General features: G+C 70.4%; 45 protein-coding genes (1 of these 45 only partly in view). 14 read left to right on the top strand and 31 right to left on the bottom strand.

All coding sequences use genetic code 11. The features are described from left to right. Positions 1–74: 74 nt before the first annotated feature. Positions 75–2,531 carry a DNA gyrase/topoisomerase IV subunit A gene (locus tag MKW14_RS26755; protein WP_240866233.1) on the top strand — a complete coding sequence of 819 codons (2,457 nt, stop codon included), beginning with the start codon at positions 75–77 and terminating at the stop codon, positions 2,529–2,531. Here the strand turns inward: MKW14_RS26755 and MKW14_RS26750 are convergent. Next, complete coding sequence (locus tag MKW14_RS26750; RefSeq protein WP_240866230.1) at positions 2,528–3,604, bottom strand: CobW family GTP-binding protein; 1,077 nt, start codon at positions 3,602–3,604, stop codon at positions 2,528–2,530. The genes MKW14_RS26755 and MKW14_RS26750 overlap by 4 nt on opposite strands. A 322-nt stretch (positions 3,605–3,926) precedes the next feature. On the opposite strand from MKW14_RS26750, the gene MKW14_RS26745 reads away from it, so the two are divergent. After that, on the top strand, positions 3,927–4,496 hold the full coding sequence (locus MKW14_RS26745) for a DUF6082 family protein (protein WP_240866227.1): 570 nt from the start codon (positions 3,927–3,929) through the stop codon (positions 4,494–4,496). A 120-nt stretch (positions 4,497–4,616) separates the two neighbouring features. Beyond that, entirely contained in the window at positions 4,617–4,853 is a 237-nt protein-coding gene (locus tag MKW14_RS26740; RefSeq protein ID WP_240866224.1) for a hypothetical protein, read from the top strand. A gap of 166 nt (positions 4,854–5,019) precedes the next feature. Here the strand turns inward: MKW14_RS26740 and MKW14_RS26735 are convergent, their stop codons facing one another. Next, positions 5,020–6,204: a citrate synthase/methylcitrate synthase gene (locus MKW14_RS26735; protein WP_240866221.1), complete on the bottom strand. Its 1,185-nt coding sequence runs from the start codon at positions 6,202–6,204 to the stop codon at positions 5,020–5,022. A 141-nt stretch (positions 6,205–6,345) separates the two neighbouring features. Between MKW14_RS26735 and MKW14_RS26730 the strand changes: the two genes are divergently transcribed. The 4 genes from MKW14_RS26730 to MKW14_RS26715 all read left to right on the top strand — a co-directional run bounded on the left by MKW14_RS26730 (position 6,346) and on the right by MKW14_RS26715 (position 11,068). Then, entirely contained in the window at positions 6,346–7,599 is a 1,254-nt protein-coding gene (locus MKW14_RS26730) for a citrate synthase (protein ID WP_240866218.1), read from the top strand. 75 nt (positions 7,600–7,674) lie between these two features. Continuing rightward, positions 7,675–8,619, top strand: a complete 945-nt coding sequence (locus MKW14_RS26725) for a ferredoxin family protein (protein WP_240866213.1) — start codon at positions 7,675–7,677, stop codon at positions 8,617–8,619. Positions 8,620–8,720: 101 nt separating this feature from the next. Then, entirely contained in the window at positions 8,721–10,391 is a 1,671-nt protein-coding gene (locus tag MKW14_RS26720) for a sensor histidine kinase (RefSeq protein ID WP_240866209.1), read from the top strand. Beyond that, complete coding sequence (locus MKW14_RS26715) at positions 10,388–11,068, top strand: response regulator (RefSeq protein WP_240866207.1); 681 nt, start codon at positions 10,388–10,390, stop codon at positions 11,066–11,068. The genes MKW14_RS26720 and MKW14_RS26715 overlap by 4 nt, the downstream gene beginning before the upstream one ends. Positions 11,069–11,123: 55 nt before the next feature. On the opposite strand, the gene MKW14_RS26710 is transcribed toward MKW14_RS26715, so the two are convergent. The 3 genes from MKW14_RS26710 to MKW14_RS26700 all read right to left on the bottom strand — a co-directional run bounded on the left by MKW14_RS26710 (position 11,124) and on the right by MKW14_RS26700 (position 13,919). Next, positions 11,124–12,185 carry an ABC transporter substrate-binding protein gene (locus tag MKW14_RS26710; protein WP_240866205.1) on the bottom strand — a complete coding sequence of 354 codons (1,062 nt, stop codon included), beginning with the start codon at positions 12,183–12,185 and terminating at the stop codon, positions 11,124–11,126. A 71-nt stretch (positions 12,186–12,256) separates the two neighbouring features. Next, on the bottom strand, positions 12,257–13,114 hold the full coding sequence (locus MKW14_RS26705; RefSeq protein WP_240866203.1) for an ABC transporter permease: 858 nt from the start codon (positions 13,112–13,114) through the stop codon (positions 12,257–12,259). Beyond that, complete coding sequence (locus MKW14_RS26700; protein WP_240866201.1) at positions 13,104–13,919, bottom strand: ABC transporter ATP-binding protein; 816 nt, start codon at positions 13,917–13,919, stop codon at positions 13,104–13,106. Before MKW14_RS26700 ends, MKW14_RS26705 begins: the two co-directional genes overlap by 11 nt. Before the next feature lie 161 nt (positions 13,920–14,080). Here MKW14_RS26700 and MKW14_RS26695 point away from each other — a divergent pair, with 161 nt between their 5' ends. Next, complete coding sequence (locus MKW14_RS26695) at positions 14,081–14,773, top strand: response regulator (RefSeq protein WP_240866199.1); 693 nt, start codon at positions 14,081–14,083, stop codon at positions 14,771–14,773. A 48-nt stretch (positions 14,774–14,821) separates the two neighbouring features. Here the strand turns inward: MKW14_RS26695 and MKW14_RS26690 are convergent, their stop codons facing one another. From MKW14_RS26690 to MKW14_RS26665, 6 genes are all read right to left on the bottom strand, one after another. After that, positions 14,822–16,414, bottom strand: coding sequence for a monocarboxylic acid transporter (locus tag MKW14_RS26690; RefSeq protein WP_240866195.1), 1,593 nt, complete (start codon positions 16,412–16,414; stop codon positions 14,822–14,824). Further along, positions 16,411–16,971, bottom strand: coding sequence for a DUF485 domain-containing protein (locus MKW14_RS26685; RefSeq protein WP_240866311.1), 561 nt, complete (start codon positions 16,969–16,971; stop codon positions 16,411–16,413). Before MKW14_RS26685 ends, MKW14_RS26690 begins: the two co-directional genes overlap by 4 nt. A gap of 69 nt (positions 16,972–17,040) precedes the next feature. Then, on the bottom strand, positions 17,041–17,724 hold the full coding sequence (locus tag MKW14_RS26680) for a response regulator transcription factor (RefSeq protein ID WP_240866193.1): 684 nt from the start codon (positions 17,722–17,724) through the stop codon (positions 17,041–17,043). After that, a complete protein-coding gene (locus MKW14_RS26675; RefSeq protein WP_240866191.1) occupies positions 17,721–18,872 on the bottom strand; it encodes a sensor histidine kinase in 1,152 nt (383 codons plus the stop codon). The genes MKW14_RS26680 and MKW14_RS26675 overlap by 4 nt, the downstream gene beginning before the upstream one ends. Then, a complete protein-coding gene (locus MKW14_RS26670) occupies positions 18,869–19,393 on the bottom strand; it encodes a DUF1453 domain-containing protein (protein WP_240866308.1) in 525 nt (174 codons plus the stop codon). Before MKW14_RS26670 ends, MKW14_RS26675 begins: the two co-directional genes overlap by 4 nt. A 256-nt stretch (positions 19,394–19,649) precedes the next feature. Then, the gene (locus MKW14_RS26665) at positions 19,650–21,773 is read right to left on the bottom strand and encodes a DNA gyrase/topoisomerase IV subunit B (RefSeq protein ID WP_240866189.1); all 2,124 of its coding nucleotides are present in this window, start codon (positions 21,771–21,773) and stop codon (positions 19,650–19,652) included. 442 nt (positions 21,774–22,215) lie between these two features. Here MKW14_RS26665 and MKW14_RS26660 point away from each other — a divergent pair, with 442 nt between their 5' ends. Then, positions 22,216–22,446, top strand: coding sequence for a DUF7455 domain-containing protein (locus MKW14_RS26660; protein WP_030945102.1), 231 nt, complete (start codon positions 22,216–22,218; stop codon positions 22,444–22,446). A gap of 113 nt (positions 22,447–22,559) precedes the next feature. Here MKW14_RS26660 and MKW14_RS26655 read toward each other — a convergent pair whose 3' ends face one another. From MKW14_RS26655 to MKW14_RS26625, 7 genes are all read right to left on the bottom strand, one after another. Next, the gene (locus MKW14_RS26655) at positions 22,560–23,423 is read right to left on the bottom strand and encodes a S1 family peptidase (RefSeq protein WP_240866188.1); all 864 of its coding nucleotides are present in this window, start codon (positions 23,421–23,423) and stop codon (positions 22,560–22,562) included. Positions 23,424–23,556: 133 nt separating this feature from the next. Continuing rightward, positions 23,557–25,095 (bottom strand): RNA polymerase sigma factor, encoded by a 1,539-nt coding sequence (locus MKW14_RS26650; protein WP_308314636.1) that lies wholly within the window; start codon positions 25,093–25,095, stop codon positions 23,557–23,559. Positions 25,096–25,515: 420 nt separating this feature from the next. Next, a complete protein-coding gene (locus MKW14_RS26645; protein ID WP_240866187.1) occupies positions 25,516–26,403 on the bottom strand; it encodes a FadR/GntR family transcriptional regulator in 888 nt (295 codons plus the stop codon). Between the two features lie 161 nt (positions 26,404–26,564). Beyond that, positions 26,565–28,748 (bottom strand): ABC transporter ATP-binding protein, encoded by a 2,184-nt coding sequence (locus MKW14_RS26640; RefSeq protein ID WP_240866186.1) that lies wholly within the window; start codon positions 28,746–28,748, stop codon positions 26,565–26,567. Positions 28,749–28,884: 136 nt separating this feature from the next. Continuing rightward, entirely contained in the window at positions 28,885–29,643 is a 759-nt protein-coding gene (locus MKW14_RS26635; protein ID WP_240866185.1) for an NUDIX hydrolase, read from the bottom strand. Positions 29,644–29,774: 131 nt separating this feature from the next. Then, positions 29,775–31,694 carry a glycogen debranching N-terminal domain-containing protein gene (locus MKW14_RS26630; RefSeq protein WP_240866184.1) on the bottom strand — a complete coding sequence of 640 codons (1,920 nt, stop codon included), beginning with the start codon at positions 31,692–31,694 and terminating at the stop codon, positions 29,775–29,777. A 960-nt stretch (positions 31,695–32,654) separates the two neighbouring features. Continuing rightward, complete coding sequence (locus tag MKW14_RS26625) at positions 32,655–34,202, bottom strand: DUF4192 domain-containing protein (RefSeq protein ID WP_240866183.1); 1,548 nt, start codon at positions 34,200–34,202, stop codon at positions 32,655–32,657. Between the two features lie 145 nt (positions 34,203–34,347). On the opposite strand from MKW14_RS26625, the gene MKW14_RS26620 reads away from it, so the two are divergent. Beyond that, entirely contained in the window at positions 34,348–36,513 is a 2,166-nt protein-coding gene (locus MKW14_RS26620) for a RecQ family ATP-dependent DNA helicase (protein WP_240866182.1), read from the top strand. 333 nt (positions 36,514–36,846) lie between these two features. Then, complete coding sequence (locus MKW14_RS26615) at positions 36,847–37,482, top strand: hypothetical protein (RefSeq protein ID WP_240866181.1); 636 nt, start codon at positions 36,847–36,849, stop codon at positions 37,480–37,482. A gap of 428 nt (positions 37,483–37,910) precedes the next feature. Here MKW14_RS26615 and MKW14_RS26610 read toward each other — a convergent pair whose 3' ends face one another. The 3 genes from MKW14_RS26610 to MKW14_RS26600 form a co-directional block, all read right to left on the bottom strand. Continuing rightward, positions 37,911–38,552 (bottom strand): hypothetical protein, encoded by a 642-nt coding sequence (locus MKW14_RS26610; protein ID WP_240866179.1) that lies wholly within the window; start codon positions 38,550–38,552, stop codon positions 37,911–37,913. Positions 38,553–38,620: 68 nt separating this feature from the next. Then, on the bottom strand, positions 38,621–39,322 hold the full coding sequence (rnhB, locus tag MKW14_RS26605; RefSeq protein WP_208783773.1) for a ribonuclease HII: 702 nt from the start codon (positions 39,320–39,322) through the stop codon (positions 38,621–38,623). Between the two features lie 82 nt (positions 39,323–39,404). Further along, positions 39,405–40,028, bottom strand: coding sequence for a TetR/AcrR family transcriptional regulator (locus tag MKW14_RS26600; RefSeq protein WP_240866177.1), 624 nt, complete (start codon positions 40,026–40,028; stop codon positions 39,405–39,407). A gap of 186 nt (positions 40,029–40,214) precedes the next feature. Between MKW14_RS26600 and MKW14_RS26595 the strand changes: the two genes are divergently transcribed. Continuing rightward, entirely contained in the window at positions 40,215–41,762 is a 1,548-nt protein-coding gene (locus MKW14_RS26595; RefSeq protein ID WP_240866172.1) for an MFS transporter, read from the top strand. A 270-nt stretch (positions 41,763–42,032) separates the two neighbouring features. Here the strand turns inward: MKW14_RS26595 and MKW14_RS26590 are convergent, their stop codons facing one another. The 3 genes from MKW14_RS26590 to MKW14_RS26580 all read right to left on the bottom strand — a co-directional run bounded on the left by MKW14_RS26590 (position 42,033) and on the right by MKW14_RS26580 (position 44,368). Further along, positions 42,033–42,959: an ADP-ribosylglycohydrolase family protein gene (locus MKW14_RS26590; protein WP_240866171.1), complete on the bottom strand. Its 927-nt coding sequence runs from the start codon at positions 42,957–42,959 to the stop codon at positions 42,033–42,035. Positions 42,960–42,971: 12 nt separating this feature from the next. Next, complete coding sequence (locus tag MKW14_RS26585; protein ID WP_240866168.1) at positions 42,972–43,631, bottom strand: histidine phosphatase family protein; 660 nt, start codon at positions 43,629–43,631, stop codon at positions 42,972–42,974. A gap of 131 nt (positions 43,632–43,762) precedes the next feature. Then, on the bottom strand, positions 43,763–44,368 hold the full coding sequence (locus MKW14_RS26580) for a YdbC family protein (protein ID WP_240866165.1): 606 nt from the start codon (positions 44,366–44,368) through the stop codon (positions 43,763–43,765). A gap of 160 nt (positions 44,369–44,528) precedes the next feature. Here MKW14_RS26580 and MKW14_RS26575 point away from each other — a divergent pair, with 160 nt between their 5' ends. Continuing rightward, complete coding sequence (locus MKW14_RS26575; RefSeq protein WP_240866163.1) at positions 44,529–45,062, top strand: TerD family protein; 534 nt, start codon at positions 44,529–44,531, stop codon at positions 45,060–45,062. Positions 45,063–45,069: 7 nt separating this feature from the next. Here the strand turns inward: MKW14_RS26575 and MKW14_RS26570 are convergent, their stop codons facing one another. The 3 genes from MKW14_RS26570 to nrdR all read right to left on the bottom strand — a co-directional run bounded on the left by MKW14_RS26570 (position 45,070) and on the right by nrdR (position 49,615). Then, positions 45,070–45,801, bottom strand: a complete 732-nt coding sequence (locus MKW14_RS26570; protein ID WP_240866161.1) for a DUF6215 domain-containing protein — start codon at positions 45,799–45,801, stop codon at positions 45,070–45,072. 192 nt (positions 45,802–45,993) lie between these two features. Beyond that, positions 45,994–48,888, bottom strand: a complete 2,895-nt coding sequence (locus MKW14_RS26565; protein ID WP_240866159.1) for a vitamin B12-dependent ribonucleotide reductase — start codon at positions 48,886–48,888, stop codon at positions 45,994–45,996. 166 nt (positions 48,889–49,054) lie between these two features. Further along, complete coding sequence (gene nrdR, locus MKW14_RS26560) at positions 49,055–49,615, bottom strand: transcriptional regulator NrdR (protein WP_240866157.1); 561 nt, start codon at positions 49,613–49,615, stop codon at positions 49,055–49,057. 563 nt (positions 49,616–50,178) lie between these two features. Here nrdR and lexA point away from each other — a divergent pair. Next, positions 50,179–50,958 (top strand): transcriptional repressor LexA, encoded by a 780-nt coding sequence (gene lexA / locus MKW14_RS26555; RefSeq protein WP_240866155.1) that lies wholly within the window; start codon positions 50,179–50,181, stop codon positions 50,956–50,958. A gap of 158 nt (positions 50,959–51,116) precedes the next feature. Here the strand turns inward: lexA and MKW14_RS26550 are convergent, their stop codons facing one another. The 4 genes from MKW14_RS26550 to MKW14_RS26535 form a co-directional block, all read right to left on the bottom strand. Beyond that, positions 51,117–53,093: an ATP-dependent DNA helicase gene (locus MKW14_RS26550; protein WP_240866153.1), complete on the bottom strand. Its 1,977-nt coding sequence runs from the start codon at positions 53,091–53,093 to the stop codon at positions 51,117–51,119. A gap of 285 nt (positions 53,094–53,378) precedes the next feature. Next, positions 53,379–54,197 (bottom strand): GNAT family N-acetyltransferase, encoded by an 819-nt coding sequence (locus tag MKW14_RS26545; protein ID WP_374116600.1) that lies wholly within the window; start codon positions 54,195–54,197, stop codon positions 53,379–53,381. Between the two features lie 91 nt (positions 54,198–54,288). Beyond that, a complete protein-coding gene (locus MKW14_RS26540; protein WP_240866151.1) occupies positions 54,289–56,358 on the bottom strand; it encodes an IucA/IucC family protein in 2,070 nt (689 codons plus the stop codon). Between the two features lie 85 nt (positions 56,359–56,443). Next, positions 56,444–57,671: the 3' portion of a diaminobutyrate--2-oxoglutarate transaminase family protein gene (locus MKW14_RS26535; RefSeq protein WP_240866302.1), read on the bottom strand. It continues 320 nt past the right edge of the window; only the last 1,228 of its 1,548 coding nucleotides appear in the window; its start codon lies off the right edge, out of view — the gene reads right to left on this strand; it ends in the stop codon at positions 56,444–56,446.

Genomic DNA, 57,671 nt, shown 5'->3' with positions numbered 1-57,671 from the left:
GCTTCAGCAAGCGTGAGCCGAAGGGGCCGTGAGCGACCCGTAGGCGAGCGACCAGAAAAGAGGAGCCGGCAGCGATGGCCCGCCGCAGCACGAAGACCCCGCCGCCCGACGACTCGTTCGAGGAGCGGATCCTCGACATCGACGTCGTCGACGAGATGCAGGGCTCCTTCCTCGAGTACGCGTACTCGGTCATCTACTCCCGCGCCCTGCCCGACGCCCGCGACGGTCTCAAGCCGGTGCACCGGCGCATCGTCTACCAGATGAACGAGATGGGCCTGCGTCCCGACCGCGGCTATGTGAAGTGCGCGCGCGTGGTCGGCGAGGTCATGGGCAAGCTGCACCCGCACGGCGACGCGTCGATCTACGACGCCCTGGTGCGCATGGCACAGCCGTTCTCCATGCGCGTGCCGCTCGTCGACGGACACGGCAACTTCGGCTCGCTGGGCAACGACGACCCGCCCGCCGCCATGCGGTACACCGAGTGCCGCCAGGCGCAGGCGACGAGCCTGATGACGGAGTCGATCGACGAGGACACCGTCGACTTCGCCCCCAACTACGACGGCCAGGAACAGGAGCCGGTCGCCCTGCCCGCCGCCTTTCCGAACCTGCTGGTCAACGGCTCCTCGGGCATCGCGGTCGGTATGGCGACGAACATGCCGCCGCACAACCTCGGCGAGGTGATCGCGGCCGCCCGCCACCTGATCCGCTACCCCAACGCGGACCTGGACACCCTGATGAAGTACGTCCCGGGCCCCGACCTGCCCACCGGCGGCCGGGTCGTGGGGCTCGCCGGCATCCGGGACGCCTACGAGACGGGCCGCGGCACCTTCAAGATGCGCGCCACCGTCGAGGTCGAGACCGTCACCGCCCGCCGCAAGGGCCTGGTCGTCACGGAACTGCCCTTCACGGTCGGCCCGGAGAAGGTGATCGCCAAGATCAAGGACCTGGTCGGTTCGAAGAAGATCCAGGGCATCGCCGACGTCAAGGACCTCACCGACCGCGAGCACGGCCTGCGTCTGGTCATCGAGATCAAGAACGGCTTCGTGCCGGAGGCCGTCCTGGAACAGCTGTACAAGCTGACGCCGATGGAGGAGTCCTTCGGCATCAACAACGTCGCCCTCGTGGACGGCCAGCCGCTCACCCTCGGCCTCAAGGAGCTCCTGGAGGTCTACCTCGACCACCGCTTCGACGTCGTACGGCGCCGCAGCGAGTTCCGCCGCACCAAGCGCCGCGACCGGCTCCACCTGGTGGAGGGCCTGCTGACGGCCCTGGTCGACATCGACGAGGTCATCCGCCTGATCCGCTCCAGCGAGAACAGCGCGCAGGCCAAGGAACTCCTGATGGAGCGCTTCTCGCTCTCGGAGATCCAGACCCAGTACATCCTCGACACGCCGCTGCGCCGTCTCACCAAGTACGACCGCATCGAGCTGGAGTCGGAGAAGGAGAGGCTCAACGCGGAGATCGCGGAGCTGACCCGGATCCTGGACTCGGACGCGGAGCTGCGCAAGCTGGTCTCCGGCGAACTGGCGCAGGTGGCCAAACAGTTCGGCACCGAGCGCCGTACGGTCCTCCTGGAGTCCTCCGGCGCCCCGGCCGCCGCCGTTCCGCTGCAGGTCGCGGACGACCCGTGCCGGGTGCTGCTCTCCTCGACGGGCCTGCTGGCCCGCACGGCGAACGGCGAGCCCTACCCGGAGGACGCCGACGGCAGGCGCGTGAAGCACGACGTGATCGTCTCCGCGGTCCCGGCCACGGCCCGCGGTGAGATCGGCGCCGTGACGTCCAGCGGCCGTCTGCTGCGGATCAGCGTCGTCGACCTTCCGCAGCTGCCGGAGACGGCGTCGGCCCCGAACCTCGCGGGCGGAGCCCCCATCTCGGAGTTCCTCTCCCTGGAGGACGGCGAGACGGTGGTCTGCCTGACCACCCTCGACGAGTCCTCCCCCGGTCTGGCCCTCGGCACCGAGCAGGGCGTCGTCAAGCGCGTGGTCCCCGACTACCCCTCCAACAAGGAGGAGCTGGAGGTCATCACGCTCAAGGAGGGCGACCGGATCGTCGGCGCGGTGGAGCTGCGCACCGGCGAGGAGGACCTCGTCTTCATCGCGGACGACGCCCAGCTGCTGCGCTACCAGGCCGCCCAGGTGCGTCCCCAGGGCCGCCCGGCGGGCGGCATGGCGGGCATCAAGCTCGCCGACGGCGCGAAGGTCATCTGCTTCACGGCGGTCGACCCGGCGGCGGACGCGGTGGTCTTCACGGTCGCGGGCTCCCGCGGCACGCTCGACGACTCGGTCCAGACGACGGCCAAGCTGACCCCCTTCGACCAGTACCCGCGCAAGGGCCGCGCCACCGGCGGTGTCCGCTGCCAGCGGTTCCTCAAGGGCGAGGACTGCCTGTCACTGGCGTGGGCGGGCGCGACGCCGGCCAAGGCGGCCCAGAAGAACGGCACCCCCGCCGACCTGCCGGAGATCGACCCGCGCCGCGACGGCTCGGGCGTGTCCCTGCCGAAGACGGTGGCCGTGGTGGCGGGCCCGGTCTAGACCGCGGGGTCCTGATCGCCGGGATCCTGGACGTACCGCAGGACGCCCCACATGCCGTGCTCGTCGGCGGTGTGCGGGGCGTCGCTCGCAGAGGCCTCCAGTTCCTTGCGGAGGGCGGGCGCGTCGATGCCGGAGCCGATGAGGACGAGCTGGGTGAGCCGTGGGGCGCCGGCCGCCCACGGCTCCGGGTAGAACCGCAGGAAACGCCCCACGGCATGCACGGCGTAACGGTTGCGGACGTCGTACGCGCCGAAGTCGACGTACCCCTTGATCCGGTACAGCCCCGCGGGCCGGCTGTCGAGGAACGCCATCAACCGGCGCGGGTCCATGGGTGTTTCGGCGACGAAGGACAGGCTGTCGTATCCGGCGTGCAGATGCGCGGCGTGTCCGCCCTGACCTTTTACGTGCTCGTCGTGTTCATGCAGATCGTCGAAGGAGAGCTGCCCGACGCGCTCCACGCTCGGCCGGCAGTCGAAGAGGAACTCCGGGTCGACACGGCCGTAGCTCGCCGCCACGACGGCGGCACGGTCGACAAGCGACCGAACGAGCCGCAGAACCCGCTGCCCCTCTTCCTCCGCCCGGTCGACCTTGTTGAGGACGACGAGGTCGGCGAGGGCGAGATGCCGGTCGATCGCGGGGTGCCTTGCGCGGGTGTCGTCGAACTCGGCGGCGTCCACGACCTCGACGAGCCCGCCGTACACGATCCCCGGATGCTCGGAGGCCAGCACCATTCGCACCAGTTCCTGGGGCTCGGCGAGCCCGCTGGCCTCGATGACGATGACGTCGATGCCGGCGGAGGGCGCGGCCAGCCGGTCGAGATAGCCGTCGAGTTCGCTCACGTCGACGGCGCAGCACAGGCAGCCGTTGCCGAGTGAGACGGTCGAGTCGCCGAGGGCGCCGGCCACGGCCATCGCGTCGATCTCGATGGCGCCGAAGTCGTTGACGATCGCCCCGATGCGACTGCCTCCGCTGCGGTGCAGGAGGTGGTTGAGGAGCGTGGTCTTCCCGGAGCCGAGGAATCCGGCGAGAACGACGACCGGGATCTGCCGATGTCCAGGGCTCGGCTGACGCAACGTACGACCTCTTTCACACTGGCGTGTGCGCCGGATCGCGCTGGCGGCGCACGTACGAGGTTTGAATGCCGGACCAGGATACGAGCCGGAAGAATCACTGCGAAGTGAACGATTGTTAGCAGCACTTGCGGGGCAGACGTTGGGCAAGGCGCCGGAGTGTGCGACCCTCGCTTCCCTCCGTGCGCCTCCTCTCCGCCTCCCCCGCCGATCAGAGCCGCTCGGCACTCTGGGAGACGGCAAGCGCCGCCCACCGCTCGCCGGTCCCCTCCAGTCGACCCGCACCCCGACGACCGGCGGACGGCCGCCTGATTCGGGGGTTGACATGGCCACACAGAACACTGCCGCGAGGAGGCTGAGTTTCGCCGCGGCCAGCCTCATGCTCGCCACCGCCGGGCTGACCCTGGCCGCCGGCCGACGGCGGCTGGAAGCGGAGCAATTGCAGGTGAAGCGGCTTGAGCTCGAGGAACTGGCCGCTCGCAGAAGGGCCCTGGCCCACCAGCAGCGCATGCACTGGGAGTTGCTGTCCAGGGCGATCGATGATCCGTCCCTTGCCGCCGTGATCGACACCTACGATGCGAACATTCCGGAAGCGAAGCGACGTCAGTACTTCTACGCCAATGCGTGGTACACCAACCTGTACCACCTGTACCGGGCGGGGATCGTGGACCAGAAGGAGTTCTACGGTCACGCGCGCGAGCTCTTCCAGAACCCATTGATGCGCGAGTACTGGGACGCTTCCCAGGGGCAGCGAGCGACCTTGAAGTCGTCCTCGGACGAGGCGAGGCTCGGGCGGATCGTCGACGATCTCGTCAGGGAGATCGAAGACTCCGACACCGACGAATGGTGGGTGGTCGGCGACCCCCCGGCCGACGGGTCTCCGGAGGACCGGTAAACACACGAATCACCAGCGCTCTTCGAGTGACTTTCCTCGATGCGGACGCACGTGCATCGACAGTCCCAGTAACGTGCTCCACACCACTCTGCCCACATCTTGTGTAAGGACCGGTACCCCTTGAAGATCGTGCGCCGCATCGGTGTGCCTCCGAGTGTTCGTGGCAGTGCCTCAGGAGCGAACTGCCCGGACATCTTCGAACTGAGCGACGGCAACTTCGCCGTCATCGGCACCGAGGCCACCGAGGCTCTGGAGCGGGAATTGCCCGCAGACGCCTCCCGCGCCGACTACGAGCACATCGTCATCGTGAGTCGGGAGACTCTCATCCGCGCCAAGGCGGACATCCCCGACGCCTGATTCCGTCGCGGGCGCCTGTACCCAGCTCCGCCCCGTTCTCCAGACCCCGGCCGCTCGCAACCGCGGTCAGAGCCGGGAACCATCCTGCGAGTAGTCCGGCACCCCGCTCCTGCTCGATCGACACCGATGAGGCCTGGCGCCGGAACGGCACCAGGCCGCAGTGTTTTCAGACCGACTCCGGCACCCGCACCGGCGCCCCCGGCCCCACATACCGTGCCGCCGGCCTGATGATCTTTCGGTCCTGGGCCTGTTCGAGGATGTTCGCGCTCCAGCCCACCACCCGCGCCGCCGCGAAGGTCGGTGTGAACATCTCGCGGGGCAGGCCGCACAGTTCCATGACCACACCCGCGTAGAACTCGACGTTGGTGTGGAGTTCGCGACCTGGCTTCAGCTCGGCGAGTATCGCTTCCACCCGGCGTTCGACCTCCATCGCGAACTCCACGCGAGGACCGCCGAAGCTCCGGGCCACTTCGCGGAGCATCCGGGAACGCGGGTCCTCCGTGCGGTACACGGCGTGCCCGAAACCCATGATGCGGTCGCCGGCGAGGACCCGTTCCCTGATCCAGGGATCGATACGGTCGGGCGTGCCGATCGCGTCCAGTGTGTCCAGCGCCCGGCTGGGAGCACCGCCATGGAGCGGCCCCGACAGCGCCCCCACCGCTCCGACCAGGCAAGCCGCCACGTCCGCTCCCGTCGACGCGATGACACGCGCGGTGAATGTTGACGCGTTGAAACCGTGGTCAATGGTTGAGATCAGGTATTGCTCGACCGCCCGGACCCGCCTCGCGTCCGGTTCCGAACCTGACAGCATGTACAGGTAGTTGGCCGCGAACGACAGGTCGTCCCGCGGCTCCACCGGTTCCAGCCCGCGGCCCAGCCGGTCGAGCGCCGTCAGCAGGGTGGGTACGGCGGCGGCCGCGGCCAGCGTGTCGCGTCGCCGCTCCTCCGCGTCGATGTCGTACACCGGCCGGAACCCCTTCGCCGCCCCGAGCAGCGACAGAGCCGTACGCATGCCGGGCAGCGGACCGGACCGTCCGCTCGCGGCCGCGATCGCGGGCAGCACCTCCCGCACCTCGTCGGGCAGCCGGCGCAGCGCCGCCGTCTCGGCCGCGAAGGCCGTGCGCCGCGCCGCGTCCGGCAGTTCGCCGTCGACCAGAAGGTGCCAGACGTCCTCGAAGGCGCGGGTCTGCGCGAGTTCGACGGCCGAGTACTGGCGGTAGTGGTAGAAGCCCTCCAGCCCCCGGACATCCCCGATCTCGGTGTCGGTGACGACGACGCCGGCGAGGCCGCGGGGTACGTCGACGGTGGCCGCTGACGACCTGTTGCCGGACTTGACGGACTTGACGGACATGATTTCCTCCCTGGACTTGATTTGACTGTCCATGCTTGACTTAACCCCTGTCAATATTGATTGAATCAATCTTCTGTCCATCACAGATCAAGTCAGGCAACGCATCAAGCCACACGTGGTGAGGCCGATACGGTGACCCCCATGCACGATCAAGAGCCCTCCGCCGGGCACGCCGACCGACGCCTGACGACCAAGGAAGCCGCCGAACTGCTGGGCGTGAAGCCCGAGACGGTCTACGCCTACGTCAGCCGCGGCCAGCTCAGCAGCCGCCGTGTGCCCGGCGGCCGGGGCAGCACCTTCGAGGCGGCGGAGGTGGAGGCACTCGCCCGGCGCAACAGACGTGACAGCGGCGGGGCTCCGGCCTCCGGCGGTGAACTGTCGGTGCGCACCCGCATCACGCTCATCGAGTCCGACCGGTACTACTTCCGGGGCGTGGACGCCACCGAGCTGGCCACCCGCCACTCCTACGAAGAGGTCGCCGAGTGGCTGTGGACCGGCACTCTGCGCCCGGGCATCACCTTCACGGCTCCCGAGACCTCCGTCGCCACGGCCCGCCGCGCCGTCGACGCACTGCCCGAACACACCGGCCCCACCGACCGGTTGCGGGTCGCGGCGATCGCCGCCGCCGTCGCGGACCCGCTGCGCTTCGACCTCTCCGAGGACGCCGTGCTCGGCACCGCGCGCACCCTCATCCCCACACTGGTCGCCGCTCTGCCGGCCCGTCGCGGCCACCGGGACGAGGGCCCGCTGGCCCACCGGCTCTGGGCCCGGCTGACCGGCCGGGACGCCGACGAGGCCTCGCTGCGGGTGCTGGACACCGCCCTCGCCCTGCTCGTGGACCACGACCTCGCCGCCTCGACCCTCGCGGTGCGCGTCGCCGCCTCGGCCCGCGCCCACGCCTACGCGGCCGTCTCCGCCGGGCTCGGCGTGCTCGAGGGCCCGTTGCACGGGGCGGCCAGCGGAGTCGCCCACCGGCTGCTGATGGACGTGCTCGACGAGGGCGACGCGGCCCCGGTGATCGCCGACGAGCTGCGCGCCGGCCGCCGTATCCCGGGCCTCGGCCACCGGCTCTACCCGGGCGAGGACCCACGCGCGCGCGTCCTGTTCGGTCTGCTGGAGGACATCCCCCGGGCCGCCCCCGCCCTGGCGGCGGCCCGCGACATCGTGGCCACCACCGCCCGGCACACCCCGCTGCACGCCAACGTCGACCTGGCCCTCGCCGTGTTCACCGCCTCCAGCGGGATGCAGGCGACGGCGGGCGAGACGATCTTCGCGGTGGCCCGTACGGCGGGGTGGATCGCCCACGCCCTTGAGGAGTACGGCGAACGTCCGCTGCGCATGCGACCGAGCGGGCACTACGTGGGTCCGAAGCCGCCTCAGCCCCTGCCGGAGTAGGACGCGGACCCGCCCGAAGGTCACACGGACCCGCCCGGACGTCACACGGAGCCAAGTCAGGTTAGGCTCACCTCTGTGAGTACGTGCTCAACCGCGTCCCAGGAGCTCGACGAGCCTCTGGCGGGAACCGCGGCCACCGCGCGGAGCTGGCTGCTGCTGGAGCAGCCGGGTCCCTGGGGCGCCAAGGCGCTCACGTCGAGCCATCTGGACCCGGCGGTGGGCCGCGCCCTGGAGGCGGCCCCGAAGGGAACGGGCGTACGGATCGCACTCATCCGCCGTCCCGGCCGCCACGCGGACTGCGGCACCCCCACCGTGCGACAGGTGTACGCCGCCCACACCGTTCCAGGCCGGGTCTGGCTGCGCTCCGCCACGGTCAGCGAGCCGCGTGACCTCCTGGGCCTCGACTTCGGCGCACTGGGCCGGGGCGAGCACCGCGGCCTCGACTCGGTCCTCGGGGCGCGGCCGCACACGGGCGATCCGCTCGCGCTCGTCTGCACCAACGGCAAGCGCGACCGCTGCTGCGCGCTGCTCGGCCGCCCGCTGGCCGCGGAACTCGCCTCCTCCGGCGTCGAGGGCGTCTGGGAGGTCACCCATCTGGGTGGACATCGCTTCTCGCCCACGCTGCTCGTCCTGCCGTACGGCTATGCGTACGGCCGCGCCGAGGCCCATGCCGTCAGGGACGCCCTGCACGGCGTCAAGGAGGGACGGATCGTCGTGGCGGGGTGCCGGGGGAGTTCCGCGTGGGAACGGCCCGGTCAGGCGGCCGAACTGGCCGTGCGCACGGCGGTCGGCGAGTACGGGGCGGAGACCCTGGGCGTCGTGTCGACGAACGGCGCCGCTCCGCGCTGGGAGGTGACCGTCGCCCATGCGGACGGACGCCGCTGGCGGGTTGTCGTCGCCCAGGGCGCGTCAGCCCCGCCCCGCCCGGAGAGCTGCGGTTCGTCGATCCTGGGGTCACCGGCCCGTATGGACGTCGTCGAGGTGCGCGAGCTGGTGACGGCGGCCGCCATCGCGAGTTGACCAGGACGATCAACTCGTCGACCTGGTCCTTCAGCATTGATCAAGAGATCCATGCCACACCCCCTACGGAGGCTCCCGCACCTCCACGTACCGTCGTGGCTATGAGCCCCACTCCCCCCGCACGTCGCCTGCGCCTCGGCATGCCGAAGCGGGTCTTCTCGCAGGTGCTGCTGATGCAGGTGGCGATCGCAGCAGGGGTCGCGGTGCTGGCGACCGGGCTGTTCCTGGCTCCGCTGAGCAAGCAGCTGGACGACGAGGCGATGAACCGCGCCCTGGCCATCGCCCAGACCACGGCAGAGCAGCCGCAGATCGCCAAGGACCTCCAGCACACGGCCCCGACCGCCGACGGGCCGGTCCAGAAGGAGGCGGAGCGGATCCGCAGGGCCACCCACGCCGAGTACATCGTGGTGATGAACCGGCACGGTGTGCGCTGGTCGCACACCAACGTGCAGCAGATCGGCAAGGTCGTCTCGACCAACCCCAAGGAGGCCCTGGCCGGAAAGCAGGTCAGGGAGATAGACAGCGGCACCCTGGGCCGCTCGGCACGCGGCAAGGTCCCGCTGCGCGACACCGACGGCGAGATCGTCGGCGCGGTCTCGGTGGGCATCAAGTACGACAGCGTCCGCTCCGAGCTCATCAGCGCCGTCCCGGGTCTGCTCGCCTACGCCGGCGGCGCCCTGGCCGTCGGCGCGCTGGCCGCGTGGCTCGTCTCCCGTCGGGTGCAGCGGCAGACCCGTGACCTGGCCTTCTCGGACATCTCGGCGCTGCTGGCCGAGCGCGAGGCCATGCTGCACGGCATCAGGGAGGCCGTGGTCGCCCTCGACCGCACCGGCCGCATCCGCCTGCTCAACGACGAGGCGCACCGCCTGCTCGGCATCGACGACGGGGTCGTCGGCATGTCTCCCGACGAGGCGCTCGGCGAAGGCCGCACGGCGGACATCCTGGCGGGCCGGGTGACCGGCACCGACCTGCTCACCGTCCGCGGCCAGCGCGTCCTCGTCGCCAACCGCATGCCCACCGACGACGGGGGCGCCGTGGCCACGCTGCGCGACCGCACCGAGCTGGAACAGCTGGGCCGGGAACTGGACTCGACCCGTGGGCTGATCGACGCCCTGCGCGCCCAGGACCACGAGCACGCGAACCGTATGCACACCCTGCTGGGACTGCTCGAACTGGAGATGTACGACGACGCCGTGGAGTTCGTCGGTGAGGTGGTCGGCGACCACCGCGCCACCGCCGAGCAGGTCACCGAGAAGATCCACGACCCGCTGCTGGCCGCCCTGTTGGTGGGCAAGGCGACGGTCGCCGCCGAGCGCGGTGTCGCCCTGTGGGTGTCGGACCGCACCCGCTTGCCGGACCGGCTGATCGACCCGCGGGGACTCGTCACCGTCGTCGGCAACCTGGTGGACAACGCGCTCGACGCGGTGGCGGCCACGCCGCACGCGCGCGTGGAGGTCGAGTTGCGCGCCGACGGCCGCACCGCGGTCCTCAGAGTGCGGGACACGGGGCCCGGGATACCGGAGGAGCAGCGCGAGTTGGTCTTCACCGAGGGGTGGTCCACCAAGGAGCCGCCCGCCCACGGCAAGCGGGGCATCGGCCTGTCCATGGTGCGCAGGCTCGCCGAACGGCAAGGAGGGAGCGCGACCGTGCGCGAGGCGAACGGTGGCGGCGCGGAGTTCACCGTCGTCCTGCCGGAGGCACTGGCCGAGCCGGCACCGGAGCCGGCCCTGAGCACGGCCACGGACACGCCCGTCAAGGAGGAGTCCCGATGATCGAGGTCCTGGTCGTGGACGACGACACCAGGGTCGCGCAGGTCAACGCCGCCTACGTGGAGAAGGTCCCGGGCTTCCACGTCGCGGGCGAGGCGCACAGCGCGGCGGAGGCACTGCGCCGGCTGGAGGAACTGCCCCGGCTTGACCTCGTCCTCATGGACCACTATCTGCCGGACGACACCGGCCTCGCGGTCGTTCAGGAGATGCGAAGGCGCGGCCATCAGACGGACGTGATCATGGTGACGGCGGCCCGGGACGTGACGACGGTTCAGGCCGCCATGCGCCACGGTGCGCTGCAGTACCTGGTCAAGCCGTTCGCCTTCGCGGGCCTGCGCGCCAAGCTGGAGGCGTACGCGGAACTGCGCCGCACGCTGGACGGCGGCGGCGAGGCGGAACAGGCCGAGGTGGACCGTATCTTCGGCGCCCTGTCCGCGCCGTCGGAACCGGGGCTGCCCAAGGGCCACTCCCCCACCACCGCCGAACTGGTGCGCCGCTCCCTGATGAACGCCCAAGGCCCGCTGTCCGCCCAGGAGATCGCCGACCGCACCGGGGTGAGCCGCCAGACCGCCCAGCGCTATCTGAAGCTCCTGGAACGCACTGGACGGGCCCGTCTCACGCTGAAGTACGGCGACGCGGGCCGCCCTGAACACCGTTACGTGTGGGCGGCCCGCGCCTGAGGGTACGGCCGGGTGGGGGCGGGGGAAGGGGCCGTACCCCCACTTACATACGGATTCAGCCCGCGGCCTTCTCCACGAACTCGGTGGTGAACGTCTTGCTCAGGTCCACCGTGGCGTTCTTGATGTTGGGGTTGAACGCCTTGAGCACCTTCTCGACCGTCTCGGGGCCGTTGGTGGGCATGACGCCGTCGTCGGTGAACATGGGCAACGTGCTCTTGATGGCCTCGGTGTAGAGCGTCTTGTTGCCCTGGGAGTAGTCGGCGGGCATCTTGGCGGCGATCTCGGAAGCGCTGTGCGTGGACATCCACTTGAGCGTCTTGACGAGTGCATTGACCAACTTCTGGACCGTCTCCTTGTGACCGTTGACCCAGTCCGTCTGCATGTACAGGCTTGACGACGGGTACGGGCCCCCGAGCGCCTTCTGCGACCCCTCCGGCGTCCGCATGTCCAGCAGGACCTTGCCCGCCTTCTTGTCCAGGATCGTCGCCACCGTCGGGTCGGTCGTCATACCGCCGTCGATGGCCCCCTTCTGCAGCGCCGCGATGAAGGTCGGTCCCGCGCCGACGGCGACAGGGCTGAACTCGCTGACCTTCACGCCGTTCTTCACGGCGAGGTACTTGGTGAGGAAGTCGGTCGAGGAGCCGAGGCCGGTGACGCCGAGCTTCTTGCCCTTGAAGTCCTTGGGGGACGTGATGTCGCCGGACGCCTTGTCGGAGACGATCTCGACCTCGCCGGGCGCGTGCGAGAACTGCACCACGGACTCGACGGACTTGCCCTTCGTCTGCAGGTCCAGCGTGTGGTCGTAGAAGCCGACGGCCCCCTGGACCTGCCCGGAGACCAGCGCGGTCTCGGCCTGGACTCCGGCCGGTTCGCTCAGCAGTTCCACGTCGAGGCCCTCGGAGTCGAAGTAGCCGAGCCGCTGGGTGAGCATCGCCGGCAGGTAGATGACCTTGTCCAGGCCGCCGACCATGATCTTGACCTTCGTGCCCTTGCCGTCGCCCTTGCCGCCGGAGCCGGTGGATGTGGTGGAGGCGGCGTCGTTGGCGCAGGCGGTGAGGGAGGAGAGGGCGAGCAGGCCGGCGGCGGCCAGGGTGGTGTATCTGGCGGACTTGCGCATGGCGGTTCACGTCCTTGGGAGAGGGCGGTGCGGGAGAAGAGGTGACGGCGCGCCCAAGTGGGCTGCCAGGGCTAGGAGTTCGCCGGTTTCCAGCGGAAGACGCGGCGTTCCACGAAGGTGAGCAGCCCTTCGGCCGCCAGCGCGACGACAGCGAGGATGACCATGGCGGCGTAGACACCGGCCGCGTTGAAGGTGTTCTGGGACTGCGCGACGAGCAGCCCGATGCCCTTGGTCGCGCCGATGTACTCGCCCACGATGGCGCCGATGAGCGCGAAGCCGAAGCTGACGTGGAGGCTGGTGAAGATCCAGGCGGTGGCCGACGGGATGACCACCTGAAGGGTCACCCGACGGTCGCTGGCGCCCAGGATGCGGGCGTTGGCGACCAGATCGCGGTCGACCTCGCGAGCGCCCTGGAAGGCGTTGAAGAAGACCGGGAAGAAGACGAGGACCACGGCCGAGGCGACCTTCGAGGCGGGGCCGAGGCCGAACCAGATCAGGAAGATCGGGGCGAGGATGATCCTCGGCATCGAGTTGAGCACCTTGATGTATGGACCAAGGACATCGGCGAGGAAGCGGATCCGCCCGAGGGCGATGCCGAGCACGACACCGGCGACCACGCCCAGGACCCAGCCCAGCAGCGCCTCGTAGAGGGTGTACCAGATCTGCTCGCCCAGGGAGCCGAGCGCGGTCCCGTGGGTCACCCAGGTCCAGATCTGGTCCCAGATCTTCGACGGCATCGAGAAGTTGAACGGATCGATGACCTTGGCGCGGGAGAACACCTCCCACAGGCCGAGGACGGCGACCAGCAGCAGGACGCGGGTGGCCGTGACCACGATCCTGCGTCTACGGGCGGCACGCGCGCGTGAGTGGGCGCGGTCCGGGGTCTTGACGGTGTCGACGACCGGCGTGCTGAGAACCTCAGGCGACATGGGCGGCACCCCTCTCACGGGTGATGCGGACCTCTTCGCCCAGGGACTCCCAGATCTCGCGGTAGATCTCGATGAACCGCGGCTCCAGGCGCACCGACTCGACCTTGCGCGGCCGCGGCAGGTCGATGTCGAACACGTGCTTGACGGTGGCGGGTCCGGCGGTCATCACGACGACCTTGTCGGCCAGGGCGATGGACTCCTCGAGGTCATGGGTGACGAAGACGACGGAGGCGCCCGTGCCCTCCCACAGCTCCAGCAGCTCGTCCGACATCAGTGCCCGGGTCTGCACGTCGAGCGCCGAGAACGGCTCATCCATCAGCAGGATCTCGGGGTCGTTGACGAAGGTCGCGGCGAGCGCGACACGCTTGCGCTGGCCGCCGGAGAGCTGGTGCGGATAGCGGTCCTCGAAGGCGGCGAGCCCGACCCGGGCCAGCCATTCGCGCGCCTTCTGCCTGGCCTCCGCCTTGGGCACACCGCGGAAGCGCGGGCCGGCCATGACGTTGGACAGAACGGTGCGCCAGGGGAAGGTGGCGTCCTGCTGGAAGACGAATCCGACCTTGTCGCCGACTCCGCGCACCGGCTCCCCGGCGACCAGGACGTCGCCGTCGGTGGGCTCCTCCAACCCGCTGACCAGGGTCAGGGTGGTCGATTTGCCGCAGCCCGTGGGGCCGACGACCGCCACGAACTCCCCACGTCCGACCGTGAGATCGAGTTCCCTGACGGCCGTGTGCAGACCCCCCGACGGGGTCCTGAAGATCTTGCTCGCGCCCCGCAGCTGGATGGCGGGGCTGGTTTCTGCGCTCATGGCCGGGGACGGTAGATGTGGTCCCGGCCACAGCAGGAGCCTTCTGGGCGCATGCCGTTCTTTTGCTTGCAACAGCCTGTTGTGCTCATTTTGCGCGCGCTACAACTGCGGAGCCGAAACACGGGTGTAACGCCCGCCTGGCCTTGACGGAAAGAGGCCCGATGATAGACGTCCTGGTCGTGGACGACGATTTCCGCGTCGCTGAGATCAACGCCAAGTACGTGGGAAAGGTTCCCGGCTTCCGGGTGACCGCCCGCGCGCACAACGCCGCACAGGCCCTGGCCGCCGTGCAGCGCGGAGGCGTCGATCTGGTCCTGCTCGACCACTACCTGCCCGACCAGACGGGCCTCGAACTCGTGCACCGCATGCGGGATCAGGGCCAGGGCACCGACATCATCATGATCACGGCGGCCGGGGACGTGGCGACCGTGCAGGCCGCGATGCGCCTCGGCGCGCTGCACTACCTGGTGAAACCGTTCACCTTCGCGGCCCTGCGCACCCGCCTCGACTCCTACGCCGCCCTGCGCCGCACGGTCGACCGGGTGGGCGGTCGCGGGGTCGCCGGCCAGGAGCAGGTCGACCGGATCTTCGGCGCCCTGCGCACCACCCCGGCGCCGTCCTCACCGGGCCTGCCGAGCGGTCACTCGGAACCGACCACCGACCTCATCTGCCGCGTCCTGCACCACGCCGATCACCCGCTCTCCGCCCACGAGGTGGCCGCCGAAACCGGCCTGAGCCGCTCCACCGCCCAGCGCTACCTCCGCCACCTGGAACAGGCCGGCCGCCTGCGCCTCTCCCTCAAGTACGGCGAGACGGGCCGCCCGGAGCACCTGTACGCCTGGGTGGCGCCGTAAGCCCTCCCTTGCAAGCGACTGTCGTACGACGACGGGGCGCCCCTCCCCCTATACGGCCCCCGCTCCCGTCAGCGACCGCACCTCGGTCTCCGCGTGCTTGGCCTCGTCCGGCACCTCGGCCGAGGTGACCGTGCCGAGCCAGCCGGCGAGGAAGCCCAGCGGGATCGACACGATGCCGGGGTTCTGCAACGGGAAGTACTGGAAGTCGACGCCCGGGAACAGCGATTCGGGGCTGCCCGACACCACCGGCGACAGCACCACGAGCGCCAGTGCGGGGACGAGCCCGCCGTACACGGACCACACCGCGCCGCGAGTGGTGAACCCGCGCCAGAACAGCGAGTAGAGCAGCACGGGGAGGTTGGCGGAGGCGGCGACCGCGAAGGCGAGGCCCACCAGGAAGGCGACGTTGAGGTCACGCGCCAGCAGTCCGAGGGCGATCGCGACGACGCCGATGCCGACGGAGGCGACGCGCGCGACGGTCACCTCGCTGCGCGGCTTGGCATGGCTGCGCCGCAGCGACGCGTACAGGTCGTGCGCCACGGAGGCCGAGGAGGCGAGAGTGATCCCGGCCACCACGGCGAGGATGGTGGCGAAGGCGATGGCGGCGACCACGGCGAACAGCACCGTTCCTCCCGTGGAGTCGGCACCGCCTCCCAGGTCGAGCGCGAGCAACGGAACCGCCGTGTTGCCCGCCGCGTTCGATCCGCGCACCGCCTCCGGCCCGACGATCGCGGCCGCCGCGAAGCCGAGGACGATCGTCATCAGGTAGAACCCGCCGATGAGCCCGATCGACCAGAGCACCGAGCGCCGTGCCGCCCTGGCGGTGGGCACGGTGTAGAAACGGGACAGGATGTGCGGCAGCCCCGCGGTGCCCAGCACCAGCGCCAGGCCCAGGCTGATGAAGTCGAGACGGGCCGTCCAGTCCCCGCCGTACTTCAGCCCCGGCGCCAGGAACGCGTCGCCGTGTCCACTGCGTTCGGCCGCCGTCAGGAGCAAGCGGTCGAAGTCGCCGTGGAAACGCAGCAGGACGAGCACGGTGAGCGCGACCGTACCGCTCAGCAGCAGAACCGCCTTGACGATCTGGATCCAGGTGGTGGCCCGCATCCCTCCCAACGACACATAGATCACCATGAGCGTGCCGACGCCGATGACGGTCCAGGCCCGCGCCGCCGTACTCGTCCCCCCGAGCAGCAGCGCGACCAGGCTTCCCGCGCCCACCATCTGCGCCACCAGATACAGAACGGACACGGTGACCGAGGAAGTTCCCGCCGCGGTGCGCACCGGCCGCTCACTCATCCGCGCCACCACCACGTCGGCGAGCGTGAACCGCCCGCAGTTGCGCACCAGTTCGGCGACGAGGAACAACACCAGCAGCCAGGCCACCAGGAAGCCGACCACGTACAGCATCCCGTCGTAGCCGTACAGCGCGATCAGCCCGGTGACGCCTAGGAAGGACGCGGCCGACATGTAGTCCCCGGCGATGGCAAAACCATTCTCCAGCGGGGAGAAGAGACGGCCCCCGGCGTAGAACTCCTCCGCCGAACCGCGCCGGTTGCGGCTCACCCAGGTCGTGATCGCCAGCGTGACCGCGACGAACCCGCTGAACAGCAACAACGCCAGCGTCTGATGGTGCCCCGTCATGAGGCACTTCCCCGGGCCGCACGGGTCAGCTCCTGCGTGTCCCACCGCAGTTCGAGCGCCGCCCGGTCCCTGCGCAGCCGGGCGTGCCGGGCATAGGCCCAGGCGAGCACGAAGGTGGTCAGGAACTGCCCCAGCCCCGCGAGCATGGCCACGTTCACCGCTCCGGCCACCGGCCGAGCCATCAGCCCGGGAGCGGTCGTGGCCGTCACGACGTATCCCACGTACCAGGTGAGGAAGACGAGGACTCCCGGCACCACGAACCGCCGATAGCGGCTGCGCACTTCCTGGAACGCCGCGCTGCGTTGCACTTCGAGGTAGATGTCGCCCGCCGCCGACAACCCCTCCTCCTCCGCGCCCCGGCCCGGCCCGCCGCCGGTCGCGGGCGCGCCGACACCGTCCGTCTCGCCCCAGCCGGACGCCAGCGCGTCGTACCACGGGTCGTCGTACCGCATGCCTCCGGGCGCCTCGGCCGGTCGCGGGACATGCCCCTCACCGTGCTCGGTCGAACGCTGCGCACCATCCCCGCTTCCGCGAGGACGACTGTTGCTTGACTGCATGCTCAAGGATGGACAGAACGGGACCATCCCCGACTTCTCTTCCCCGCGCTCTTCACCCCATCAGGTGACTCACCCCGCTGGTGGGCGGGCGATCCCCTTCGCGTAGGCGTAACGCACCGCCTGGGCACGGTCCTTGAGGCCGGTCTTGGTGAAGATGTTGTTGATGTGGGTCTTCACGGTCGCCGTCGACACATGCAGCTTGCGGCCGATCTCCGTGTTGCTGAGCCCTTCGGAGATCAGTTCCAGCACCTCGATCTCCCGGGCGGTGAGCCCGTCGGGCGGCTCGGCCGGTTCCGTCGGCCGCGGCGCGGGCTCCGACAGTCGCTCCAGCAGCCGCCGTTGGATGCTCGGCGACAGCCCCGCGTCCCCGGACAGCACGCTGTGCACGGCCCGTACGATCTCGTCCCCTCCCGCGTCCTTGGTGAGATATCCCCGCGCCCCGGCCCGCAGCGCCGGGAACAGCGACTCGTCGTCGGCGAAGGTGGTCAGCACCACGACCTGGGTCCCGGGGTACTCGGCGCGGATGCGCCGGGTCGCCTCCACGCCGTCGCAGCGAGGCATGCGCAGATCCATCAGCACGACGTCCGGGGCGAGTTCGTCGACGAGCCGCACCGCCTCCTCCCCGTCCCCCGCAGCACCGACGACCTCGACTCCGGGCAACAGCCCGAGCAGCATCACGATGCCCTCGCGGACGACGGTCTGGTCGTCCGCGACCACCACGCGCGCGGGCCGCTTCCCCTCCCCTTCCGTCATACGGGCACCCTCAGCGTCACCACGAACCCCTCCTCGTCCGGCCCGGCGTCCAGCGAGCCGCCCAGCAGCTCGGCACGCTCGCGCATGCCCAGCAGACCGTACCCGGCGCCCGCCCCGGCCAGATCTCCCGGCGGTCCGCCCGAGTCCCGTACGTCCAGCGTCACTTGGTGATCGGCGTAGTCCAGCCGCACCCGTACCTTGGCGCCCGGCGCATGCTTGCGGACGTTTGTCAGGGCCTCCTGGGCGACCCGCCGCACCGCCTGCGATGCCTCCGCGGGCAGTGGCTTCCGATCACCCGTAACGGTGACCTCCGCGCCGACCGTCGTGCCCACGAGCTGCGTCAGGAAGTCCTCCAGCGGGGTCATCTCGCCCCGCAGCGCGGACAGCGCCTGCCGTGTCTCGTCGAGACCGTCGCGTGCCATGCCCCGCGCCGCCACGACCCGCTCCAGTATCTGCTCCCGATCTGCACCCCGCTCGATCAGCAGCCGGGCCGCCTCCAGGTGCACGAGCTGCGCCGAGAGGCTGTGGGCCAGTACGTCGTGGATCTCGCGGGCGATCCTGGCCCGCTCGGCGAGCGCCGCCGACTCCGCCTCGGCGGCCCGGGCGGCTCGCTCCTGGGCCAGGAGCCGCTGGGCACTGCCCCGGGCCTCCGCGTCGAGCCTCAGCACGTAACCGGCGAGGGCCAGTCCTGCGGTCGTGGCCGCCGTGGTCAGCCACACGTCGTTGTTGACGGCGGCGTACGCCGCGAGGGCCACGGACGCGGTCGGCAGGGCGGCCGCCAGCGGCAGCCGTTCCAGCGCGGTGACGGCGCAGCCGCACCAGAGGACGAGGCCCAGCGTTCGGAATCCCAGAGCGTTGGCCCCGACCGCCAGCGCGATGAGCAGGAGCAGGATCCCCAGGGAGGGCCACAGCCGGTGCTGGAACGTGGTCCGGTACAGGGCCCACGCCAGGCCGCCGGCCACGACCACTCCGACGCCGCCGACGACCGTCACCCACCCGTGGACGTGATTGCTGTCGAAGGCTCCCCACAGCAGGATTCCGAGGGCGAACACCCGCACGACCCAGGCCATCAGACGCCGGGGCCGCGAGGTGCCTTGCCGGCCGAGTGCCTCCCGCGACGGCCAGCGCATCCAGGCGTTCTGCGTCACACGCGCTCCTTCCGCGTGGGGCGGACCATGGAGTCACCGTACGCCGTGGTCGCGGAGGCAGCGGGCGTGACGGACTGGGTCCGCCAGACCAGGATCCCGCCACGGACGAGCAAGGTGGCCGCGAGAGCGACGAGCAGGGCGGAGCTGTCCTGGTGGACGCCGAGCGCGGAGCCCAGCGCGAAGAGGCCGACGCGCAGGGCGATACCGATGATCCACACGGTCACGCTCGCCTTGGTGCTCTTGCTCCACACCGCGCCGTCCGGATCCGCCCAGACGCGGGTGGTCCAGGCCCAGCCGGCTCCCGTGGCGAGGCCTATGAGCAGCTCGACGCCGAGCAGCACGATCGACTCCGTGCGGTGGTGGGCGTCCACGATGCCGGGTTCGCGCAGCGCTACGACGGCGAGGATCACGGGGACGAGCCACCAGCGCCGCCCCGTGCCTATCCGCTGTGCGCGGAACTGGCGGACGATCACCAGGACGACCACGGCCGCGATCATCAGCGCGTTGACGAACCCGGACATCTGAGCCTCCGAGGCGAGGAAGGGAGTCACGACAGCGAGCACTGCCGACGCCTTCGACACTACGGAAACCCGCAGGTCACCAGATCGGACCGTGGGTGGACCCCGGGTGGATCCGTGAACCGCCCCGACGTCCACCCACGGGTGGAGAACCGCGACTTGGCATGCCGAAGGGCGAGTGGCCCTACGGAATCGGCTCCCCTACCCGACGCCCCCCCCATCGCCCCTCGCCCCGTCCGGCCCAAGCCGAGCGCAGCGGCTACGCGTCGATGCGGGAGCGGTCCAGCGTCGCCGCCGAACTGGAGATGAACTCCTTGCGGGGTGCCACGTCGTTGCCCATCAGCAGATCGAAGACCTGCTCGGCCGAGTCCAGGTCGGACAGGTTGATCCGGCGCAGGGTGCGGTGGCGGGGGTCCATCGTCGTCTCGGCCAGCTGGTCGGCGTCCATCTCGCCGAGACCCTTGTAACGCTGGATGGAGTCCTTGTACCGGATGCCCTTGCTCTGGAGCTCGAGGAGCTTGTCGCGCAGCTCGCGGTCCGAGTACGTGTAGACGTACTTGTCCTGCCCCTTCTTCGGTTGCACGATCTCGATCCGGTGCAGCGGCGGCACCGCGGCGAAGACCCGTCCCGCCTCGACCATCGGCCGCATGTAGCGGTGGAAGAGCGTCAGCAGCAGGGTCCGGATGTGCGAGCCGTCGACGTCGGCGTCGGTCATCATGATGATCTTGCCGTAGCGTGCCGCGTCGATGTCGAAGGTCCGTCCGGAACCCGCTCCTATGACCTGGATGATCGCGCCGCACTCGGCGTTCTTCAGCATGTCGGTCACGGACGACTTCTGGACGTTGAGGATCTTGCCGCGGATCGGCAGCAGCGCCTGGAACTCGGAGTTCCGGGCGAGCTTGGCGGTGCCGAGCGCGGAGTCGCCCTCGACGATGAACAGTTCGCTGCGGTCCACGTCGTCGCTGCGGCAGTCCGCGAGCTTCGCGGGCAGCGAGGAGGACTCCAGAGCCGTCTTGCGGCGCTGTGCGTCCTTGTGCTGGCGGGCCGCGATACGGGTACGCGCGGCGGCGACGGCCTTCTCCATCACGACGCGCGCCTGCGCGGCGGCGTCCCGCTTGGTGGAGGTCAGGAATGCCTTGAGCTCCCTGGTGATCACGGTGTTCACGATGCGGCGGGCCGCCGAGGTGCCGAGGACCTCCTTGGTCTGGCCCTCGAACTGGGGCTCGGCCAGTCGGACGGTGACGACCGCGGTGAGCCCTTCGAGGGCGTCGTCCTTGACGATGTCGTCCTCGGCGACGCGCAGCAGTTTCTTGGCGCGCAGGACCTCGTTGAGCGTGCTGCTGACGGCCGTCTCGAAGCCCGCGACGTGGGTGCCGCCCTTGGGGGTGGCGATGATGTTCACGAACGACTTCAGGGTCGTGTCGTATCCCGTGCCCCACCGCATGGCCACGTCGACGTCGAGTTCACGGGTGACCTGGGTCGGGGTCATCTGGCCGTGCTCGTCGAGGACCGGCACGGTCTCCTTGAAGGTGCCCTGGCCGGAGAAGCGGAGCACGTCGCAGACCGGCTTGTCGGTGGCCAGGTACTCGCAGAACTCGCTGATGCCGCCGTCGAAGCGGAAGGACTCCTCGCCCTTGCTGCCGCCCTCGCCGAGGCCGAACTCGTCCCGGACGACGATGGTCAGGCCGGGCACCAGGAACGCCGTCTGGCGGGCGCGCTGGTGGAGGTTCTCCAGGGAGAGCTTGGCGTCCTTGAGGAAGATCTGGCGGTCGGCCCAGTAACGCACGCGCGTGCCGCTGCGGGTCTTGGGGATCCTCTTGGCCTTGCGCAGACCACTGGTGGCCTCGAACCTGGCGTCCGGACCGGCCCCGGCGAAGGCGCCGGGCACACCGCGCCGGAAGCTGATCGCGTGCGTGTGGCCGCCGCGGTCGACCTCGACGTCCAGGCGCGCCGAGAGGGCGTTCACCACGGAGGCGCCGACGCCGTGCAGACCGCCGGAGGCCGCGTAGGAGCCGCCGCCGAACTTGCCGCCGGCGTGCAGCTTGGTCATGACGACCTCGACACCGGAGAGGCCGGTCTTGGGCTCGACGTCGACCGGGATGCCCCGGCCGTTGTCCCGGACCTCCACCGAGGCGTCCTCGTGGAGGATCACCTCGATGTGGTCGCAGTAGCCTCCGAGTGCCTCGTCCACGGAGTTGTCGATGATCTCCCACAGACAGTGCATCAAGCCGCGGCTGTCGGTGGACCCGATGTACATGCCCGGGCGCTTGCGTACGGCCTCGAGCCCCTCGAGGACGAGCAGGTGCCGCGCGGTGTAGTTGGAACCGTCCCGCTCTGCTCCTGCCAGCAGAGCCGTGGACGACACGGACGTTTCGGCGGTCACGCGGTTCGCTCCTCGCTGAATTTCAGGTGGGGCCCTTCTGGGTAAGGGCGCGGCCTCTGTTGCCGTGAAGAGGGTACCGAGGCCTGGTAGAGCCGTTGTAGCGCCACCCTTCGTCGGAACACAGGGTAGTCCAGAGTCGCATGCATGTTCGATCCCTCGTTGGAGTGAAGCACATATCACGTTCCCTTCGAGGCATGAACCATTTAGGCTCCGGGCACGTCCTCATGAACAACCGGCAAGCCAGCCGGGAGGACCTGACATCGAACGACAGCGCGAAACCGTACGACACACAGACACGTAATACGGCACATTCGCCGCCAACCGGCAACAGACAGCCGGACTCGAAAGATTTTTTCGAGAAGAAGCCCCGGGCGGGAACGTTTTAGGGCTGGTTGGATGTTGACCCTGGTACGACAGCTCGTCGAGCTAGAGAAGAGGCGACGTGACTACTGTTCTGACCCCCGCGAGCCCGCTGACGGCCGCCGATCGCTGCGACCGCTGCGGTGCGCAGGCATACGTTCGCGTTGTCCTGCTCAGCGGCGGAGAACTGCTCTTCTGCGCCCACCACGGGCGCAAGTTCGAGCCGGAACTCAAGAAGATCGCCGCTGAGATACAGGACGAGACGGAGCGGCTGACGTCCGTTCCCGCGTCCGCGTCCGAAGAAGAGCGCTGACACCTCGCGTCCACGACGAGCCAGCTCCGGCACAGGCCGGCGCACGGGCGGCGCGTCCCCTGCTTCCAGGGGCCGCGCCGCCCGCTCTTCGTTGGTCCATCGACGGACCGCCGTCAGCTCCCGTCCGCGGCCCTCTCCGGCCCCCGGGAGACGCGGCCCGGACTCAGGGCCCGCACGACCGCGGAGACGCGCGTATAGACGCCGGGTTTGCCCGCACGGCCGCAGCCGCTCCCCCACGACACGAGCCCGATCAGCTTCCCCTGGGCGACGAGCGGCCCGCCGCTGTCCCCCTGGCAGGCGTCGCGGCCGCCGTCCGTCTCCCCGGCGCACACCATGCTGTCGGCCGCGTAGGTACCGTCGACGCTCCCCGGGTACGCCCGCCGGCACTGGGTGTCGGGCAGTACGCGCACGCGTGCGGCGCGCAGTGTGCGCGGGTAGTCGCCGCCGCCCGTCAGATCGCCCCACCCGTAGACCGTGGCGCTCGTGCCGGGCGCGTACGCCGGGTCACCGGCCGCGGCCATCGCGAGGGTGGCGTCCTGCGGCAGCGGCTCGGCCAGGGTGAGCACGGCGAAGTCCCCGGCGTTGGTCTCGCTGTCGTAGGCCGGGTTCACCCAGACCTCACGCACCCGGATCTCCGAGCCGTGGTCCGAGAGCAGGTCCGTGCGGCCCGTGATGACCTTCAGATCGCGCGCCTGGTCCGGGGGCGCCCCCAGGACGTTCTCGCCCATGCAGTGGGCCGCGGTGAGCACGGTTGTACGGCTGATGGCCACGCCGCCGCAGAACTGTCCCGCACGCGTACCCCCGAACCGGTCACGGCTGGACAGGGCCACCGTCCAGGGACTCTGGGAGATGTCCACCGGGAAACCGCCCACGACGACGTCGGCGGGCGCGGGGGCGGCGGACAGCAGCGGTATGGCGGTCGCCGCGGCCGCGAGAACGAGCGGCCGGGCCAGTGACCGGATGAAGGGACGACGCATGCGCGCTCCTCACACTGGGATGACGATCGGAAACCCAGAGTGATCCAGCGCGCCGCACCCCGCACCCGCGCGACAGCACGACAAGGCCCGGCTCCCGAGGGGAACCGGGCCTTGACTGTCGTAGGACCGCGATCTAGTCCAGGTAGTCGCGCAGCACCTGGGAACGCGAGGGGTGACGCAGCTTCGACATCGTCTTGGACTCGATCTGACGGATGCGCTCGCGCGTGACGCCGTACACCTTGCCGATCTCGTCGAGGGTCTTCGGCTGACCGTCGGTGAGACCGAAGCGCATGGAGACGACGCCCGCCTCGCGCTCGGACAGCGTGTCCAGAACGGAGTGCAGCTGCTCCTGCAGGAGCGTGAAGCTGACCGCGTCGGCCGGGACGACGGCCTCGGAGTCCTCGATGAGGTCACCGAACTCGCTGTCGCCGTCCTCGCCCAGCGGGGTGTGCAGGGAGATGGGCTCACGGCCGTACTTCTGGACCTCGATGACCTTCTCCGGGGTCATGTCGAGTTCCTTGGCCAGCTCCTCCGGGGTGGGCTCGCGGCCCAGGTCCTGGAGCATCTGGCGCTGCACGCGCGCGAGCTTGTTGATGACCTCGACCATGTGCACCGGGATACGGATGGTGCGGGCCTGGTCGGCCATGGCGCGGGTGATCGCCTGACGGATCCACCAGGTGGCGTACGTGGAGAACTTGTAGCCCTTGGTGTAGTCGAACTTCTCGACCGCGCGGATCAGACCGAGGTTGCCCTCCTGGATGAGGTCCAGGAAGAGCATGCCGCGGCCGGTGTAGCGCTTGGCCAGGGAGACCACCAGACGGAGGTTGGCCTCCAGGAGGTGGTTCTTGGCGCGACGGCCGTCCTCGGCGATGATCTCCAGCTCGCGCTTGAGCTTGGGAGCGAGCTTGTCGGCGTTGGCCAGCTTGTCCTCGGCGAACAGGCCTGCCTCGATGCGCTTGGCCAGCTCGACCTCCTGCTCGGCGTTGAGCAGGGGGACCTTGCCGATCTGCTTGAGGTAGTCCTTGACCGGGTCGGCGGTGGCGCCCGCCGCGGCGACCTGCTGGGCCGGCGCGTCGTCCTCGTCCTCGTCGGAAAGCACGAAGCCCGCGCTCTCGGCGCCCTCGGGCTCGTCGCCGGCCTTGGGGGTCTCCTCGAGGGCCTCTTCCTCGAGGACCTCTGCGTCGTCCTTCTTGGCGGTGGTCTTCTTGACCGCCGTCTTCTTGGCGACGGTCTTCTTCGCGGCCGGCGTCGCCTTCTTGGCGGCCGGCTTCTTCGCGGCAGCGGCCTTCGGCGCGTCGTCGTCGACCGGCGGCGTGTCGACAGCGGGCGCCGCCGGGGTGGCGGTGGCGGTGGCCTTCTTCGTGGTCACCGTCTTCGCCGCGACGGTCTTGGTAGCGGTGCGCTTGGCCGGACTCTTCGCTGCGACGCTCTTTCGGGTGCGCTTGGGCTCCGCGGCACTGACCATCAGCGTCACACCCTCTTCCTCGAGGATCTGGTTGAGGCTGCGCAGTACGTTCTTCCACTGAGTGGCCGGAATCTGGTCAGCTTCGAAGGCCCGACGCACATCGTCGCCGGCGATCTGCCCCTCAGCCTTTCCCCGCTCGATAAGAGCCATGACAGAGACGGACTCGGCGATCTCCGGCGGGAGCGTACGGGATGTGCTGGCCGACACGAACAACCTCTCGGAACGTTGGAAAACGGCTTCCGGCCCCGTCCGGGACGGACAGGAGCCGACCACCGGCCTTGGGGATCGGGCCGACGGCGCGGGCGGGGGCCGGGAAGAGGCACAGCGCCGTGAACGGCGTCCGTATTCCCTCCTCGGCAGTCACCTCTTAGGTCATCGCAGTGTTCCCACGAGCGTTACGCCCAATCCGCGTGGCCCGAGTCACACCCCGTAAGCATTCAAAAACGGTCAGACGCGGGCATACGAGATCACGTATGGCTCAGACCAAGGCACCTCCGGGCCACGAGTCCGTCGCGCCGTCGGACCCCGCATGATCCCACAGATGGTGCGGGGTCCGACGGGAGCGGCCGGCCGGGCGACGCCCCAGGAGGGGGAGGCGGACCCGTCCGCGCCACTCGTGGTGCGGGGTCAGTGCTCGCGCGGCGCCGGCACCACACGCTCCACCTCGGGGTGGACGGTGAGCAGTTGACGCATGGCCGCCTCGGCCGCCGCGCCGTCGCCGGCGGCCAGGGCGTCGGCGATCCTGGCGTGGTGCGCCAGCGCCGTCTCGTTGGGCCGCTCGCAGCCCGTGACCGGGCCGCCGGAGACCTGGAGCGCGGCCGACACGATCCCGGAGAGGTGCTCCAGCATGCGGTTTCCCGCGACCTGGATGAGCAGGGAGTGGAACTCCGCGTCGGCCCGGGAGAAGGTGAGCGCGTCACCCTGCCCCATGGCGTGACCCATGATCTCGACCATGTCCGCGAGTCGCTGCTGGACGTCCTCGCGCCCGTGCCCGGCGGCGAGGCGGGCGGCGAGCGGCTCGATGGTCCAGCGCAGTTCGCTCAGCTCGCGCCGCTGGTCGTCGCGCTGCGGCCCGAAGGCCCGCCACTCGATGATGTCCGGGTCGAGGAGGTTCCAGTCGCTGACGGGACGCACGCGCGTGCCGACGTTCGGACGGGCGCTGACCAGTCCCTTGGCCTCCAGGACGCGGAGCGACTCACGGACGACGGTGCGGGACACCTCGAAGCGCTGACCGATCTCCTCGGGCACGAGGGGGCGGTCCGCGCCGAGGTCACCGGAGACGATCATCTGCCCGAGCTGCTGGACGAGTTGGCCGTGCAGCCCGCGTCCGCGGCTGCCCGTGGCGCGCCGGCCCACGCGGCCCAGCTCCGGGTCGGCGCTCTCCCAGGCGGGGACTGCGACGCGGTCGGCGACGTGCGCCTCGGCGTAGGGGTAGCGGTCGAGTTCGCCCGGGCCGGCGAGGCCGGAGTCTGCGGAGCGGGCGGCGGTCATCATGGTGTGCGCAAGGGTACTCACGGATCCTTTGTCGGCGCTGTCCTCAACTCCCTTGAGGTCTTTGGTGAAAAGCACACGAAAGGGTGATCGCTCACCGCATCGCAATTGACGCCTTATCGGAAAGAAATGGGCTTCCCGCGGGGAGTTGCGCACAAGGTGGGGCGAAAGTGTGCGGACGGACGTCACCGGACCCTGCTGCGCAGGGTCGTGAGCGCATACGCGCAGAGCAGCGCGGTCAGCGACAACGTCATTGCCCCGCCCACGGGTTGGGCGATCACGCGCGCGACAGCGGAAAGATAGCGCTCTCCCCCGAAGGGCCACTGCAGCAGAAGCGTCTCACGCAACCGCAGCGGAAACCCGGCCGCCGTCCGCACGGACGATCCCGCCAAGGCCTTTTGTACGAGGGGTACGACGACGACCGGTACGGCGAGCACGGCCGCGAGTCCCGCGGTGGTCGACCGGAACACACCCGCCGCCAGCACCCCGGCCCACGCACACCCGACGACGAGCCCTGCCCAACTCGCTCCGAGCGCCGCCCAGTCGCCGGGAACTTCCGTGAGCTCCTGCCCGTAGACGACATAGAGCAGCTCGGCGTCGCAGCCGACCGTCAGGACGGCCAGGGTCAGCGCGGTGGCCATGGCGACGAGGAGCTTCGCGACGAGCAGCCCCAGCCGGCGGGGCACGGTGCCGCGGTCCGCCGCCAGGGCGGGATGGCGGAACTCGTCACCGAAGGCCAGCGCCCCGAGCAGCCCCGCCCCGAGCGCGGCGGGCGGCAACGGCAGCTCCCACGGCCACGCGGCCAGCAGCCGCGCCTGCGGGGTGTGCCCGATCCTGGCCGTGAGCACGGCGGTGAGGGCCGACGCGAGAAGTACGGCCCCGGCGATCAGGAACCCCGTGCCGATCCCGGCGGCACGGCGGATCTCGTAGCGCAGGGGGCGGAGGGGGCTGGGGGCGGGGCGGACGGAGATGGGGGGCGGGAGGGGGGAGAGGGGGTCGGCGGAGCGAGCTTCGGCGGGACGAGAGTTTTGCGCGGGCACAGGCACGCTCGATGCCGGACGGGCGGGCGCGGGGGTCGCAGCGGGGGCGTGCGTAACGGCTTCGGGGCGCCGGTCGGAGCCTGCCGAGCGCGTGACGTCTGGCGCCAGAAGATCCTGAGCAGTGTCGCCATCATGATCCCCGGCTGCCGCACGAGAGTCGTCCCGCGTCTGGGAAACCTGGCTGACGTCGGCATACCGGTCCCCGCCCCCCACAGTCGAGTCGTCCCGCGCCGCGGGGACCTTGCCGACATCGGCGTGCCCCTGCCCGTCCGACGCAGTCGTGTCGTCGCACTGCTGAAGAACCTGACCGACCTCGGCATGACAGTCCCGATCCATAGCATGGGACTCGTCGCGCGTCTGACCGATCTGACCGGCGTCGGGCTCACCGACCTTCGCCTCGCCTAGCCGCAGCGCCTCAGCCGTCGGCCCGGCGCGGTGAACGTCTCCGGCTCCTGGCCCCATGTCACCCACCTCGTCGGCAAGTTGGTGGACGAGAATGCCGTGGCGGAAGGCGGCCTCACCGATGTCGGCGCAGGTACTGCCGTACACGGACAGGCGGTTGCCGCCCTCGCGAACGACCTCGACCGAGCGCTGGGCGGCGCGGGCCTCCTTCGTGAGGAGAGCGGCCAGGCGCGCGGCGTACGGGCTGCGGACGGCGACGCGGGGGCGCAGTCGGGTCCGGGCGAACTCGGCGGCGTCCTGGTCGGCGACGAGTCTGCCCTGCTCCAGGGTGACGACCCGGTCGGCGTTGCGGGCGGCCTCCTTGGGGTCGGCCACGGTGAGCAGGACCGTGCCTCCCTGCGTGGCGTGTGCGCGCAGCACGCTGTGCAGCCAACGGGTCTCGCGCGCGGAGAGGCCGTCGGCGGGGTCGTCGAGGACCAGCGTGTGAGGGTCGGGGAGCAGGGCGCAGGCGAGGCCGAGTCGGCGGTCCATGCCGCGCGAGAGCGTGCCGAGGCGTTCGTCGCGCAGACTGACGAGGCCGACCACTTCGAGGACCTCGTCGGCCCTGCGGACGGGGACTCCGGCGGCGGCGCACAGCATGCGCAGATGGCCGCGGACCGTGCGCGCCGGGTGTCCCGGCACGTCTCCGAGGAGCACGCCGACCTCGCGCGAGGGATGGGCGATGCGGTGCAGGGGACGGCCTCTGAAGTAGGTGATGCCACGGCCCTGTTGGAGTTCGAGCATGAGTCTGAGCGCCGTGGTCTTGCCCGCTCCCGCTGCGCCGAGCAGCGCGGTGACGTGGCCCGCTCGCGCGTCGAAGGAGACGTCGTCGACGGCGGGCGGGAGGTCCTTGCGGGGATTGCTGGTCAGTCCGAAGGCCTGGATCACCCGTAGCAAGATAGCGCGCTATGTCCGTTTTTTCGGGCAGCGCAGGGCCAGTTCGCGGCCCGTCGCCCCACATTTTCGGAACCTTGCTCGCCGTTGGCTCCCGGACCCGGTCCATAGCGCCCCGCGAACCGGGTCGTCACACTTCGGGGCGCAGCATCGGCGGGTTGAGCAGAGTGGCGCCACCGGCACGGAAGAGCTGTGCCGGGCGGCCGCCCTGGCGTGTGGTCGTGCCGCCGGTGGGCACGAGGAATCCCGGGGTGCCCGTCACCTTGCGATGGAAGTTGCGTGGATCGAGCGCCACGCCCCACACCGCCTCGTAGACCCGGCGGAGCTCGCCAACGGTGAACTCGGTGGGGCAGAACGCCGTGGCGAGGGACGAGTACTCGATCTTGGAGCGGGCGCGCTCCACGCCGTCGGAGAGGATCTGGGCGTGGTCGAAGGCGAGCGGCGCCACCGGTTCGCCGTCCCGGCCGTAACCACCCTGCTGCAGCAGCTCGTCGACCGGTGCCCAGCGCGCGTTGCTGGCGTCACCGCCCGCTCGGGGCGCCGGCAGGTCGGGGGCGAGGGCGAGGTGGGCGACGCTGACGACCCGCATCCGGGGGTCCCGCTTGGGATCGCCGTAGGTCGCGAGCTGTTCGAGATGCGCGCCGTTGTCCTGGGCGGGGACGGACGGATCATGGGCGCGCAGTCCGGTCTCCTCCACCAGCTCGCGCGCCGCTGCCTGCGCCAGATCCTCGTCGGCCCGTACGAACCCACCGGGAAGCGCCCAACGGCCCTGGAAGGGCGGTTCGCCCCTGCGTACCGCCAGCGCGCACAGGGCATGGCGGCGCACGGTCAGCACGACCAGGTCCACGGTTACGGCGAAGGGCGGAAAGGCTGACGGGTCGTAGGGCATGCGGCGATCATAGTCGTCTGCCTGACGATAAACACTCCCCTCGTCGGTCGCCTCGATGGTTGATCCACTTCGGTCCGGTATGAGCCGCACCGTCTCCTCGCGGGTGTTGTGCGGTGGTGCGTCGTGCGAGGTCACACTCCCAGTGACAGCCCTTCGGCCGCCTCCTCGACCATGGCGAGTCCGAGCCGGCCGACCCGTACGGAGAAGGGGGCGCCGGCCACCCGTAGGCCGGTCAGGACGATCTCACCCAGGGGCGCGCTGCGTAGGGGGCGCAGCGTGACCGAGCAGGCGGGGGCGTCGGGGCGGATCCCGGCGAGCGTGGTCAGGAGGAGCACGCCGGCGGCCGCGGCGGTGGCGGCCGGCCGACAGGCCGCCGGGTGCGGGAGTGGGGCGCTCGCCTCGGTGCGCTGCTCCCCCGCGTACATCTCGGGCAACCGGTGGCCGAAGGCCTCGGCCGCCGCGAGGACGCCATGCAACAGCGAACCCGCCTCCTTCTCGTAGCCCGCGGCGGCGAGGCCCGCCACGGCCACCGCCGTCTCGTGCACCCGCACTGCCCCGCTCCTGTGCCCGAACGGGTTGTGTCCCGGCTCCTTCGTGCCCAGACTCCTCAGCCCCCAGCCCGAGTCCATGGCGGGGCCGCCGAGCAGCCTGGCGAGTTGTTCCGTCCGCACCTTGTCGAGCAGGCCCGGTGCCTGTTCGCCCGCGCCGAGCAGACCGGTGTCGAGCAGATGGGCGGCGGCCGCGCCCAGGTACGGCACCGGGCTGCCGTCCGGGAGTCGAGCGGCCGCGGGCCGGCCTCCGCCGCGATCGTCGATCCAGAACCCCTCCCGGAACGCCGTCCGCAGCGACCGCGCCCACTGCCGCAACTCCTCCGCACCCGGCCGGCCGCAGGCGTCGAGAAGATCGGCACCGAGCAGTGCCGCCCGGTGCGCGTGCGCCTGCGTCTCGCAGCGGGCGGGGCCACCCGGGTCAGCGTCGTTGAGGTAGGTACCGTCGCCGATGGTCGTCCGCAGCCAGGTCAGACAGCGTTCGGCAGTGGGCAGCAGTTCCTCCGTCTGCTGCTCGGGGAGCCCCCAGCGGCGGGCTTCCGCGAGGAGGACGGGGTAGAGCAGTGTGGCCTCCGTGGCCGTGCAGGCCGGCGGCAGATGGGGGCCCGCGTCCCGTCGTGGTCCCGGGATCAGGCCGGACTGCCGCCCTGGGCCGGTGAGTTGGGTGCGGGCCAGGGTACGCAGCGTGCCCGCGGCGAGCCGGGTGCCGAGCGCCAGCGTCATCCTGGCCGCGGCGAGCGCTTCGGCGGGTGCCGACCCACAGCGCCAGGGGGCGCCGGCCGCGAGGTGGGTGTCGGAAGGGCGGGCGGGGTCGCGCAGCAGCAGAGCCTGGAGGTCCTCGACGCTCGCCCGCAGGAGCGACCGGACCCTGGGATCGTCGCCCGACGCCCGCGCGACGGCGAAGGGGCCGACCGCGGTACGGCCAACGGCCCGGACGGCCCCCACCCTGTCGGGCCGTACTCTCAACTCCACGCTGGTGCTGCCGCCGGGGGGCAGATCCAACTCCCAGCGCAGCAGCCCAACCGAGGCCAGCGCGTCCGCGGGCGGTGGATGGGCCGTGACCGACGAGTTGCCGCCGGCGCCGGACCAGCGCAGCCCCGAGTCGTGAACCGTGGCGGGGATTTCGGGCCCCGCTCTGCCGGATGCGATCGCGCCCAGGTCCGCCAGGTCCGTACCCAGGGACACCTCGACGGGGAGGCGCAGGGCGCGTGAGGTTGCGTTGTGCAGCGTGATCCGCTCCCTGCCGTCCGCGTGGCGGACGCGTTCCACCGCGAGGTCCGGGTCCGGACCGGAGTGCGGGGAGACGTGCACGGCGCCCACGAAGCGGGCCCGGTCGGCCGCCGTCATCCGGGCCTGCAACGCCAGCGGTTCTCGCCCGGCCACGCGGACCTGGCAGCGGGAGAGCACGCGTCTGCCCGCGCGGTAGAACCCCTCCAGTCCCTGGCCGGTCATCTGTCCCTGCTCCGAGGAGATGGCAAGGCCGGGGAGGGCGACGCAGATCATGACGGTATGGGTGGACGGTAACTCGACAGGTCGACGAGGAGTCCGGCCCAGGGAGCCGTGGGGCGGCGAGGCGGGCCCTCCAGGCGGGAAGGTGGGCGCGGGGCGAGGCTGGGCGACCGGCGCGGGCGTGGTCCGGCCCTCGCCCGGCGTCTGGTGCCGGTCGGGTGTCCTGCCAGTCACCCAGGGCTGGTTCAACGGCCGAGAAGCATTCGCTGCCCGATCCGCAGGCCCGCCGCTGCTTGGACTGCGCGGGGCTGCTCCTTCGGCGCACCCGGGCCGGCCCACCGAGGGGGCCGCCACGGTGGGCATAGGAGGACAAGACCCTTGCCCAGGGGAACCGGCTCGGGGCAGCTCCCGCCCGTGCGCCGCGGGCAATACCCCTTCCATGAACGCAGTCGAAAGCCCTTGCCGGCTCGGGATGACGGGCGCTCTCCCCTCCTGATCGACGGAGGCGGACAGGGACACGTCGATTCCTGGGTGCGTCGAAGTGCGCGTTGCGTCGCCGGCTGCCCATCGGTCGGCACGGTCCGCGAGAACCGCGGGCGTCGGCGGATCGGCTCCCTGCCGGGAGGTCGGCTCCCATCGGCCCTTGGCGGAAGAGTCGTCGGAAGAGTCGTCGGAAGGCTCGAAGGACTCGAAGGACTCGAAGGGCTCGGAGAGCGAGGTCGACTGATGCATGCGGTGGCTTCTTCTGCGCTCGGTGCACCTCGGGCGTGTGCGGCGCCGGGTGAGGGGATCCGGACGGACGTGTATGGGGCGACGGCTCCGCCCGTGCAGGCGCTCCGCCACTCAGGTGAACGCGGCGGGGCTCCTCCGGGTCACGCCCGCGATCGGCCACGCCGACCGAATGGCGGTGAGTGCGCCGACCGCTCCCGACCACCGGCCGCGGTCGGCACTCCACGACTACCGCTCGTCCACCGTCACCGCGAGGGCCGTCCCCCAAGTCCTCCCGGCCGTCGCTCACGCCTCCCCCTCGGTACCGTCCCCCGCCAAGCGCGCGCTGCCGGGGCGGTTGTCACGGTGGCGCGTGGACTGTTTGCCGGAGGTACGCGGGCGCGTGCTGCCCTTTCGCGCGGCGCCCGGACGAGTCCCCTCGGCCCTCGACGCCTGCGAGCGGGGAACGCCCACGGTGCTCTTCACACCGTCCGCCGCCCGTGCCACACGGGCCCGTCCGCCGACCATGGCGCCTGAACGGGACCGGCGTCGCGATCGCCCGTCCTCCTCCGGCGCCGGGCGCGGCTCAGCAGCCTCAGCCGCCGTGGACACAACGGCAGCCTCCTCACCATGCGGGACCGGCCCGCGGACGCGATCCCGGCGTTCCGCGCGCAGGCAACGCCGGATCGACTCCGGGTCCAGGTTCTCGTTGCAGGCCTGGTGCAGAAGGCGGGCGAAGAGATAGTCCTGATCCGCGCCGAGCGCCATGGCGAGGGCCTCCCGGGCCTCGAGGTCGTCTCCGGACGACCAGGCGACCCAACCCGCCAGGGTCAGCGGTGCTGCGGCGTGCTCTCCGTAGGGTCCGACGCAGCGGCGGGCGAGAGCCCTCCAGAGCCGCAGCGCGGGAGCGGCGTCGTCGCCCTCCATCCATTCGGCCGCCCGGTCTCGGGTGGCGCGGTCCTGCAGGCCGAGGATCAGCGTCGCGGCCTCGTCGTACCCGAGGAGTTGGTCGTCGCGGATGTCCGCCGCGAGGGCCCCGGTCACCGGCGCGGCCTCGGCCAGGCGGCGCATGATCCGTTCGGCGAGCTCGAGCGTCTCCTGGGCCACGTCCGCACGGTTGGCGTCGTCGAGGATCCGTGGGACCACGGCCATGTTCGCGGTGTCCAGGGCGATCTCCTGCTCCAGGGCGGCCGCGGTCTCCCATGGCTGCAGCCTGGCCCTCAGCTCGCGCAAGGTGCCGCGCACCTGAAGGCCGGCGTAGGTGGCCGCGGCGGCCAGGACCGAGGTGCCGGGCAGACCCATCGGCAGGCCGTCGGACGGACAGCAGACCTCGTTGCTGCAGCAGTACGACCAGAAGCGGCCGTCCGAGACGCACAGCGCCTCGATCACGGGCACGTCCAGCTGACCGCACTCGATGCGGAGCTTCTGGGCCAGCGGGCGCAGTCGCTCCATGACCTGGCGGCCGGACTCGCCCTGCGCGGGTTCCTGGCAGAGGTAGGCGACCATCTGCTCGGGCCGGTCTCCTCGGCGCTCGCTCCCGGTGACCAGGCCATGGGCCAGTTGCCGCGCGACGGATGGCCAGTCGTCCGCGTTCGCGGGAATGCCGAGCCGGGCGCGGCCGCCGAACCGGCCCTGTCCGTCCCTGTCGTGCAGGGCGACGAGGACGATGCTGTCCTCGGGGCGGTAGCCGAGCAGATACGGCATGGCGTCGGCCAGTTCGGCCGGGGTGCGGAGCGTGACCTGGTGCTCGGGGCCGTGGCTGTCGTACGCGGTCGGGCCGGCCTGCCCGGCGGTCCTTCCGTTTTCGATGCTGCCGTTTTCGGGGGATCCAGTGCTTTCGCTGTGATTCGTCATGCGCAGACGATCTCGCGGATCCCGAAGTTCCGCTTTGCCCTGTGGATAACCCTGGACAGGGACACCTCAAGGCCCGTCATCGCCCCGGCAACGTGCCGCCCCACCCTGGTCCGGATTGTCAGTGGCGTCCTGTTGGATGGAACGCATGGAGCACACGAGCAACGCGGAACTGCGGGCGGCCGCCGACGCGGTCCTCGCCCGACTGGTCGGGGACACCAGCGGCGCGGCCCGGCTGCGTGAGGACCAGTGGCGGGCGATCGAGGCGCTGGTCGCCGACAGACGCCGGGCGCTGGTCGTGCAGCGCACGGGGTGGGGCAAGTCCGCGGTGTACTTCGTGGCGACCTCGCTGCTGCGTGCCCAGGGCAGCGGTCCGACGGTGATCGTCTCCCCGCTGCTCGCGCTCATGCGCAACCAGGTCGAGGCCGCGGCCCGGGCCGGAATCCATGCAAGGACCATCAACTCCTCGAACACAGAGGAGTGGGAGTCGGTTCAGGACGAGATCGCGGCGGGCGAGGTCGACGTGCTGCTGGTCAGCCCGGAGCGGCTCAACAATCCGGACTTCCGGGACCAGGTGCTGCCCAAGCTCGCCGCCGCGACCGGGCTGCTCGTGGTCGACGAGGCGCACTGCATCTCCGACTGGGGCCACGACTTCCGCCCCGACTACCGACGGCTGCGCACCATGCTGGGCGACCTCCCGCCGGGGGTTCCCGTACTGGCGACCACGGCGACCGCCAACGCCCGGGTGACCGCGGATGTCGCCGAGCAGCTCGGCACCGGCGGTACGTCGGACGCCCTGGTACTGCGCGGTCCGCTGGACCGGGAGAGCCTGACCCTGGGGGTTCTGCGGCTGCCGGACGCCGCACACCGAATGGCCTGGCTCGCCGATCACCTGGACGAGCTGCCGGGTTCCGGGATCATTTACACGCTCACAGTGGCCGCCGCCGAGGAGGTCACCGCCTTTCTCCGGCACCGCGGGCACACGGTCGCCTCGTACACCGGCAAGACGGAGAACGCCGACCGACTGCAGGCGGAGGACGACCTCCTCGCCAACCGGGTGAAGGCCCTGGTCGCGACCTCCGCGCTCGGCATGGGCTTCGACAAGCCGGATCTCGGCTTCGTGGTGCACCTCGGCTCGCCCTCCTCCCCCATCGCCTACTACCAGCAGGTGGGCCGCGCCGGACGCGGTGTCGAGCACGCCGAGGTGCTGTTGCTCCCGGGCAAGGAGGACGAGGCGATCTGGGAGTACTTCGCGTCACTGGCCTTCCCGTCGGAGGACCTCGTGCGCCGCACGCTGGACGTCCTCGTGCGCGCGGACAGGCCACTCTCCCTACCGGCCCTGGAGCCGCTGGTGGAACTGCGCCGCTCCCGCCTGGAGAGCATGCTCAAGGTGCTCGACGTCGACGGTGCGGTCAAGCGGGTCAAGGGCGGCTGGATCGCGACCGGCCGCCCCTGGACGTACGACGCCGAGCGGTACGCGTGGGTCGCCCGGCAGCGTGCGGCCGAGCAGCAGGCGATGCGCGACTACGCGTCGACGACGGACTGTCGGATGGAGTTCCTGCAACGCCAGTTGGACGACGAGGGGGCCAAGCCCTGCGGCCGCTGCGACAACTGCGCGGGAGCACGGTTCACCGGCGGCACGTCCACGGCCGCCCTGGACGCTGCGCGGGACGATCTGGGCCGGGCGGGCGTGGAGGTGGAGCCGCGTCGCATGTGGCCGACCGGGCTGCCGGCGATCGGAGTCGACCTCAAGGGGCGCATCCCGGCCGGCGAACAGGCCGCCGCCGGAAGGGCGTTGGGCCGTCTGTCGGACATCGGCTGGGGGAACCGGCTACGCCCGATGTTCGCTCCCGAGGCTCCGGACGGACCCGTGCCGGACGACGTGGCGAAGGCTGTCGTGAGCGTCCTCTCCGACTGGGCCAAGGGCCCCGGCGGCTGGGCCCCGGGAGTCGCGGACGCGCAGCCGCGTCCGGTCGGTGTGGTCGCCGTCCCCTCTCGCAGCCGACCCCGGCTGATCGGTTCGCTGGCCGCCCGCATCTCGGAGGTCGGCAGACTGCCGCTGCTGGGTTCCGTGGAGTACACGCAGGACGCGACCCGCGTTCCCCGCAGCAACAGCGCCCAGCGTTTGAAGGCACTCGACGGCGCGCTGACCGTGCCGCCGGCTCTGGCCTCCGCCCTGGTCGGGGCCGGCGGTCCGGTGCTGCTCGTTGACGACTTCACCGAGACCGGCTGGACCCTGGCGATCGCGGCCCGCCTGCTTCTCCGTGCCGGTGCGGAGGGGGTGCTGCCGCTGGTTCTGGCCGTCCAGGGCTGACCACCGTCCAGCAGCGCCCGTGCGCGACAAGCCTGGTCCGCCCCGCCGATCGGCGCCCCCTATGGACGACCTATGCCCCAACGGTGTACGAACGCGAGGTGAACGGTCACCTCACGCGTCGCAACACCGCGCTCTGGGTAGGGATATAAACCACAGACCGTCAGATACCGGTCAGTGGCCCCAATTGCTCGTTGCCGCATCCAAGTTCGACAGCAAGAATTGAACTCCGCTCCCCGCACGGCTCGCCCGTGGTCCGGTAGGGCTCTGCTGCGGTGCGCGCTCCCCCGAATCCGACCCAGCCCGCAGTGTGGGCACGTAGCCGAAGGGAGGACCGTGACCTTCGGATTCGCTCCGTCCTCCGCGGCATCCACGTCGACGTCTGCCGACCTGTCCGCCGCATCCGTCAACCCCCTTGTCCGCATGCTCGAACCGGCGGAGTGGGCCGCCGCGGGAATCCCGCTGCTGCGCAACCCCCGCGAGGTCGTCAGCGGTCTGCACTCCCGGCACCGCCCCGAACCCGCGACCGCGATCGTGGCCGTGCTCGATCCGGACGAACGGCTGCGGGCGAGCGCCTCGTTCGTCCGCCGTCCGGCCCCCGCCGACGGCTGGATGTTCCGCAACGCCCTGCTCGCCCAGTTGCGCCGGGTCATCCCGCACGACCTCCGCCGCCGCACCCCGGTGCGCACCGCGGTGCTGCTCTACTGCCGCGAGGGCGACTCCCGTTGGACGGAGGAGGACGGCGCCTGGATGTGGGGCCTGCGTGACGCGTGCACGCTGCACGGGCTGCGCTGCGGGGCGTACATCACGCTGACCCGGGACGGCTGGCAGGTGCTCGGCGAGGGGCGCGGTGGTCGCCGTCCGAGCGCGGACTCCTCGCCGGAACCTTTCGCCATGTCCGAGGCGCCGCTTCCGCTGCCCCGCACCGGCGGTGCCGCCTCGGAGGTCCTGCGCCGCGCCGCCGCCCGCTGATCGCATCACGGGGCCGCGCGGCCCGGACGGCACGCCTTCTCTTGTACGCCTGCGCGGCCCGCACGACCATGACCGGGTACATACGCCGGTCACGCCCGGCCGCGCTCCGTACGACTGCTCACCGCACCCGGCCTGCCCGCGCCGGCTCAACCCGCCTGCCAGGGCGAAACACGGCAGGTCCGTCCCTCACGGGCAGACTCGACCGAGCATCCCGATCGGTTGGTTGTGCGCATGCCCGAGTGACCGCCCCACCAGGTCCGTGAGCGACCGACGCGACCGCGCGGCGGCGGCCGCGAAGTCGGACGGAGACATCCCCACCCGGCATCCCCCGCTGAGGTCGTGCGCGCACGCGGAAGCGTCCGCCGTGCCGATGTCACCGCACCGGCACCCCTGCCGCCTGGGTGTCCCCCCGGACGTACCCGGGGGGCTCAGACGCCCGCGCCCAGTACCGAGTTGATCTGCTGCGGGTCGCCGCAGACGATCAGCAGGGCGCCGGCCCGGGCATGGGCCAGCGGGAGGGCGGTGGCGGCGGCAGTGGCGGGACCGCCGTTGACGGCGACCACGACCACGGGACGCGAGGTGGCGCGCGAGGCGACCGATACGTCGGCGTAGAAGACGTCGTCGCCCGCGTCGTGCTGTTCCCAGTAGGAGGCTTCACCGAAGGACAGCTCGTGGGCGGCCCACGGGTGCTGCTCGCCGGTGGTGATGACGAGTACGTCGCCAGGAGCGCGCCCCGACTCGAGCAGCAGGTCCACGGCCTCTTCGGCGGCGTCGAGCGCACCGTCGACCGAGGCGGGGATCAGCTGGATCTGCGGGGTCGCCGAAGCGGCGACGGGGGACGCGGGAGCGGCCGGGCCAGATGGTCCGGGCTTGGCCGCGGCCGTGTCGCGCGACGTACGTTGCACCGGCGGAGTGGGCCGGTGCGGACCGGGACGACCGGGCCGCGGCGGGGCCGCGGGACGGGGACCGGGTACGGGACGAGGGGTCGGCGCGGTGCGGCCACTGGCCGGAGTGACGCGGGGACCCTGGGCACTCTCGTGAATCTGAGGCTCCTCGGGAATGAGAGGCATGGGCTGATATTTATCAAACGTTGGTACGGCGGGCGTGGGCGGGTGGCACATGAGTGCGGGCGGAATCGTCAGAAATCGAAGCCGAGCTGCCCCTCGATCTCCGGAACGCTTCCGTCCGCCCAGCTGCGGGCCTTCTTGAGGTGACGCCACTGAGGCAGCGCATCAAGATACGCCCACGACAACCGGTGGTACGGGGTGGGCCCCCGCACCTCCAGTGCGGCCTTGTGCACGGGCGACGGATACCCGGCATTGTCCGCAAAACCGAAGTCTGCATGGTCGATACCCAGTTCGGCCATCATTTTGTCGCGCTGAACCTTGGCGATCACCGAAGCCGCCGCGACCGCCACACACGAACGGTCGCCCTTGATGACCGTACGGACCCTCCACGGGGTCCCCAGGTAGTCGTGCTTCCCGTCCAGGATCACCGCGTCCGGCCGGACCGGAAGAGTCTCCAGGGCCCTTACGGCGGCCAGTCGCAGGGCGGCCGTCATGCCCAGGTCGTCGATCTCCTCCGGGGAGGCGTGGCCCAGCGCGAACGAGGTCACCCACTTCTCCAACTCCTGGGCGAGCGCGGTGCGCCGCCTGACGGTGAGCAGCTTGGAGTCGGTGAGGCCTTCGGGGGGCCGGCGCAGTCCGGTGACCGCCGCACAGACGGTGACGGGGCCGGCCCACGCGCCGCGCCCCACCTCGTCGACACCGGCAATGATCTTCGCCCCGGTCGTGGCGCGGAGTGAGCGCTCGACGGTGTGAGTAGGTGGTTCGTACGGCATGGCGCCCTTAGCGTACGCCCCGCGGATCACCCGGCGACACCCCGCCTTGCCAAAGTCATGTCAGAACCGACGCCCCCTGCCGTCAGGCGCCGTCGGGACGCAGCAGCGGGACCATCAACTGGTCGATCATCTCCTCGATGTCGGGGTCGGGCCATTCACTTCCGCGCATCTTGTTGCGGTACATCATCATGGCCGGGATGGCGTCGAAGACATAGCTGTTCGCCGCGTCGGGCCGCACCTCGTGCCGCTCTATGCCGCGCTCGATGACCTCACGGAGCAGTCTGACCGTGGGCTCCACGATCCCGTTGGTGATCACGCTGTGGAAGCGCTCGGCCTGCATCGGATCGCACTCGTGAATGACGGAACGGACGGCGGAACCGGGGCGCGAGAACATCGCGTCGCGCGCTTCGCGACAGAGGGCCAGCAGGTCCTCGCGGACACTGCCGAGATCGGGCGCCTCCTCGAAGCGGGGCAGTCCGGCCTGCAGCGCGTCCGCGACGAGGTCCTCCTTGGAGGGCCAGCGCCGGTACACCGCGGCCTTTCCGGTCTGGGCGCCTGCGGCGACACCCTCCATGGTGAGGCCGTTCCAGCCGACCGTACTGAGCTGGTCCAGGGCGGCATCGAGGATGGCGCGTTCGAGCACGGCGCCGCGCCGACGGAGGGAGGCCGCCTGAGCGGGGGCGGCCGTCCAGCGCGAGGTAACCATCTGAGTGTCTCCAGCGGGCATGGGGAGCGGGTGTTTCGGGGGCGGAGTCGCACCGCGCGGCAACGACGGGGGACTCGCCGCGCGACGCCAATTCAAGTGAACGCTTGCGTTCACTATCGGGGACTCACTACGGTTGACGTAACAGTGAACGCGAGCGTTCACTAACGTATTCGTGGGGGACCCATAGTGACAACCTCTCAGTTGATCAAGGACCAGAAGCCAGGTGCGGCGCGCCGGGACGGGCGTCCCGGTATCGCGCTCGCGGTCATCGCGGCCTGCCAACTCATGGTGGTACTCGACGCGACGATTGTGAACATCGCGCTCCCGCACATTCAAGACGCACTGCAGTTCAGCACCACGGACCTCACGTGGGTGGTCAGCGCCTACACACTCACCTTCGGCGGCCTGCTGCTCCTGGGCGGCCGGGCCGGTGACATCCTCGGCCGTCGCCGGGTCTTCATGACCGGCATCCTGCTGTTCACCTTCGCCTCGCTGCTCGGCGGACTCGCCCAGGAGCCCTGGCAGCTGCTGGCCGCCCGTGTCCTGCAGGGCATGGGGGGCGCGATCGCCTCGCCCACCTCGCTGGCACTCATCACCACGACGTTCCCGGAGGGACCCGAGCGCAACCGGGCCTTCGGGGTCTTCGCCGCGGTCTCCGCGGGCGGTGGTGCGATCGGCCTGCTCGCGGGCGGCATGCTCACCGAGTGGCTCGACTGGCGCTGGGTGCTCTTCGTGAACGTGCCCATCGGCGTGGTGATCGCCCTGCTCGCGCCGCTCTACATCAACGAGTCCGAACGCCACACCGGGCGCTTCGACATCGCCGGCGCCCTGACCTCGACGGCCGGGATGGCATCCCTCGTCTACGGCTTCATCCGCGCGGCGGACGCCGGCTGGCGGGACAGCCTGACCATCGGCTCCTTCGCGGCCGCCGTGGTCCTCCTGGGCTCCTTCGCCCTCGTCGAGTCCCGGGCCAAGGAACCGATCACCCCGCTGCGGATGTTCGCCGACCGCAACCGCTCCGGCACGTACGTGATCATGCTCAGCCTGGCCGCTGCGATGTTCGGCATGTTCTTCTACATCGTCCTCTTCGTACAGAACGTGCTGGGGTACAGCCCGATCCAGGCCGGCCTCGCCTTCCTGCCGGTGACCGTCGTGATCGCGATCGGCGCGGGGCTGTCGCAGCGCTTCCTGCCGGTGCTCGGCCCGAAGCCGTTCATGGTCACGGGCTCGGCCCTCGCGGTGATCGGGCTGGCCTGGCAGACGCTGATCAGTTCCGACAGCTCGTACGCGGGCGGAGTGCTCGGTCCGATGCTGGTGTTCGGATTCGGCATGGGCCTCAACTTCGTGACGCTCACGGTGACCGCGGTCTCCGGGGTCGCCCAGCACGAGGCGGGCGCGGCCTCCGGGCTGCTCAACGCCATGCAGCAGGTGGGCGGTTCGCTCGGCCTGTCCATCCTGACCACGGTGTTCGGCTCGGCGAGCAAGGACGAGGCGCGCAAACAGCTGCCGAAGTTCCTTTCCGACGGTTCGGCGGAGCAGAAGGCGGAGTTCGCCAAGACGCATCAGCTGCCCGGCACTTGGGGGCACCAGGTGCTCGCCCACGGCATCTCGATGGGCTTCGTGGCGGCCGCGGCCATGGCCGTACTCGCTCTCGGCACCGCCTGGCTGGTGATCCGGGTCCGCAAGAGCGACCTGGAGGCGCTCGCCGGCACGGCGACCCCGGGAGCGGTCTGAGCGGCCGACACCCGCACGAAGCCGCGGATGGCCGGGCCGGGTCCAGGGGACCGACGGCGAGGACGTCGGCCCGGCCATCCGCACACCGCGCGCAACGCGCCAGAACGCCCACCGCATGACCACCCCCGGAACTCCCCTGCCCAGCCACATCCGGCCCGAGACGGGACCGTCACCTGGCACAACGGTCGGATGGTCACGCAGAGTTCCCGACGAACACGAAGAGTTTTCACCGGACCTTGCCATCCTGGTGGCCGGCCCCTCTGGCGGGCGTCACGGGGTGTGGGGCACCCAGCCCGGCAGAGCCTCCGTCACCCAGCCCGGCAGAGCCTCCGTCCGCTCCGCCCATGCGGCCGGCGGCACACCCGCCTTCCCGGCGGCGATCACACCGCCCACGATGGCGCAGTTGGTGTCCACGTCCCCGCCGACCTGCGCCGTCGCCCAGAACGCCCGCTCGTAGTCGCCGAGCGTCCGTGCCGCCGACCACAGGGCGAAGGGCACGGTGTCATGGGCCGACGTACGCCGTCCGCAGCCCAGCACGGCGGCCACGGTGGCCGGATCGTCGTAGTCGAGCATGTCCCGCGCCCGCCGCAGTCCCGCGCCGACGGCGCTTTTGGGGACGAGCTCGACGACACGGTCGAGAAGGGCCTCCGGGCTCGGCAGGCCACCGGGCGAGGCGGCCAGCGCGGCCGCCGCGGCCACGGCCATGGCCCCCACGACGGCCTCACGGTGCTGATGGGTGGGGTAGGCGGAGATCTCCGCCTGATGGGTCGCCTGCTCCGGGTCGTCCGCGTACCAGGCGCCCAGCGGGGCGATCCGCATCGCCGCGCCGTTGCCCCAGGACCCCTGCCCGTTGAAGAGCTCCGCGGCCAGCTCTCGCCAGTCACCGCCCTCGCGGACCAGCCGCAGCAGACGGTTGACGGCCGGACCGTATCCGCGGTCGAAGTCATGGTGCTCGGCGAAGGAAAGCGCCAGGGCGTCCTGGTCGACGCGGCCATGGGCGGCGAGCACGGCGACCACGGAACAGGCCATCTCCGTGTCGTCGGTCCACTGCCAGGATCCCGGCGGCAGCTCACGCCGCTTCAGCAGCGGATAGTTCGCCGGTACGAAGAACTGGGAACCCAGCGCGTCCCCCACCGCCAGTCCGCGCAGGCTGGCCAGAGCGCGCTCGAGGCGCTCTTGAGAGGAGTCAGGGGTCATCGCTCGGCCACTCTATCCGGTGATCCCGTACGGCTCCGGATCTCGCCAGCGTTCGAAGGGACGGTCAAGCGTGTACTTGCCGTCGTCCCCGAGAACGAGCATCCGCATCTCCGCGTTCCCTGGATTGGACAGCGACTCGAACTCCGCGACCGTCCAGTGGAACCAGCGCATGCAGAACAGCCGCATGGCCAGGCCGTGGGTCACCAGCAGGACGTTCGGCGGGTGGTCGGGGGCCTCGAAGCTGCGGAACAGGCTCTCCAGGAAGCCGCCGACCCGGTCGTAGACGTCGGCGCCGGACTCGCCCTGGGCGAAGCGGTAGAAGAAGTGGCCGTACGCGTCCCTGTAGGCCTTCTGCAGCCGGACGTCGTCGCGGTCCTGCCAGTTCCCCCAGTCCTGCTCGCGCAGCCGGGGTTCCTCCCGGATCCGTATGAGGTCGGGGTCGAGATGGAAGGCGCGCAGGGTCTGGTGCGTACGGCGGTACGGCGAGACGTACACGCTCACACGCTCGCGTCCGAATACCTCGCGCAGCCGTTTCCCCGTCTCCTCAGCCTGCTGCCAGCCGCGGTCGGTGAGGGCGAGGGCGTGGTCGGGTTCACGCTCGTACACGGTGTCATCAACATTGCCCGTTGACTCTCCGTGCCGGACAAGGACGATGCGCCGTGGTCGTGCCATGCCAAAACCCTAGATCGAGTGACGGCCGATCGAGCACTCGTACGGGCCCCATACGGCGTAGGTCACACAGTTTTCGCATCACAGACCCCGCTGAGAGCACGATTTTCGCGTCCATTTCTCAAACCCACACCTCAGACGATCCAGGTCGGCTCGAGGGCCACGATGTCTCCCGTGAGCGACGCGACGTCCGCCTCCGTCTGGGCCCGCAGCGCGAGCCGCTCCACCCGCTCGGTTCGGTACTTGCCGTGTTCGGCCGCCGAGTGCCACATCGACAGCACCATGAACTCATGTCCTGGCGCCTCGCCGAACAGCCCTCGGATCATGCCCGGGGAGCCGGCCATGGCGGGGTTCCAGACCTTCTCCTGCATCAGGGTGAAGTGTTCCGCGCGTTCCTCGTGCACCCGGCACAGGGCGACACGCAGCAGATCGGCGTCCGTGAAACGCGGTTCGAAGCCGGTCTTCACGTCGAAGCGGTAGTCGAAGAGCCTCACCTGGGCGTCCTTGAACGTGCCGGACTGGGCCGCCGCCAGCCGGTCGTGCGAACGGGCCATGAAGGAGTCGTAGAAGGAACGGCTCTCCCAGAACGAGAAGATGTGCGCCACGCTCGGCCGCCCCCGGCTCCAGCCACCACCCTGTCCCCGAAACCCCGGCTCCCCCAGAAGCCCCGCCCACTTCCGCTGCCCCCGCTCGAACCCGCGGCGGTCCACCACGGTGCAGCGAATCCACTTGACCAGCACCGCGCCATGGTAAGGCCACGGAGCGTGGCGCAGGTCACGCTCCGGCGGACAGCTCACGCGCGCGTGTGCGCGCACACGTGGCAGGATGGGCAACTGGCCTTGTGCGCCCGGGGATTCGGGCCGCAAGGAGGACACGGGGAGACGGGGAAGGGGAGCTGTGGTGAACGGCCTCAACAAGGGGATCCGCAAGGCCGAGATCGCCCTCAAGTGGGATCCGAGTCCGGCGGGTCAGTCGCCCACCGATCTGGACATCGTTGCCGCCACCTACCCGGTGGGCGAAGCGTACGGCGATCCGGCCTACGTGGTGCACTTCGACAGCCGCTCTCCCGACGGCACCATCTACCTCAACCGGGACAGCAAGGACGGCAAGGGCTTCGGCTGGGACGAGGTCATGACGCTGGAGCTGGACCGGCTCAGCGACCAGTACGCGCGCGTGGTCGTCGGCGTCGTCATCCAGCAGCGCGCGGCGCACCGGACCTTCGTCAGCGTGGCCAACCCCGGCCTGCGCATACGGGAGGGCTACACCGTGCTGGCCGAGGACGACTTCGGAGACGTCCTCGGGGCTACGGCGGCCACGGTCGGGGAGTTCGTGCGGGACGAGTCGGGCTCCTGGGACTTCCGTCCGGGCGTCCACGGTCACGAGGACGACCCCGCGACGTTCACCCGGACCATGGGCCGGGTCGACCGGCCCTGACCTCCGGTCAGTCGGCGGTCCACCCCGGGGCCGTCGGCAGCACCTTCTCGGCGACGCGGAACAGCGCCGCGTCGTCGGGTGTCGCGAAGTCCTGACGCCAGACGGACACCTCGAAGAACCCGCCGCCGTCCTTGGCATCCTTGGCGACGACCAGAGTGCGGGCGATGCCTCCGGTGCCCGTGTGAACCTTGCCGCCGCCCAGGTTGAAGCGCAGGGCGGTGGTGTGGTCCGAGTACAGGGCCGCGGGGTGGCCGAGGAAGCTCCTCTTCTGGACGGTGCCGCCGAGGAAGTCGGCGAGCTCGGACACCGGCAAGTCGTCGTCGGACGCGGAAAGCTCCAGGGAGTAGGTCTTCAGGTCGACGTCCGCCTCCGGGGAATCCGTCTTGGTGCCGTCGGCGGAGGTGAACGTACTCACGTTGCCGCTGGCACTGATCGCCTGCTCGTCCGGCGTGCCGAGGAGCGTCGGCAGGTCGGAACGGTTGAGCGCCGTGCACAGCTGTGCCGCGGAGACGTGCGCCGCCGACTTGGCGTCATGCGCGGTGTCGCAGACGGCGGGCTTGGTGTCACCCGCCGCGTCCCGGCCTCCCCCCAGGAGCCACAGCGCGCCCCCGAGGCCGACGACCACCACGATCGCCGCGATGACCTGCGCCCCGGTGTTCACGCTCTTCTCGGGCTTGCTGCCGCCCGTTGCGGGCTCACCGCCCGTGTTCTGCTTGGTGTCGGCGAATTCGTCGACCATGTCCCCCACGTCCCCCACCCCGATGTTCGCGCCGGTCGTGCGCCGGGGGAGCGTAACCTGTGATCCTTCTGTGGGGAAGTGGAATTCTCAAGCACACGAAGGCGGCGTCCTGAGACGGCCGACCCTCCCGTACGACGCGAAGGGCGGTGACACCGGAGTCCCGGTGCCACCGCCCTGACCGGCTAGGTCACATCAGCTGCAGCCGCTGGTCGACCCGCAGCCCTCGCAGATGTAGCAGGAACCGGCCCGCTGCATCTTCGTACCGCAGGAGAAGCACAGCGGGGCGTCGGCCTGGATGCCCAGCTGCATCTCGACCAGCTCGGCGCTGGTGTGGGCCTGCTTCGGAGCGGGCTTGGCCACCTGCACCTCGGCACGCGGCGTGGCGACGGCCTTCAGCTCCTGGGCGCGGGGCGCCGACTGGGCGAGGCCCTCGACGTCGACCTCGTCCTCGGCCGGTTCGTAGGACCCGGTCTCCAGGTGACGCTGGCGCTCCTCGGCGGAGTGGATGCCGAGCGCGGAGCGCGTCTCGAACGGGAGGAAGTCCAGCGCCAGGCGGCGGAAGATGTAGTCGACGATCGACTGCGCCATCCGCACGTCCGGGTCGTCCGTCATACCGGCCGGCTCGAAGCGCATGTTGGTGAACTTCGAGACGTACGTCTCCAGGGGCACGCCGTACTGGAGGCCGACGGAGACCGCGATGGAGAAGGCGTCCATCATGCCCGCGAGAGTCGAACCCTGCTTGGACATCTTCAGGAAGACCTCACCGAGACCGTCGTCCGGGTAGGAGTTGGCGGTCATGTAGCCCTCGGCGCCGCCGACCGTGAAGGACGTCGTGATGCCGGGGCGGCCCTTCGGGAGGCGCTTGCGGACCGGGCGGTACTCGATGACCTTCTCGACCGTCTCACGGATGGTCGCCTCGGCCTTCTCCGTGACCTCGGCCTTCTCCTTCTCCTTGGTCTTCGCGGAGAGGGGCTGGCCGACCTTGCAGTTGTCGCGGTAGATGGCGAGCGCCTTGACGCCCAGCTTCCAGGCCTCGAAGTAGATCTCCTCGACCTCCTCGACGGTCGCCGACTCCGGCATGTTGACCGTCTTGGAGATGGCGCCGGAGATCCACGGCTGGATCGCGGCCATCATGCGCACGTGGCCCATCGGGGAGATGGCCCGCTCGCCCATCGCGCAGTCGAACACCTCGTAGTGCTCGTGCTTGAGGCCGGGGGCGTCGATCACATTGCCGTGCTCGGCGATGTGGGCGACGATCGCCTCGATCTGCTCCTCCTGGTAGCCCAGGCGGCGCAGGGCCTGCGGGACCGTGCCGTTGACGATCTGCATGGAGCCGCCGCCGACGAGCTTCTTGAACTTGACCAGGGCCAGGTCGGGCTCGACGCCGGTGGTGTCGCAGGACATCGCAAGACCGATGGTGCCGGTCGGGGCGAGGACGGACGCCTGGGAGTTACGGAAACCGTTCTTCTCACCGAGACGCAGCACGTCCTGCCAGGCCTCCGTGGCGGCGGCCCACACCGGGGTGTCCAGGTCGTCCATGCGCACGGCCGTGGCGTTGGCGTCGGCGTGCTGCTTCATGACGCGGTTGTGGGCACTGGCGTTGCGCGCGTAGCCGTCGTACGGGCCCACCACGGCGGCGAGTTCGGCGGAGCGCTTGTACGACGTGCCGGTCATCAGGGAGGTGATGGCGCCGGCCAGGGCACGGCCGCCGTCGGAGTCGTAGGCGTGGCCGGTGGCCATCAGCAGGGCGCCGAGGTTGGCGTAGCCGATGCCGAGCTGGCGGAACGCGCGCGTGTTGTCGCCGATCTTCTGGGTGGGGAAGTCGGCGAAGCAGATGGAGATGTCCATCGCGGTGATGACGAGCTCGACGACCTTGGAGAAGCGCTCGACGTCGAAGGACTGGTGGCCCTTGCCCTCGTCCTTGAGGAACTTCATCAGGTTCAGCGAGGCGAGGTTGCAGGACGTGTTGTCCAGGTGCATGTACTCACTGCACGGGTTCGAGCCGTTGATCCGGCCGGACTCCGGGCACGTGTGCCAGTGGTTGATGACGTTGTCGTACTGGATGCCCGGGTCGGCGCAGGCCCAGGCGGCCTCGGCCATCTTGCGGAACAGGGCCTTGGCGTCGACCTCTTCGATGACCTCGCCGGTCATCCGCGCGCGGAGGCCGAACTTGCCGCCCTGCTCGACCGCCTTCATGAACTCGTCGTTGACGCGGACCGAGTTGTTGGCGTTCTGGTACTGGACGGAGGTGATGTCCTCGCCGCCGAGGTCCATGTCGAAGCCCGCGTCGCGCAGGGCGCGGATCTTCTCCTCCTCCTTCACCTTCGTCTCGATGAAGTCCTCGACGTCCGGGTGGTCGACGTCGAGGATGACCATCTTCGCGGCCCGGCGAGTGGCGCCACCGGACTTGATGGTGCCGGCGGAGGCGTCGGCGCCGCGCATGAAGGAGACCGGGCCGGAGGCGTTGCCGCCGGAGGACAGCAGTTCCTTGGAGGAGCGGATGCGGGAGAGGTTCAGGCCGGCGCCGGAGCCGCCCTTGAAGATCATGCCCTCTTCCTTGTACCAGTCGAGGATGGACTCCATGGAGTCGTCGACGGACAGGATGAAGCAGGCGGACACCTGCTGGGGCTGCGGGGTGCCGACGTTGAACCAGACGGGGCTGTTGAAGCTGAAGATCTGGTGCAGGAGGGCGTACGCCAGTTCGTGCTCGAAGATCTCGGCGTCGGCGGGCGAGGCGAAGTACTTGTAGTCCTCGCCCGCCTTCCGGTACGTCTTCACGATGCGGTCGATCAGCTGCTTGAGGCTGGTCTCGCGCTGCGGGGTGCCCACGGCACCGCGGAAGTACTTGCTGGTGACGATGTTGACCGCGTTCACCGACCAGAAGTCGGGGAACTCGACGCCGCGCTGCTCGAAGTTGACCGAACCGTCGCGCCAGTTGGTCATGACGACGTCACGGCGCTCCCAGACCACCTCGTCGTACGGGTGCACGCCGGGGGTGGTGTGGACGCGCTCGATACGCAGCCCCTTGGTCGCCTTGGTGCCCTTGGCGCGGGAACTCCGTGCCGGACCGCTCGCCGTCTCTGTCATGCCGCCTCCCTGTACGGGCTAAAACGCCCTGAAGTGCCCCGTTGTTCCCGTGGCACGGTGTTCTGTCTGGTGTCGCGGGCACCCACTCGCTACGCCCGCAACAGGTCTTCGATCGCCGCCGTCCAGCCGGACACAGGGGTCTGCGCCCCGTGTTCCGGCCCGCCGATCAGTCGGCGGCGTGCGCGGGCTCGGGAACCTGCGCGGTTCCTCCGGGCCCGATGTCGTCTTCCCGGCTCCCCGCGCCGGCGTCCTCGCGGTCGTCGTCGTCCGCGCCGGCGCGTCGCGTCCCCTCCCTGAGTTCCGCGATCGCGGCCTCGAAGTCGTCGAGCGAGTCGAACGCCCGGTAGACGGAGGCGAATCGCAGATACGCGACAAGGTCGAGTTCCTGCAACGGGCCGAGTATGGCCAGCCCCACGTCGTGGGTGGTCAGCTCGGCGCTTCCGGTGGCCCGCACCGCCTCCTCGACCCGCTGGCCGAGCTGGGCGAGGGCGTCCTCGGTGACAGGCCGCCCCTGGCACGCCTTGCGCACACCGTTGATGACCTTGGTACGGCTGAAGGGCTCGGTGACTCCGGACCGCTTGATCACCATCAGTGAGCAGGTCTCCACCGTCGTGAAACGACGGGAGCAGTCAGGACACTGACGGCGCCTGCGGATCGACGTGCCGTCGTCGGTCGTACGACTGTCGACGACGCGGCTGTCGGGGTGCCTGCAGAAGGGGCAGTGCATGATCTCCCAACCCTCCTCACAGCAGACTCAATAGCCTCGCTGAGCCCCATGGGCCCCTCGAAGCAGCCCCAAGCATAGGCGATGGTCATGGGTGCGGAGACCCGGGGGACCACAACTTCTGGGCTGCTGCTGCAATCCAACCACTAGATGTGGGGATTGGCTCATACATGCACGCCGTACGCGCGTGTCGCGCGCACATTGGCATGCGCCATACGACTGCTCCGCCGCACGGAATGCACACGCGCGCAGGCGTACCGTTACGGCACTTGGGGAGATACCGTGGGCGCCACAAGGAGAGGGCGTGCGACTCCCGCAGAAATGGGGGCCGGTTCCCGGTTGCCGGGACGCCGGATGGCAGACTGGCACCAACCCACGAGGCCAGCACCCAGGCGGTGAAGAGTACAACAATGAGCCCTTTTGCCCGCTAGGTGCCGCGTTAGCCATACACCCAGACACGTGATCGCGTAAGGCGATCCGCGTTTTTTCACTCGAACGTGTGTTTGGCGCAACCTTTCGAAAGCAACTACCGTTGTCCAGCAGGGAGACCATCGAGAGGGGCCGACGTGACCACCACCGCAGACAGTGCCACCATCACTGCCCAGGACCGCTCCCAGGGCCGACTCGAGCCGGTGCATGCGATGAACGAAGCCGTGAATCCCGAGGGGCACAAGCGCTCCCTGCCGGGCCGACCTCCAGGCATCCGGGCCGACAGCTCCGGACTCACCGACCGGCAGCGCCGGGTGATCGAGGTCATCAGGGATTCCGTCCAGCGGCGCGGCTACCCGCCGTCGATGCGGGAGATCGGCCAGGCGGTCGGCCTCTCCAGCACCTCGTCCGTCGCGCACCAGCTGATGGCACTGGAGCGCAAGGGCTTCCTGCGCCGCGACCCGCATCGCCCGCGCGCGTACGAGGTGCGCGGCTCCGACCAGGGCGCCACCGCGCAGCCCACCGACACCGCCGGGAAGCCCGCCGCGTCGTACGTCCCGCTGGTCGGCCGGATCGCCGCCGGTGGCCCGATCCTCGCCGAGGAGTCGGTCGAGGACGTCTTCCCTCTCCCCCGCCAGTTGGTCGGCGACGGCGAGCTGTTCGTTCTGAAGGTCGTCGGCGACTCGATGATCGAGGCCGCGATCTGCGACGGCGACTGGGTCACCGTGCGTCGTCAGCCCGTCGCGGAGAACGGCGACATCGTCGCCGCCATGCTCGACGGCGAGGCTACCGTGAAGCGCTTCAAGCGCGAGGACGGCCATGTCTGGCTCCTCCCGCACAACTCCGCGTACGAGCCGATCCCCGGCGACGACGCGACCATCCTCGGCAAGGTGGTGGCGGTGCTGCGGCGCGTGTGACGGCCGCGGCGGGCGGCCCTTCGTGGCGGCCGCCCCCCTGACCGGGCCCCGGGACCCCTGCGCCGGTTCCGGGGCCCTGTGTTGTGTCCGGCCCCGGTGGCCGGAGATCGAGAACGGGTGGGTAGTCTGACGCGGCGCCGCGTCAGACTACCCACCCGTCATTCCGCCTCCGCCTTCCTGGCGGCCGCGTCGATCGCCGACAGGGACTTCCGGACCTGGTTACGGTCCGTCGTGTACCAGAAGTCGGGCAGTGACGCCTTCAGATAGCTGCCGTACCGGGCCGTGGCCAGACGCTGGTCGAGTACGGCCACCACACCCCGGTCTCCCGACGCGCGTACGAGGCGGCCGGCGCCCTGAGCCATGAGCAGCGCGGCATGGGTGGCGGCGACCGCCATGAAACCGTTGCCCCCGGCGTCCTCCACCGCCTTCTGGCGGGCGCTCATCAACGGGTCGTCCGGGCGCGGGAACGGGATCTTGTCCATCACGACCAGTTGGCAGCTGGGGCCCGGGACGTCGACACCCTGCCAGAGCGACAGCGTGCCGAACAGACAGGTCTGCGGGTCGGCCGCGAAGTTCTTGATCAGCTCCCCCAGGGTCTCCTCGCCCTGCAGCAGGATCGGGAACTCCGGGATCCGGGAGCGGAGTTCCTCGGCGGCGAGCTGGGCCGCCCGCATGGACGAGAAGAGGCCGAGCGTACGGCCGCCCGCCGCCTGGATCAGCTCGGTCAGCTCGTCCAGCATGTCCGCCCGGTCGCCGTCACGCGCGGGGCGCGCCAGGTGCTTGGCGACATACAGGATGCCCTGCCTGGGATAGTCGAACGGGGAGCCGACATCCACGCCCTTCCACTTGGGCAGGTCCTCGCCCTCCCTGCCCTCGGGGGCGAGTCCGAGCGAGGCGCCGACACCGTTGAAGTCGCCGCCCAGCTTCAGCGTCGCCGACGTCAGGACGACGGACCGGTCGGCGAACAGCTTCTCCCGCAGCAGGCCCGACACCGACATGGGGGCGACGCGCAGGGAGGCGCCGAACCGGTCGTGGCGCTCGTACCAGACGACGTCCCACTCACTGCCGTTGGTGACGCGCTCCGCCACGTCGTGCACCGCCTCGACGGACGCGAGCGCCTGCTTGCGGACCGCGTCCTCGTCCTGCACGGACTTGTCACGGGTCGCACCGATCGCGGAGATGACCGTGCGGCAGGCGTCGCGCAGCGCCATGAGCGCGTAGCCGAGGTCCTCGGGGATCTCCTCCAGGCGGCCGGGAAGGGCCAGCTCCATGAGCCGCTCAAAGCCCTCGGCAGCGGTCTGGAGCTGGTCGGCGGCCTTCTCGTTGGCCAGCTTGGCGGCGCGGCGCACCGCACGGTTGACCTGGCCGGGTGTGAGCTCGCCGGTGGCGACGCCGGTGACGCGGGAGACCAGTTCGTGCGCCTCGTCGACGATCAGCACCTCGTGCGGCGGCAGGACGGGTGCGCCCTCGATGGCGTCGATGGCGAGCAGCGCGTGGTTGGTGACGACCACGTCGGAGAGCTTGGCGCGCTCGCGTGCCATCTCGGCGAAGCACTCGGCGCCGTAGGCGCACTTCGACGCGCCCAGGCACTCCCGGGACGAGACCGACACCTGAGACCAGGCTCGGTCGGAGACGCCGGGGGTGAGGTCGTCACGGTCGCCGGACTCGGTCTCGTCGGCCCAGTCACGCATCCGCAGCAGGTCCTGGCCCAGCTTGCTGGTGGGTGCGGCCGCCTCGAACTGGTCGAACAGGCCCTCTTCCTCGTCCTGGGGAACGCCCTCGTGGAGGCGGTGCAGGCACAGGTAGTTCGATCTGCCCTTCAGCATCGCGAACTCCGGACGGCGGCGCAGCAGGGGGTGCAGGGCCTCGACCGTGCGCGGCAGGTCCCGCTCGACGAGCTGACGCTGCAGGGCGAGGGTCGCCGTCGCCACGACGACTCTCTCCCCGTGCGCGAGTGCGGGCACGAGATAGCCCAGCGACTTTCCGGTGCCGGTGCCGGCCTGCACCAGCAGATGAGAGCCGTCGTCGATCGCCTCCGCGACGGCTTCGGCCATGGTCACCTGGCCGGGGCGCTCCGTACCGCCGACGGCAGTGACGGCGGCATGCAGGAGTTCGGGGAGTGAGGGCTTCGTCATAGCGCGACCACCCTACGGCGCGGGACTGACAAACGGGTGATCAAGGCGGGGACGTTGGGCGGGATCAGGGCCGGGTGCGCCGCGACCTGGTTCGGATCGGACCGCTTCGGACCGTCAATGACCGTCGACGGATGGAGTGAGTGCCGTTCTGGAGGGGCGAGAGCCGCTGTCGCTCGGTTTCGGCATCGGTTCGGTGATTTTCGGCGTCGAAGCGGTCGGCGCTGCGAAGTGGGAACCGGATCGGCTCGGGCGGTGTACCAAAAGTGACGATGGCGTGGCACCGCGTCACAGCAGATCGCGCAGCAACCGGTCTCGGACCATGAGAGCGGCCCGCTTGGCGGGCAGCTCCACCTCGGCGGAGAACCGGAAGCCGGCGCTCAGGAAGGCGGCGATGGAGGGGGTGTTGCGAAGGTCGGGTTCCGCGACGACGCGCGCGCAGACGGAGCGCCTGTCGAGTGCGAGGTCGGCGACGGCTCTGAGCAGGGTGCTGCCGAGACCTCGCCCACGGTCGGCGACAGCACCGATGAGGAGGTGGATTCCGGTGTCATGAGGTCGGGCGGGATAGTGGCGGGCCAGCGGGTCGAGGTCCGCCCGGTAGATCTCCCAGTAACTCATCGGGGTGCCCTCCAGCACGCCGAGGCACGGGACGCTGCGTCCGTCGCCGGTGCACTGGGCGCGCAGGTGGTCCTCTGTCACTGACGGAGGCCCGGCCAGCTTCCAGAACTCGGCGACGGCAGGGTCGTTCATCCAGCGGCTGACCAGCGGAAGGTCCCGCTCGATGTGCACGGGGGCGAGGTGGAACACGCCCACGGGTGTGGTCACAGGGCCCCAGTCGGCGACGTCGTCGAGGAGGTCGCCGCCGATCGAACCGGTGTGGACGGGCGCGGTCCCGGCCTCACACCGACTCGGTGCCTCTGCGGCCAGGCGTTCCTCGTCCTCGGGGAAGAGCGCGATCAGTTCCTCGGGCAGGCGCAGTTCCAGCGTGTCCTCGCTGTCGCTGTCCGTGCTCACGGTGCCGCCGCCGCTCCCGTCCGGAAGGGGGCTGGTGTCGGTACGGGGAGCAGGGGCGGGCGCTGGCTGTGCGTCGGCGTCGGTGGAAGACACGGCGACGCTCCTCTCAGGAGTGCGGGTGGGGCATGTTCCTCAGCGACGAATGGAGTTGGTGCTCAAGGAAAAGGTGTGCGACCAGCTGTTCTCACAGACGGAGGGGATTGGCGATGGTGACGTAGACGGACTGGGTGTCGACCGGGCCGACGAGTTCGTCGAGGCCGTGCAGCCGGGTCAGCAGGTTGGCCTTGCAACGCAGGACGGGCGAGTCGAGCAGGTGGGCCGGGAGCGAAGTGCGCAGTCGGCCAGGGCCGGAGGCGACGTCGCCGAGGAAGCGGCGGAAGGCGGCGAGCAGCAGCCCTTCGTCCGCCAGGCGCTGGGAGCCGAACGCCCCGATGAGGCCGAGAACGTTGTTGATCGCGAGGTAGTACGCGAAACGCTCGTCGGTGACCTCGTCGGAAACGAAGGTGTCGCTGCGCTCGCCGATGCCGGGCAGCCGGGCATCGAGTTCCGTGCGGCGGGATTCACGGAAGTAGTAGCCCTGGTTGTCGCGGTAACGGCCGCCTGCGGGCCAGCCGTCGGCATCCAGCAGAAGCAGCGTGTTCTGCTGGTGGGCCTCCAGGGCGATGCCTGTCTCCGCGTCCAGCCACAGCACGGGACGGACGACCTGCTCGAGGTAGCGCAGGAACCACTCGGCGGCCACGGCTCCACGCGGACGTCCCGTCCGAAGGGCGAGGCGGGTGACAACCGTCGCCAGGCGGGACCGGATCGGCTGCGGGTCGGCCTCCGGGCGGTGGGCGGGACGGTGGGCCGGGCTCGCCTCAGGGCCGGACAGGGCCAGTGGCCGGGGTGCGACGAGTCCGGCCACGCAGGAGACGTCGTCGGAGGCGCGGAACGGGTTGTGCCGGATCACCACGTCGAGGCCGGGCACCGGTTCGCCGTCCGGGGTGTCGACGGCCAGCCAGGCCGGGTCACGGACGATGTCGAATCCCGGGTGCTCGGCCCGCCACTGCTGCGACAGGCCGCTGCGCAGCAGACGGTGGACCTCGACGCCCCGGTGCAGTTCCTTGCGGAGGTTCTCGCGACGGGAGTTGGTGATACGCAGGCCCAGGGAGAGTTTGAGCATGGCCGGGGCGCCGGTGCGGTGGACGGTGCGTACGGAGGAGGTGGGGTGCCACGGGGAGCCGTGGATGCCGAGGTCGCGGAGCAGTCCGGCGTCGAACAGGGGCGAGGCCTCGGGGCGCCGGCGGACCTCGCACAGTTGCCAGGGGTGGAGGGGAAGGGCCGCATGGCCGTCCGGCAGCGCCAGTTCGGCCTCGGCGAGTCGAGTGGTGAGCTGTGGGGCGGGGACTGGGCGGCCGTGTTCGGTCCAGGCGGAGTCGGTGGCGAGCAGGGAGGGAGCGACGGCCAGCCAGTGCAAGGGAAAGGAGCCGCGCAACTCCGGTGAGTACAGGCGCGCTTCGTACTCGGACAGACCTTCGCGGCTCTTCGGGGTGGGGTGCAGTGGGTGCCCGAGCACGAGTGCCTGCTCGGCGGAGAGGAAGAGGTCGGGGCCGTCGGAAGGGTGCTCCCGGCGTTCACGGATGAAAGTGGCGGTACGACGGGAGGAGTCGGCTACGCGGGTGACCAGGTCGATAGCGGTCGAGGAGAAGGGAGCGGGAGTGGGCGGTGCGCCGGCGGTGCGGCGTGTGGATGTCTCGCGGGCGAGCAGGGCGGCGAGGGTGACGGCATCGACGGGCGGTGACTGTTCGGAGGAGCCGGCGAGGCTCGGGAGGCCGAAGCGGTGCCATCCCGAGGGGGACCAGTAGCGGACCGGGACCAGCAGTGCCGTGCCGCTGGCGGGGAGCGGGATGCGGAGCGTGCCGCTGTCAGGGGCCGGGAGGTTGGTCTCGCGGACCCAGCAGCGGACAAGGTTCTCGATGGCCGCGGCGTCGGCTGCGGTGTGTGGATCGGGGTGATCCAGGAGGTCGGCCACGCCGTGGGACGGATCTTCGGTGAACTCCGGTGGGTTGGCTGGGTCCGCTCCGCTCGTCCACGACGGGACCCTTCGTTGCTCGGGGACCCTGCCCTCCTCCACGCCCGATCCGCGCCGCTGTCCGGTTGTTCCCGCCGGTGTGGGCGGGTTCGGGTCGACACACGGTTCGTCGGTGGCGTCGTGGGAGGCCGTGGCAGGTCCGGGGGTCTCCGGAGTGGGGGTGGTGTTCAAGGCGGTCCTCATGGGTGGCTCTGACTCGCAGGGTGGCGAATCGGGGTGCTGCGTCACGGAGGTTCAGGTCGGCCTGGTGACCAGGGGCGCGCGAGCGTCAGTCGCCGCGCCAGCCTGCCTTCTGGGCTCGCTCGTCCTGCCCTCGGCGCGGGGAGGCCGCGTTCGAGCGGCGGGGCGGGGGCGGTCCCCCGGTATGGGCTGTGGCTGCCGCCGCCACGGCGTCGGCCAGACGATCGAGCACGGCGGCCGCCTGCTCGTCACTGATCGTCAGTGGTGGAAGCAGACGTACGACACTGGCGTGGCGACCGCCCAGTTCGACGATGAGACCGCGCCGCAGGCACTCCCGCTGGACGGCGGCCGCGAGGTCGGGAGCGGCGGGGCGGGGGCCTTCGGACCACGGAGCGGGAGTGGCGGTCGCACCGGCCTCGAATGCCACACCGGGCCCGCGGACGGGAGCGGGCTCACCGGGTTCATCGAGCTCACCGGCCGCACCATCGCGAATGCCGGCGTCAAAGTCACCGCCCCCGTCGTCTTCCGCTGCCACGAACTCGACCCCGATCATCAGCCCCCGCCCCCGTACCTCCCCCACACACGCGAAGTGCCGACCGAGCTGTCGGAGTTGGTCCAGCATCCGGGTGCCGAGTGTTGCCGCTCTGGCGGCGAGGTCGTTCTCGCGGACGTAGGAGAGGGTCGCCGTGCCCGCGGCCATGGCGAGTTGGTTGCCGCGGAAGGTGCCGGCGTGGGCGCCGGGCGGCCAGACGTCCAGGTCGTCGCGGTAGACGATCACCGCGAGGGGGAGGCTGCCGCCGATGGCCTTGGAGAGGACCATGACGTCAGGAGTGACACCGCTGTGCTCCACCGCCCAGAAGGTTCCCGTGCGGCCGACGCCCGTCTGCACCTCGTCCGCGATCAACGGAATGGCCCGGGCGGCCGTGACCTCGCGCATCCGCCGCATCCAGACGTCCGGCGCGGGAATGACACCGCCCTCGCCCTGGACGGGTTCAAGGATCATCCCGGCAGGATGCGGCACGCCCGATTTGGGGTCATCGAGGACGGACTCCGTCCAGCGCGCGGCGAGTTCGACGCCCTGAGGTCCGCCGATGCCGAAGGGGCAGCGGTAGTCCTGCGGGAAGGGCAGCCGGGCGACCCGCACGTCGGGGGCGCCCCCGGATGCGGCCAGGGCTCCGGCGGTCATGCCGTGGTAGGCGCCGGTGAAGGCGAGGATCCCGGTACGGCCGGTCGCGGCCCGCACGAGTTTCAGCGCGGCTTCCACCGCGTCGGTTCCGGCCGGTCCGCAGAACTGCACGCGCGCGTGGTCGGCGAGC

It is taken from the genome of Streptomyces gilvus (assembly GCF_022513565.1).
GTDB lineage: Bacteria > Actinomycetota > Actinomycetes > Streptomycetales > Streptomycetaceae > Streptomyces > Streptomyces gilvus.
This window is presented reverse-complemented; position numbering and strand designations above follow the sequence as displayed.

Coding starts and splice junctions, on each gene's coding strand:
- MKW14_RS26755 (WP_240866233.1), top strand. CDS start 75: ATGGCCCGCCGCAGCACGAAGACCCCGCCGCCCGACGACTCGTTCGAG.
- MKW14_RS26745 (WP_240866227.1), top strand. CDS start 3,927: ATGGCCACACAGAACACTGCCGCGAGGAGGCTGAGTTTCGCCGCGGCC.
- MKW14_RS26735 (WP_240866221.1), bottom strand. CDS start 6,204: ATGTCCGTCAAGTCCGTCAAGTCCGGCAACAGGTCGTCAGCGGCCACC.
- MKW14_RS26730 (WP_240866218.1), top strand. CDS start 6,346: ATGCACGATCAAGAGCCCTCCGCCGGGCACGCCGACCGACGCCTGACG.
- MKW14_RS26720 (WP_240866209.1), top strand. CDS start 8,721: ATGAGCCCCACTCCCCCCGCACGTCGCCTGCGCCTCGGCATGCCGAAG.
- MKW14_RS26715 (WP_240866207.1), top strand. CDS start 10,388: ATGATCGAGGTCCTGGTCGTGGACGACGACACCAGGGTCGCGCAGGTC.
- MKW14_RS26710 (WP_240866205.1), bottom strand. CDS start 12,185: ATGCGCAAGTCCGCCAGATACACCACCCTGGCCGCCGCCGGCCTGCTC.
- MKW14_RS26705 (WP_240866203.1), bottom strand. CDS start 13,114: ATGTCGCCTGAGGTTCTCAGCACGCCGGTCGTCGACACCGTCAAGACC.
- MKW14_RS26700 (WP_240866201.1), bottom strand. CDS start 13,919: ATGAGCGCAGAAACCAGCCCCGCCATCCAGCTGCGGGGCGCGAGCAAG.
- MKW14_RS26695 (WP_240866199.1), top strand. CDS start 14,081: ATGATAGACGTCCTGGTCGTGGACGACGATTTCCGCGTCGCTGAGATC.
- MKW14_RS26690 (WP_240866195.1), bottom strand. CDS start 16,414: ATGACGGGGCACCATCAGACGCTGGCGTTGTTGCTGTTCAGCGGGTTC.
- MKW14_RS26685 (WP_240866311.1), bottom strand. CDS start 16,971: ATGCAGTCAAGCAACAGTCGTCCTCGCGGAAGCGGGGATGGTGCGCAG.
- MKW14_RS26680 (WP_240866193.1), bottom strand. CDS start 17,724: ATGACGGAAGGGGAGGGGAAGCGGCCCGCGCGCGTGGTGGTCGCGGAC.
- MKW14_RS26670 (WP_240866308.1), bottom strand. CDS start 19,393: ATGTCCGGGTTCGTCAACGCGCTGATGATCGCGGCCGTGGTCGTCCTG.
- MKW14_RS26655 (WP_240866188.1), bottom strand. CDS start 23,423: ATGCGTCGTCCCTTCATCCGGTCACTGGCCCGGCCGCTCGTTCTCGCG.
- MKW14_RS26635 (WP_240866185.1), bottom strand. CDS start 29,643: ATGCCCTACGACCCGTCAGCCTTTCCGCCCTTCGCCGTAACCGTGGAC.
- MKW14_RS26630 (WP_240866184.1), bottom strand. CDS start 31,694: ATGATCTGCGTCGCCCTCCCCGGCCTTGCCATCTCCTCGGAGCAGGGA.
- MKW14_RS26625 (WP_240866183.1), bottom strand. CDS start 34,202: ATGACGAATCACAGCGAAAGCACTGGATCCCCCGAAAACGGCAGCATC.
- MKW14_RS26620 (WP_240866182.1), top strand. CDS start 34,348: ATGGAGCACACGAGCAACGCGGAACTGCGGGCGGCCGCCGACGCGGTC.
- MKW14_RS26610 (WP_240866179.1), bottom strand. CDS start 38,552: ATGCCTCTCATTCCCGAGGAGCCTCAGATTCACGAGAGTGCCCAGGGT.
- rnhB (WP_208783773.1), bottom strand. CDS start 39,322: ATGCCGTACGAACCACCTACTCACACCGTCGAGCGCTCACTCCGCGCC.
- MKW14_RS26600 (WP_240866177.1), bottom strand. CDS start 40,028: ATGGTTACCTCGCGCTGGACGGCCGCCCCCGCTCAGGCGGCCTCCCTC.
- MKW14_RS26590 (WP_240866171.1), bottom strand. CDS start 42,959: ATGACCCCTGACTCCTCTCAAGAGCGCCTCGAGCGCGCTCTGGCCAGC.
- MKW14_RS26585 (WP_240866168.1), bottom strand. CDS start 43,631: ATGGCACGACCACGGCGCATCGTCCTTGTCCGGCACGGAGAGTCAACG.
- MKW14_RS26570 (WP_240866161.1), bottom strand. CDS start 45,801: ATGGTCGACGAATTCGCCGACACCAAGCAGAACACGGGCGGTGAGCCC.
- MKW14_RS26565 (WP_240866159.1), bottom strand. CDS start 48,888: ATGACAGAGACGGCGAGCGGTCCGGCACGGAGTTCCCGCGCCAAGGGC.
- nrdR (WP_240866157.1), bottom strand. CDS start 49,615: ATGCACTGCCCCTTCTGCAGGCACCCCGACAGCCGCGTCGTCGACAGT.
- MKW14_RS26550 (WP_240866153.1), bottom strand. CDS start 53,093: ATGACGAAGCCCTCACTCCCCGAACTCCTGCATGCCGCCGTCACTGCC.
- MKW14_RS26540 (WP_240866151.1), bottom strand. CDS start 56,358: ATGAGGACCGCCTTGAACACCACCCCCACTCCGGAGACCCCCGGACCT.